General features: G+C 55.7%; 50 protein-coding genes (2 of these 50 only partly in view). 19 read left to right on the forward strand and 31 right to left on the reverse strand.

Annotation, left to right across the window (positions count from 1 at the left end; translation table 11 throughout):
* From galU to HC757_RS05090, 3 genes are all read left to right on the forward strand, one after another.
* A protein-coding gene (galU, locus tag HC757_RS05080; RefSeq protein WP_169563209.1) for a UTP--glucose-1-phosphate uridylyltransferase GalU crosses the window boundary here: on the forward strand, positions 1-124 show its final stretch. 785 nt of this gene lie to the left of the window's left edge; only the last 124 of its 909 coding nucleotides appear in the window; the start codon falls outside the window, past its left edge; it ends in the stop codon at positions 122-124.
* Positions 124-1137 (forward strand): UDP-glucose 4-epimerase GalE, encoded by a 1014-nt coding sequence (galE, locus tag HC757_RS05085; RefSeq protein WP_169563210.1) that lies wholly within the window; start codon positions 124-126, stop codon positions 1135-1137. The genes galU and galE overlap by 1 nt, the downstream gene beginning before the upstream one ends.
* Before the next feature lie 115 nt (positions 1138-1252).
* Entirely contained in the window at positions 1253-1672 is a 420-nt protein-coding gene (locus HC757_RS05090) for a bactofilin family protein (RefSeq protein WP_169563211.1), read from the forward strand.
* A 10-nt stretch (positions 1673-1682) separates the two neighbouring features.
* Here HC757_RS05090 and HC757_RS05095 read toward each other — a convergent pair whose 3' ends face one another.
* From HC757_RS05095 to cysQ, 4 genes are all read right to left on the reverse strand, one after another.
* Complete coding sequence (locus HC757_RS05095; RefSeq protein WP_169563212.1) at positions 1683-2375, reverse strand: DUF2982 domain-containing protein; 693 nt, start codon at positions 2373-2375, stop codon at positions 1683-1685.
* Entirely contained in the window at positions 2365-3117 is a 753-nt protein-coding gene (locus HC757_RS05100) for a YdcF family protein (protein ID WP_169563213.1), read from the reverse strand. The genes HC757_RS05095 and HC757_RS05100 overlap by 11 nt, the downstream gene beginning before the upstream one ends.
* A gap of 167 nt (positions 3118-3284) precedes the next feature.
* The gene (gene mak / locus HC757_RS05105; RefSeq protein WP_169563214.1) at positions 3285-4187 is read right to left on the reverse strand and encodes a fructokinase; all 903 of its coding nucleotides are present in this window, start codon (positions 4185-4187) and stop codon (positions 3285-3287) included.
* 64 nt (positions 4188-4251) lie between these two features.
* Complete coding sequence (gene cysQ, locus HC757_RS05110) at positions 4252-5052, reverse strand: 3'(2'),5'-bisphosphate nucleotidase CysQ (RefSeq protein ID WP_169563215.1); 801 nt, start codon at positions 5050-5052, stop codon at positions 4252-4254.
* A gap of 700 nt (positions 5053-5752) precedes the next feature.
* On the opposite strand from cysQ, the gene cspE reads away from it, so the two are divergent.
* Positions 5753-5962 carry a transcription antiterminator/RNA stability regulator CspE gene (cspE, locus tag HC757_RS05115; protein ID WP_169563216.1) on the forward strand — a complete coding sequence of 70 codons (210 nt, stop codon included), beginning with the start codon at positions 5753-5755 and terminating at the stop codon, positions 5960-5962.
* Between the two features lie 93 nt (positions 5963-6055).
* On the opposite strand, the gene HC757_RS05120 is transcribed toward cspE, so the two are convergent.
* Positions 6056-8002, reverse strand: a complete 1947-nt coding sequence (locus HC757_RS05120) for a monovalent cation:proton antiporter family protein (RefSeq protein WP_169563217.1) — start codon at positions 8000-8002, stop codon at positions 6056-6058.
* A gap of 162 nt (positions 8003-8164) precedes the next feature.
* On the opposite strand from HC757_RS05120, the gene dgcS reads away from it, so the two are divergent.
* Positions 8165-9073, forward strand: a complete 909-nt coding sequence (gene dgcS / locus HC757_RS05125) for a diguanylate cyclase DgcS (RefSeq protein ID WP_169563218.1) — start codon at positions 8165-8167, stop codon at positions 9071-9073.
* Positions 9074-9103: 30 nt separating this feature from the next.
* Here the strand turns inward: dgcS and tilS are convergent, their stop codons facing one another.
* The 17 genes from tilS to rpsB form a co-directional block, all read right to left on the reverse strand.
* Positions 9104-10489 (reverse strand): tRNA lysidine(34) synthetase TilS, encoded by a 1386-nt coding sequence (tilS, locus tag HC757_RS05130; RefSeq protein ID WP_169563219.1) that lies wholly within the window; start codon positions 10487-10489, stop codon positions 9104-9106.
* Between the two features lie 65 nt (positions 10490-10554).
* Positions 10555-14028 carry a DNA polymerase III subunit alpha gene (dnaE, locus tag HC757_RS05135; RefSeq protein WP_169563220.1) on the reverse strand — a complete coding sequence of 1158 codons (3474 nt, stop codon included), beginning with the start codon at positions 14026-14028 and terminating at the stop codon, positions 10555-10557.
* Between the two features lie 111 nt (positions 14029-14139).
* Positions 14140-14754, reverse strand: a complete 615-nt coding sequence (gene rnhB / locus HC757_RS05140; protein WP_169563221.1) for a ribonuclease HII — start codon at positions 14752-14754, stop codon at positions 14140-14142.
* Positions 14741-15904: a lipid-A-disaccharide synthase gene (gene lpxB, locus HC757_RS05145; protein WP_169563222.1), complete on the reverse strand. Its 1164-nt coding sequence runs from the start codon at positions 15902-15904 to the stop codon at positions 14741-14743. The genes rnhB and lpxB overlap by 14 nt, the downstream gene beginning before the upstream one ends.
* A gap of 127 nt (positions 15905-16031) precedes the next feature.
* On the reverse strand, positions 16032-16802 hold the full coding sequence (lpxA, locus tag HC757_RS05150; protein ID WP_169563223.1) for an acyl-ACP--UDP-N-acetylglucosamine O-acyltransferase: 771 nt from the start codon (positions 16800-16802) through the stop codon (positions 16032-16034).
* Positions 16799-17263 (reverse strand): 3-hydroxyacyl-ACP dehydratase FabZ, encoded by a 465-nt coding sequence (gene fabZ / locus HC757_RS05155; RefSeq protein WP_169563224.1) that lies wholly within the window; start codon positions 17261-17263, stop codon positions 16799-16801. The genes lpxA and fabZ overlap by 4 nt, the downstream gene beginning before the upstream one ends.
* A 31-nt stretch (positions 17264-17294) precedes the next feature.
* Complete coding sequence (lpxD, locus tag HC757_RS05160) at positions 17295-18320, reverse strand: UDP-3-O-(3-hydroxymyristoyl)glucosamine N-acyltransferase (protein ID WP_169563225.1); 1026 nt, start codon at positions 18318-18320, stop codon at positions 17295-17297.
* A 3-nt stretch (positions 18321-18323) separates the two neighbouring features.
* Positions 18324-18830, reverse strand: a complete 507-nt coding sequence (locus HC757_RS05165) for an OmpH/Skp family outer membrane protein (RefSeq protein ID WP_244623139.1) — start codon at positions 18828-18830, stop codon at positions 18324-18326.
* 47 nt (positions 18831-18877) lie between these two features.
* Positions 18878-21361 carry an outer membrane protein assembly factor BamA gene (gene bamA / locus HC757_RS05170; RefSeq protein ID WP_169563226.1) on the reverse strand — a complete coding sequence of 828 codons (2484 nt, stop codon included), beginning with the start codon at positions 21359-21361 and terminating at the stop codon, positions 18878-18880.
* Between the two features lie 31 nt (positions 21362-21392).
* Positions 21393-22763: a sigma E protease regulator RseP gene (rseP, locus tag HC757_RS05175; protein WP_169563227.1), complete on the reverse strand. Its 1371-nt coding sequence runs from the start codon at positions 22761-22763 to the stop codon at positions 21393-21395.
* A 54-nt stretch (positions 22764-22817) separates the two neighbouring features.
* Positions 22818-24011: a 1-deoxy-D-xylulose-5-phosphate reductoisomerase gene (gene ispC / locus HC757_RS05180; RefSeq protein WP_169563228.1), complete on the reverse strand. Its 1194-nt coding sequence runs from the start codon at positions 24009-24011 to the stop codon at positions 22818-22820.
* A gap of 4 nt (positions 24012-24015) precedes the next feature.
* Entirely contained in the window at positions 24016-24873 is an 858-nt protein-coding gene (locus HC757_RS05185; protein WP_169563229.1) for a phosphatidate cytidylyltransferase, read from the reverse strand.
* Positions 24874-24893: 20 nt separating this feature from the next.
* Positions 24894-25721 (reverse strand): undecaprenyl pyrophosphate synthase, encoded by an 828-nt coding sequence (locus HC757_RS05190; RefSeq protein WP_169563230.1) that lies wholly within the window; start codon positions 25719-25721, stop codon positions 24894-24896.
* Positions 25722-25803: 82 nt separating this feature from the next.
* Positions 25804-26361 (reverse strand): ribosome recycling factor, encoded by a 558-nt coding sequence (gene frr / locus HC757_RS05195; protein ID WP_169563231.1) that lies wholly within the window; start codon positions 26359-26361, stop codon positions 25804-25806.
* Positions 26362-26390: 29 nt separating this feature from the next.
* The gene (gene pyrH, locus HC757_RS05200; protein WP_169563232.1) at positions 26391-27119 is read right to left on the reverse strand and encodes a UMP kinase; all 729 of its coding nucleotides are present in this window, start codon (positions 27117-27119) and stop codon (positions 26391-26393) included.
* 68 nt (positions 27120-27187) lie between these two features.
* The gene (tsf, locus tag HC757_RS05205) at positions 27188-28039 is read right to left on the reverse strand and encodes a translation elongation factor Ts (RefSeq protein WP_169563233.1); all 852 of its coding nucleotides are present in this window, start codon (positions 28037-28039) and stop codon (positions 27188-27190) included.
* A 119-nt stretch (positions 28040-28158) separates the two neighbouring features.
* On the reverse strand, positions 28159-28887 hold the full coding sequence (rpsB, locus tag HC757_RS05210) for a 30S ribosomal protein S2 (protein ID WP_169563234.1): 729 nt from the start codon (positions 28885-28887) through the stop codon (positions 28159-28161).
* A gap of 311 nt (positions 28888-29198) precedes the next feature.
* Between rpsB and map the strand changes: the two genes are divergently transcribed.
* From map to HC757_RS05230, 4 genes are all read left to right on the forward strand, one after another.
* Positions 29199-29999: a type I methionyl aminopeptidase gene (gene map, locus HC757_RS05215; protein WP_169563235.1), complete on the forward strand. Its 801-nt coding sequence runs from the start codon at positions 29199-29201 to the stop codon at positions 29997-29999.
* Between the two features lie 34 nt (positions 30000-30033).
* Positions 30034-32610 carry a bifunctional uridylyltransferase/uridylyl-removing protein GlnD gene (glnD, locus tag HC757_RS05220; RefSeq protein WP_169563236.1) on the forward strand — a complete coding sequence of 859 codons (2577 nt, stop codon included), beginning with the start codon at positions 30034-30036 and terminating at the stop codon, positions 32608-32610.
* A gap of 17 nt (positions 32611-32627) precedes the next feature.
* A complete protein-coding gene (gene dapD / locus HC757_RS05225; RefSeq protein ID WP_169563237.1) occupies positions 32628-33452 on the forward strand; it encodes a 2,3,4,5-tetrahydropyridine-2,6-dicarboxylate N-succinyltransferase in 825 nt (274 codons plus the stop codon).
* A gap of 211 nt (positions 33453-33663) precedes the next feature.
* Positions 33664-34008: a DUF3718 domain-containing protein gene (locus HC757_RS05230; protein ID WP_169563238.1), complete on the forward strand. Its 345-nt coding sequence runs from the start codon at positions 33664-33666 to the stop codon at positions 34006-34008.
* A gap of 86 nt (positions 34009-34094) precedes the next feature.
* Here the strand turns inward: HC757_RS05230 and purU are convergent, their stop codons facing one another.
* From purU to HC757_RS05250, 4 genes are all read right to left on the reverse strand, one after another.
* Positions 34095-34961 carry a formyltetrahydrofolate deformylase gene (purU, locus tag HC757_RS05235; RefSeq protein WP_169563239.1) on the reverse strand — a complete coding sequence of 289 codons (867 nt, stop codon included), beginning with the start codon at positions 34959-34961 and terminating at the stop codon, positions 34095-34097.
* Between the two features lie 238 nt (positions 34962-35199).
* Entirely contained in the window at positions 35200-35664 is a 465-nt protein-coding gene (locus HC757_RS05240; protein ID WP_169563240.1) for a flavodoxin, read from the reverse strand.
* A 252-nt stretch (positions 35665-35916) separates the two neighbouring features.
* Entirely contained in the window at positions 35917-36729 is an 813-nt protein-coding gene (truC, locus tag HC757_RS05245; protein ID WP_169563241.1) for a tRNA pseudouridine(65) synthase TruC, read from the reverse strand.
* The gene (locus HC757_RS05250) at positions 36716-37036 is read right to left on the reverse strand and encodes a YqcC family protein (RefSeq protein ID WP_169563242.1); all 321 of its coding nucleotides are present in this window, start codon (positions 37034-37036) and stop codon (positions 36716-36718) included. The genes truC and HC757_RS05250 overlap by 14 nt, the downstream gene beginning before the upstream one ends.
* A 190-nt stretch (positions 37037-37226) precedes the next feature.
* Here HC757_RS05250 and HC757_RS05255 point away from each other — a divergent pair, with 190 nt between their 5' ends.
* Positions 37227-38240, forward strand: a complete 1014-nt coding sequence (locus HC757_RS05255) for a DUF3549 family protein (protein WP_169563243.1) — start codon at positions 37227-37229, stop codon at positions 38238-38240.
* Positions 38237-38626 carry a DUF3301 domain-containing protein gene (locus HC757_RS05260; protein ID WP_169563244.1) on the forward strand — a complete coding sequence of 130 codons (390 nt, stop codon included), beginning with the start codon at positions 38237-38239 and terminating at the stop codon, positions 38624-38626. Before HC757_RS05255 ends, HC757_RS05260 begins: the two co-directional genes overlap by 4 nt.
* Before the next feature lie 1328 nt (positions 38627-39954).
* Here HC757_RS05260 and HC757_RS05265 read toward each other — a convergent pair.
* Positions 39955-40260: an Mpo1-like protein gene (locus HC757_RS05265; protein WP_244623141.1), complete on the reverse strand. Its 306-nt coding sequence runs from the start codon at positions 40258-40260 to the stop codon at positions 39955-39957.
* Complete coding sequence (locus tag HC757_RS05270) at positions 40253-40891, reverse strand: GNAT family N-acetyltransferase (protein ID WP_169563246.1); 639 nt, start codon at positions 40889-40891, stop codon at positions 40253-40255. The genes HC757_RS05265 and HC757_RS05270 overlap by 8 nt, the downstream gene beginning before the upstream one ends.
* A 151-nt stretch (positions 40892-41042) precedes the next feature.
* Between HC757_RS05270 and HC757_RS05275 the strand changes: the two genes are divergently transcribed.
* Positions 41043-41273: a DUF2789 domain-containing protein gene (locus HC757_RS05275; RefSeq protein WP_169563247.1), complete on the forward strand. Its 231-nt coding sequence runs from the start codon at positions 41043-41045 to the stop codon at positions 41271-41273.
* Between the two features lie 20 nt (positions 41274-41293).
* Here HC757_RS05275 and HC757_RS05280 read toward each other — a convergent pair whose 3' ends face one another.
* Complete coding sequence (locus HC757_RS05280; RefSeq protein WP_169563248.1) at positions 41294-41665, reverse strand: DUF3192 domain-containing protein; 372 nt, start codon at positions 41663-41665, stop codon at positions 41294-41296.
* A gap of 163 nt (positions 41666-41828) precedes the next feature.
* On the opposite strand from HC757_RS05280, the gene HC757_RS05285 reads away from it, so the two are divergent.
* Together HC757_RS05285 and HC757_RS05290 are read left to right on the forward strand one after the other, a co-directional pair.
* Entirely contained in the window at positions 41829-42158 is a 330-nt protein-coding gene (locus tag HC757_RS05285; protein ID WP_169563249.1) for a hypothetical protein, read from the forward strand.
* Entirely contained in the window at positions 42158-42931 is a 774-nt protein-coding gene (locus HC757_RS05290) for a Zn-ribbon-containing protein (protein WP_169563250.1), read from the forward strand. The genes HC757_RS05285 and HC757_RS05290 overlap by 1 nt, the downstream gene beginning before the upstream one ends.
* A gap of 72 nt (positions 42932-43003) precedes the next feature.
* On the opposite strand, the gene syd is transcribed toward HC757_RS05290, so the two are convergent.
* The gene (gene syd, locus HC757_RS05295; protein WP_169563251.1) at positions 43004-43657 is read right to left on the reverse strand and encodes a SecY-interacting protein; all 654 of its coding nucleotides are present in this window, start codon (positions 43655-43657) and stop codon (positions 43004-43006) included.
* 59 nt (positions 43658-43716) lie between these two features.
* On the opposite strand from syd, the gene queF reads away from it, so the two are divergent.
* Entirely contained in the window at positions 43717-44574 is an 858-nt protein-coding gene (queF, locus tag HC757_RS05300; protein ID WP_169563252.1) for an NADPH-dependent 7-cyano-7-deazaguanine reductase QueF, read from the forward strand.
* Positions 44575-44642: 68 nt separating this feature from the next.
* Here the strand turns inward: queF and HC757_RS05305 are convergent, their stop codons facing one another.
* Positions 44643-45455 carry a 4'-phosphopantetheinyl transferase family protein gene (locus tag HC757_RS05305; protein ID WP_211164272.1) on the reverse strand — a complete coding sequence of 271 codons (813 nt, stop codon included), beginning with the start codon at positions 45453-45455 and terminating at the stop codon, positions 44643-44645.
* A 348-nt stretch (positions 45456-45803) separates the two neighbouring features.
* Between HC757_RS05305 and HC757_RS05310 the strand changes: the two genes are divergently transcribed.
* The 4 genes in view from HC757_RS05310 to HC757_RS05325 are tightly spaced (at most 32 nt apart) and all read left to right on the forward strand, a layout consistent with a single transcriptional unit that may run on beyond the window.
* A complete protein-coding gene (locus HC757_RS05310) occupies positions 45804-46661 on the forward strand; it encodes a helix-turn-helix domain-containing protein (protein WP_169563253.1) in 858 nt (285 codons plus the stop codon).
* Complete coding sequence (locus HC757_RS05315; protein WP_169563254.1) at positions 46658-54418, forward strand: type I polyketide synthase; 7761 nt, start codon at positions 46658-46660, stop codon at positions 54416-54418. The genes HC757_RS05310 and HC757_RS05315 overlap by 4 nt, the downstream gene beginning before the upstream one ends.
* A 32-nt stretch (positions 54419-54450) precedes the next feature.
* Positions 54451-56754 (forward strand): PfaB family protein, encoded by a 2304-nt coding sequence (locus HC757_RS05320; protein ID WP_169563345.1) that lies wholly within the window; start codon positions 54451-54453, stop codon positions 56752-56754.
* Positions 56751-57671 carry the 5' portion of a hotdog fold thioesterase gene (locus HC757_RS05325; protein WP_169563255.1) on the forward strand. The gene runs 4986 nt beyond the window's last position, so the window shows 921 of its 5907 coding nt (coding positions 1-921); the start codon lies at positions 56751-56753; its stop codon lies off the right edge, out of view. The genes HC757_RS05320 and HC757_RS05325 overlap by 4 nt, the downstream gene beginning before the upstream one ends.

The raw sequence follows: 57671 nt of genomic DNA on the forward strand, positions 1-57671 counted from the left end.
GAGTCATGACTGCGGCAATAAGCAGGGCTACATGAGAGCCAATATAGAACATGCGCTGCGTCATCAAGAGATAGGCGAAGAGCTTGGGATTTACCTTAAAGAACTAGTCAAAGGATTGAAATAATGGGTATTTTAGTTACAGGCGGCGCGGGTTATATCGGCAGTCATACTCTGGTCGAGCTGCTGAACGCGGGCCATGAGGTCATAGTGTTGGACAATCTGTCCAATTCCTGTGTCGAAGCCCTGGCGCGGGTGGAGCAGATAACCGGCAAGAGCCCGACTTTCTACCAGGGTGACATACTCAACAAGGCCCTGTTACAGAAAGTCTTTCGCGACAATCAGATAGAAGCCGTCATTCACTTTGCCGGCTTGAAAGCCGTCGGCGAGTCCGTCGCCAAGCCGCTCAAGTATTACGAGAACAATGTCACAGGCACCCTGGAGCTATGTCAGGTGATGGCCGAATTCGGGGTCAAGAAGCTGGTATTCAGTTCTTCGGCGACCGTTTATGGCGATCCCGCCAGCTTGCCCATCACAGAGGATTTCCCGACCGGCGCCACCAATCCCTATGGTCGCTCCAAGTTGATGGTCGAGCAGATACTGGCGGATCTGGCCGAGGCCGATGCCAGCTGGAATATTGCCTGCCTGCGTTATTTCAACCCGGTCGGGGCTCACGCCAGTGGCCTGATTGGCGAAGATCCCAACGATATCCCCAACAATCTGATGCCCTTCATCGCCCAGGTGGCGATAGGCAAGCGCGAGCTGCTCAGCGTGTTCGGCGGCGATTATCCGACCCCAGACGGTACAGGAGTCAGGGACTATATCCATGTGGTCGACTTGGCCCGGGGCCATCTGGAGGCCTTGGCTAAACTCGCCGGCAACCCAGGACTCGTGACTTACAATCTGGGAACCGGTCAGGGTTACAGCGTACTGGAGATGCTCCAGGCCTTCGAGAAGGTCTGTGGCAAGCCAATAAACTACAAGATAGTCGAGCGCCGTCCCGGTGATATCGCCGCCTGCTACGCGGATCCTACCCTCGCCAGAGAGGATTTGCAGTGGCAGGCGAGCCATAGCCTGGAAGACATGGTCAGCAGCAGTTGGCACTGGCAATCGTCAAACCCCAATGGTTACAAACACTAACCCATGCCGGCGCCGGCAGCCAAATATCTGGCGGCCAGGCGCCAAATATTTGTGGTTTTGTTAGCGAAAAAATCCGGTTAACATTCGTCTCATCTTTGCTTAACAAGACCAGACTATGTTCAAAAAAAAGAAGCCAACTGCGGCCCTCACCTTCATCGCCCAAGGCACTAAACTGACAGGCATGACAGAGTTCAGCGGCGATGCCTTGATCGGCGGCGAGCTCAATGGCAGTGTCTATTCAGAGGCAAATATCACCATAGAACTCAATGGCTGCATCCAGGGCGAAGTCAAGTGTCACGAGCTGAAGGTGTCGGGTTTTTTCAACGGCAAGTTGGCATGTGACAAGCTCATCATCACAGGCAGTGGCACCCTGGAAGGCGAGATTAGCTGCACCAGCATGGAAATTTACGACGGCGGGCAATTCATAGGCACCAGGGTAAAAGAGCAGCTGATGCTACTCGACTCGGCCCCCAAGGCGGCAGGCGTCACTGAGGGCGGGCAAGATTGCGACTTTGCCGAGGCCGCCGGCGCCTGACAGCGACGGCCTAAGGCTTGCCAGGCGCAGCCGGACTGAAGGCGGCGATCCTTTGGCGCAGCAAGCGCACGAACTCTGCGCTATCGCGGTCCAAGCTGTCTTTGGGAATATACAAGTGGTAGCCAAGATGCGCATTCAAGGTCTGGCATCTATGGCCAAACATCGCCAGCACCCCGCGGTATCTGTCACCCTCGACAAGCAGCGGGGTAAATTCGGCACCGAGATAATGCTCCAAGGACTGCAGATCTTCATCCTGGGTGGCCGCCGTCATCAACAGCGGCCGCTGCTCCGTCAGTAAACCTGTGGCCAATCTGGGGGAGATGTTATCCAACACGGGATTGAGTCGCTTCAGTTTTATGCCGACATAGGGCAGTTCTATCAACTCCATGCCCTGGGTTAACCTGGGAACATCGACCCTGTGGATGTTGTCCCAGGCCACGAACACGCTGCCGCGCCTGTGATAGTAATTCAGCCCTGAGGGCGTGAGCTCCATGCTGGTCTCGGGTTCGTAGAGCTTGGCCAGCCCCAACAACAAGCCGACGGCCCCCAGAGAAAACAGGAGTAACCCGGCGGCAAACAAGCCAGGGTAGACCAGCAGCAAGCTCAGCCCCAGCAACAGGCTGACGCCGCCCCCCACAGACAGGGTCAGGCCATTGCGTTTGGAAAAGGGCCGCACGGCAAAGATATCGCTTTCACACTTCACTCTGGTCTTGCTCCTGTTTGAGCCTGAACCACAACTGCCCCAGATACTCGTGAATGGCGCGCTGGCTGGCCAACAGCTGCCTGGCATCGAGTCGCCACCAATAATCCTCCCTGGCGAGAAAATCCGTCGGCGCCGCCTCAGGCTGCAACCCCTGGGCGGTAAAAATTTGCATGCTTCTCGGCATGTGAGTCGCAGACGTGACCAAACGGAAGGGGGCATCGGCTATCTGAAACTTGGCATATTCGGCTTCTTCTATCGTGTCTCTGGCGAGCGGCAACAGCAGTATCTTATCTTCGGCAACCCCGAGTTCCATGGCCGCATCGGCCATCACCCTGGCATGGGAGCGACTGTTCGTCTCACCATTCCAGCCACTGACCATGAGTTTGCAATCCTGCCCCAACGTCAACTGCCGCAGCCCCTCGGTGAGCCTTGCCAGGGCGACGGGAGACAATTGCTGTGTCGCACTGCCGGCCAGGCTGTCGTCATGGCCTGAGCCCAACACCATCACCAGGCAAGCCCCAGTTATGGCCTGGTTGTTGACGCCATAACTGGATTCCAGCGGTCTGAGCAGCAGATTGCTGCCCCAGACGCTGCTAAGCAGCACCAGGAGTGTCAGCGCCAGCAACGACAGAGGACGGGCGAGGCGGCGATGTCGCCAGAAGAGGAATACGAGCAGGAGCAGCAGACAAACGAAGGGAACCGGCATCGCCAGCTGTGACAGAAGTTTCTTAACCCAGAACATAGGCATCCTCGAGAGTACGGATAAAGACTGAGGCACGTCTCGGGCCAAAGCCGTGAGCCCGGGACGTGCGAGTGCGCCATGCTAGCATGGAAACGCCCCCGGCTTCATCCGGCTAACGGCGAATGAAGCCAGACTCTGTCCCTAGCTTACGGCGCCGGGGTCCGGCATCAGGCCTTCTGCCACAACCAGGCCGCCCCCCGTACCCCGGAGGAACAACCGTAGAGGTTCTGTACCACTGGGGTGCGACACTCGCCGCCCAAGACATACTTGGACAGGAGATCCGGTAGTCTGGGGTAGATGGCATCGATATTCGACATGCCGCCACCCAGCACTATGGCATCGGGATCCAGCATGTTGATCACATGTGCAAGGGAGCGGGCCAGCCTGTCCATATAGCGCTCAAACGCCTGGTTGGCAGCGGCATCGCCCGTGGCGGCCAGGGCCATGATATCGGCGCCCGAGGTCAAGGCCTGGCCCGTGGCGGCATTGTAATCTCGTACGAAGCCGGTGCCTGAGATGAAGGTCTCGATGCAATCCTTATTGCCACAGAAACAGCTGGTGCTGTTGAATTCCGCTGCCGTCATCCAAGGCAGGGGATTATGGCCCCATTCACCGCCTATGCCGTTGCCGCCGCCATGAACCTTGCCGTTGATGGCGATGCCGGCGCCGCAACCCGTGCCTATGATCACGCCAAACACCACGCCTTTACCCGCGGCGGCGCCATCGACGGCTTCCGATACCGCGAAGCAATTGGCATCGTTGGCAACCCGCACCTCACGGTTCAGTCTGGCACCGAGATCCAAGTCCAGCGGATGACCGTTTATCCAGGTGGAATTGGCATTTTTCACCAGACCGGAAAAGGGGGACACCACGCCAGGGATGCCGACCCCGACCGTACCTGTGATCCCGAGACTGGCCTCGGCATCCAACACCAGGGTGGTAACTGCATCCAAGGTCGCCTGGTATTCTCTGGGAGTGGGGACGCGCTTACGGTACAGCTCACGTCCCTCATCACACAAGGCCACCAGTTCTATTTTTGTTCCACCCAGATCGACGCCCATGCGCATCATCAGTCACTCTCCGCTTATCAGTGTAAACTCGGTCCCAGGCATATCGGCCTGCCGAGCGTGAATGTTATTTTGCCCAGCCCGGCGCTGTCGCAATAAAGTAGGGGTTTAAAATCTCTGCCTTCTGGTTATATTTCAATGGCTCGTCTGTGCCGTAGCGAGTCACCCTGCCCCCGGCGGCCTCCAGCACGGCTTGGGCAGCGGCCGTATCCCATTCGCTGGTGGGCCCCAGCCTGGGATAAATATCCGCCGCCCCTTCTGCCAGCAGACAAAACTTGAGCGAACTGCCGACACTGAGCAAGCTATGGGCGCCCAGCGCCTCGAGATAGGCCGCAAGTCCGGGGCTGGCGTGGGAGCGGCTGCCGACGACTATCGGCTCGGGCCGAACGGCATCTGTCTTGCCTGCGCCATCCAGGCGTATCGTCTCGCCTTGATGCACTAACCAGGCACCGCTTGCCAATGAACCCAGATAACACTTGTCGAGCACGGGCGCATACACCACCCCGGCAATGGCGCGGCCTTGATGGATCAAGGCGATGTTGACGGTAAACTCGCCATTACGCTTGAGAAACTCCTTGGTGCCATCCAGGGGATCTATCAGCCAATAAGTCGACCAATGGCGACGAACCTCCCATGGAATATCCGCCGCTTCTTCCGACATCACAGGATATTGCGGGAACTGGCGCGTCAGAGCCGCGACTATCGACTCATGACTGGCAATATCGGCCGCGGTCACAGGGCTAGCATCCGCCTTATGCGCCACTTGCACCTCTGTCTGCCCATAGACTCTGAGTATGGCCTCTCCGGCCTGCAACGCGATAGCGGCAACCTGGTCCAACTGTTCCCGCGAAAGTATCTCTGATGTCACAGCTTAATTCCTTGAAATATTGAGGCGTCATTGCATTATGCCATCTTGCCGGACGGGAATTAATAACATATTCGTCATATATTGATCAAAAGATACTAAGCCAAGGGCGCATGGCTGAAAAGCCTTGCCGGCCGGTTGCATTCGTATTCACCCATGCTCGCCTCCAGCCATGGCACCAAAGAAGCAGCCATGGCCTCAAAGAAATGGCCCCAAAGCAACAATAGTCAGAGTTCGAGCCCGGGACAGGATTAAAAGATCAAAACCGACAACCGGCAACACAACAGGAGCTGAGGCCATGGCATGCTTGAGACCCGTGATCCTGCATGCAGACGGTTGGCAGCGCCCTGCCTCGCAAGATGGGCCAAGATCATTTTTCCTGGGTCCAGGCAGGCATTCACGAGAAAAACCAGGGCCTTGGGGATAAATAGCCGACATTTCCAACAAAAAACGCCCCAGCCCCACAGCGAAAACAGAAAATAAAGCTATACAAAAAAGTGAACTGTGTTAATCTGGACCCCGGCCTGTGATTCAGACCTATTTATAAGCAATATTATGTTTTTGAAAACCTTCGCTGCACCGTGTATTTTGTTTGCCGTCATGAAGCTTTCCACTCATAACTTATCATCAACATAAATAATTCTATTTCTGGCTGTATCCCGCATAATTGCGAATTATTTGATTGAAAATTTTGGAGACATTCATGTCTAAAACTACTGGTGTAGTTAAATGGTTTAACGAAGATAAAGGTTTCGGTTTCATTTCTCCTGACAATGGCGGCGCCGACGCATTCGTTCATTTCCGCGCTATCGTTTCGGATGGTTTCAAAACCTTAGCCGAAGGTCAAAAGGTTTCTTTTGACGTAGAGCAAGGCCAAAAAGGCCCACAAGCTGCGAACGTTACTGTTCTGTAATTAGAATTACACTCGCAGAAAAATGCCAGCTTATGCTGGCATTTTTTATGGGCGTAATTTAGCTTTTAGTCATATGTTACCGCTCTAGAGTCCTCAGCCCTGCAGCAGATACTCTTCGGCTTTTTCTACCCTTCTGGGTTTCCCCACCAATAACAAGATATCACCGGCCTGGATCAACCAACTGGCATCCGGGTGATCCACTTCCGCGCCGCCGCGCCGCACCGCCCTGAGCTCCACCTTGAGTTTATCCCAGGGGATATCGGCCAGACACTTGCCGACAGCATTGGCTTCCCTGGGCAAGGCGACCGCATGCAGCAACTCCAGGGTGAAGTCGGTCTCAGTGCCGGAAAAGAAGCCATGCAAATATTGATAATGATTGCGCCGCTCAAACTCGAGCCGTTTCAGGATCCGCGCCAGCGGCACCCCGCATTGGTACAACACCTGGGACACCAACATCAGGCTGCCTTCGAGGGACTCGGGGATCACTTGGCTGGCACCGGCCTTCTCCAACTCCTCCAGGCCAACGCTGTCACGGGTACGCACCAAGATCTTGGCCTCAGGCGCCAGAGTCTTGCAGAGCGGCAAGACTTCTTCCAGGCTTCTGGAGTCGTAGAAAGTCACCACCACCATCTTCGCCTGCCGTACCCCGGATTGCTTTAGGATGCTGCGCTTACAGGCATCACCAAAATAGACCGGCTCGCCGCCACGCCGCGCCTCAGAGACCCGGGTGGGGTCGAGATCCAGCACCCTATAGGGCACGGCCTCCGTCTTGAGGAACCTGGCTATGGTCTGGCCGACCCGGCCATAACCCAGGATAAGCACCAGCTCTTTGACATCTTGCATGGCGTCATCCGGCTTTTCCATCACCACCTTGGGGCCGAGCCCCTGGGCCCAGCGGCCAATGCTCACGCTGTGGCGCACCAACCAGGGAGCGAGCGACATGGATAAGACGGCCACCATCACGAATATGGTGCTGACCTCCTTATCCAGGAGTTGGTAATTGACCGCCAGCGCCAGGGCCACGAAACTGAATTCCCCCACCTGGGCCAGCGTCATGCCCGTGCTCAGCGCTATCCGGACGGGTTCGCCGATCAAACGCAGCAAGCCATAGACGATCGCCGTCTTACCCAGGATAACCGCCGACAGGATCAGGAGTATCTGCCACCAGTAATGCAGCACCAAACCGAAATCCAACAGCATGCCGATGGAAATGAAAAATAGCCCCATCAGCAGATCCCGAAACGGCCGTATGTCCGCCTCCAGCTGACGACGATACTGGCTCTCCCCCAATAACATCCCCGCCATGAAGGCCCCCAACGCCATGGACAGTCCCAGCCACTGCGTCAGGACCCCGGTCAACAGGGCCACCACCAAGGTCGACAGCACGAACAGCTCATTGGAGCGGGAGCGGGCGACCTCATCGAATACCCTGGGCAAGGCCCATTTGCCGAACGCCATCAAGACGATGAAGGCCAGTATGCCTTTCACCAGTGCCAGCAGTATGGGGATAAAATCCAGAGATTCGCCATCGGCGGCCAACAGGGGCAGCAAGATCAGCAGGGGCACCACGGCCAGGTCCTGAAACAGCAACACACTGACGGAAAGTTCACCATGACGTCGCCTCAGCCAACTCTGTTCATTGAGCAGCTTAAGCACGATAGCCGTCGAAGATAAGGCGACGGCCGAGCCTATGATCAGCGCTTCGGCCAGGGTGCGGGAGCACAACCAGGCGACGGCCATGCTCAGTATGGTCGTGATGGCCACCTGGGCGAAACCCAGGCCGAAAACGGTGCGCCGCATGGCCCAGAGCCTGGGCACGGAGAATTCCAGCCCCAGGGTAAACATGAGTAACACCACCCCCAGCTCGGCCACCGACTGCATCTGCTGCTGGCTGAACCAATGAAAGCCGCTCGGGCCACTGACGACCCCGGTCAGGAGATAGGCCAGAATCGCCGGCAACCCCAGACGCCGCAACAGGGCGATGCTGACGATGGCGATGACCAGCATCAGTAAGATCTGAATGAGAAAACTGTGTTCCATGCGCCGTCTAAGCCCCCAGTCAATATACTGACATAGGTATAGCGTTAAGGGTAACTACAAGATTAACTGAATGACAAATAAAGACAAATTTAATTAAAAAGATATTCGGCATGTTCTTTGCTTATTTATTAACTATTATCAACCTCCCCGCTGGAGCAAGCTATGGATTTTGGCCTGACGACCGAGCTATTCCCGAATGAATACCGCTATCGGCCAACTTTGGCCGCCAATGACAAGCCCATGATAGATCTGGTGCAAGTCATACAAGGGCTGCATATGAGTTTAGATCCCAGGACAGTTTTTGCCTGTTACGGCAATGTGCTGGGACAACACTTGCCGGTCATGGGCGTGGACTTGTCGCTTGCCCAGCAGGAATTCAGCTGGGGCAGTCCCCATGGCATCAGCATGAGCCGCTACCTGGATTATGGCGATCGCGCCCTCAGCCTGAATTACAAGCTACAGAGCCTGCTGACCCAGCAACAGCTGGCCTTGCTGCAGGACATCGAGGCCCTGCTGCTGCAACCTCTGCTCAATGCGGTGCAATACCAGGCCATGTCCACCCAGGCCATGTTCGACTCGCTCACAGGGCTGGGAAACCGTCACTATTACCAAGAGAGTGTGAAGACGGCCGTCGCCCGCAGCCAACGCAACTTGGGGCAGGTTTCACTGGTGATCCTGGATCTGGATAACTTCAAGCAACTCAACGATTGTTTCGGTCATGCCTGTGGTGACAGCATACTCAAGGTCTTTGGCGAATTGCTCAATGAGTCCATCCGTAACACAGATCAGGCATTTCGTATCGGCGGGGATGAATTCGTGGTGCTGGTACAGGGCGATGCCCATGCCGCCGCCATCTTGTGTGAACGCATCATAAGTAAGATGCTCCAACAGCCGCTGTTGATGCGTTTCGAGGTGAGGGCCAGTCTGGGGGTCGCCCAATTGGCCGAGGAACAGGAGCATCATCAGCTCTATGAATTGGCCGACAGGGCGCTATACCAGGCCAAGGCCGCCGGCAGGAACTGTTACCGGATCAGCATGACCGACTATGATGAAGAGAGGATCAGTGCCTGAACGCCGCTCGCACTCCCCCGAATTGACGGCCTAGAGAGGGCCATCCTCCAGTACACAGGAGAGTCCGGACTCATCGGCAGCGCAGACGGCCGATTTTTCCAGCCAGAGGCCGACGGCCGCAACCGGCTTGTCGCCATAGAAGAGCAAAGGCCAGCCGGCGCGCTTCCAGGGGGGAATACCGAATTCCTGCCACAACTTCTTCAGCTCGCGCCCTTTGGCCCTCTGCTGCGGATGACAGCGTAAACTCCCCCCCTGATTGAACCTGACAGTCACAGGCTCCCCCGCCGCGGGCAATCTCAACCTGGGCCCTGTGTCTGTCAGGCATAGACGCAGCCCACAGGCGTTGGCCAGGGGCAGCTGCAGCGTCTTGCCGGCCAGCAGTTCTGCCATCTCGGCCGACGTTAACGCCCTTTGGCTGGCCGGCGCCTCCTCGGTGGCGGCACTGATGTAGGCCTGGGTTTGAAAGCGTCGTACCACCAGACCCGAGACCCGGATCTCGACCCTGGCATCTTCCCTGGCATGCAGCAGCTGACGGCGGATCTGCTCCAATTGCAACTGAGACGGCGGCTTGAGCCCGAGTCTGTCGATATAGCCCCGCAGCAGCAGCGCCTGCCAGGCGGGGGATAAAGACTCGAATCCCCTTAGCCTCAGTGCCGAACCCCCATGAGGCACGGCTTCATCTATCCACTCGGGTAAGCGCTTGCTCACCTCTTCGTCGATTACGGCCTGCTGCTCGGCGCAGAGGGCGGCACTGCGACTGGCCGTGCTGGCAATCGCCCCCCAGCGTGCCTTCAATCTGGGAATGATCTCCAGCCGCAAGAAGTTACGATCGAACTTATCGTCGGCATTGCTCTCATCCTCAATGTGCGCAAGATGATGCCTCTGGGCATAGGCTTCGATCTGCTCGCGGCTGACATCCAGCAGCGGCCGCAGCTGCCACTTGTCGCCATCCAATGGCTGCCGCGCGCCCATGGCCGCCAGGCCCTTGGGCCCCTGGCCGCGCTTGAGCGCCAACAGTATGGTTTCCAGCTGATCGTCTTCATGGTGGGCCGTCAGGAGCAGATCGCCCGTTTGCATCAGGGCAAGGATGGCCAGATAGCGGGCAGAGCGGGCCTCGGCCTCCAGGCTCAATCTCGGGCCCTGGCGCACCTTGACCCTCTGCACCTTGAGTGTCAGGCCATAGGCGTCGGCGCTGGCCTGACAATGCCGGGTCCAGGCCTCGGCGTTGGCACTCAAGCCATGATGCACATGCACCAATAACACCTGCCGCTGCGGATGGCGCTTGGCATACAGGCTCAGGCCATGGGCCAACACTTCAGAGTCGACGCCCCCGCTGTAAGCCAGCACTAACTTAGCCGTCGCCGGCAGACTCAGGGTCTGCAATTGCGCCTCGATACGCCCCGCCACGTCGATCATCTTTATGTATACCTCGGTTGTCGTCCCAGCCGGCACTCATGAGCCAAAGTGGCAGGGATAAGCGCCTAGAATAAGATCCTGACCTTGTCCGAACCCAGCAGGGACTCGAGCGCCAACATGAGCTCATCCGTGGGATTGACCCGCCAGTCATCCCCCAGCCTGAACTGCCCCTTGGCCGCCTGCTGAGCATAGTTGAGCAACACGGGCACGGCACCGTGACGCCAGGGGGTCAGGGTCTGCTCGAAACTGTCCAGCCACTGGGGCGAGATGGCGTCGGCATCGAGATCTATTTCCACCGCGCTGGCGAAATGACTGCGGGCCTCACCTATGTCTATGATGTTGCGCGCCGTCATGCGGTTGCCGCCGGAGAAATCATCGACACTCACCTCGCCTTCACAGATGAGGATCCTGTCCTTCTCCAGCAAGTGGCCGAACTTCTCGAATGCCTCGGTAAACAGCATTATCTCCAGCCGGGCGCTCTTGTCATCCAGGGTCACCAGGCCCATCTTGGAGCCACGCTTGGTCAACATCACCCGGGTCGCCACCACCAGGCCCGCCGCCTTGACCGTCTTGCCGCGCTCGGTCGGGTGTATGTCCTTCAGCCTGCCGGAGGTATAGTGCTTCAGCTCCTTCAGGTACTGATTGATGGGGTGGCCGGTCAGGTACAGGCCAAGCGTCTCGCGCTCGCCCTCGAGCCAGATCTTATCCGGCCAGGGGGTACATTCCACAAACTGCTGCTTGTTGTCTTCCGGCTCGCTGTTGAGCAGACCGAACATGTCGTGCTGGCCTATGGCCTCGGCCTTGGCATGCTGATCCGCGGCGCGGATCGCCTCCGGCAGGGTCGCCATCATGGATGCCCTGTGGGGCCCCAGGGCATCGAGCGCCCCGGCGCAGATGAGCTTCTCTATCACCCGCTTATTGAGTTTCTTCAGATCGATACGGGCGCAGAAATCGAATAAGTCGCTGAAGGGTCCATGCTGGCGCGCCTCGAGGATGGACTCCACCGGCCCCTCACCCACCCCCTTGATGGCACCTATGCCGTAGACTATGTTGAGGTCGTCATCCACGGTAAATTTAAACAACCCCTTGTTGACGTCCGGTGGAATGAGCGGCAGCCCCATGCGCTCGCACTCGTCCACCAGGGTGACTATCTTGTCTGTGTTGTCCATATCCGCCGACATCACAGCCGCCATAAACTGCGACGGGTAATGGGTCTTGAGCCACAGCGTCTGGTAGGACACCAAGGCATAGGCGGCCGAATGCGACTTGTTGAAGCCGTAACCGGCGAATTTTTCCACCAAGTCGAAGATCTTCATCGACAGCTCGCCGTCGACGCCGTTCTTGATCGCCCCCTCCTTGAAGGTGCCGCGCTGCTTGGCCATCTCCTCGGGCTTCTTCTTACCCATGGCACGGCGCAACATGTCGGCGCCGCCCAGGGTATAGCCGGCCAGCACCTGGGCGATTTGCATCACCTGCTCCTGGTACAGAATGATGCCGTAGGTGGGCTCCAGCAGCGTCTTGAGCGACTCGTGCTGGTACTCGGCATCCGGGTAAGACACTTCCTCACGGCCATGCTTACGCTCAATGAAGTTGTCCACCATGCCGGACTGCAGCGGCCCCGGGCGGAATAGCGCCACCAGGGCGATCATGTCTTCGAAGCAGTCGGGCTGCAGCCGTTTGATCAGATCTTTCATGCCGCGTGATTCCAGCTGGAATACCGCTGTGGTCTCGTAGCGTTGCAGCAGGCGGAACGAGGCGGGATCATCCAGCGGGATCGCCTCGATGCGCACCGGCGGCCGACCGTGCTTCTCTTCGACGCTGTTGACCATCTCCAGCGCCCAGTCGACGATCGTCAGGGTTCGCAGCCCGAGGAAGTCGAACTTCACCAGCCCGGCGGTTTCCACGTCGTTCTTGTCGAACTGGGTCACAGGGTTGTTGCCTTCGGCATCGCAGTACAGCGGCGAGAAGTCGGTGATCTTGGTCGGGGCTATCACCACCCCACCCGCGTGCTTGCCGGCGTTACGGGTCACGCCTTCGAGTTTGCGGCACATGTCGATGAGATCTTTGACGTCTTCATCGGCATCGTAGGACTCCTGCAGCGCCGGCTCGACCTCGAAGGCCTTGGCCAGGGTCATGCCGGGCTCGGGCGGGATCAGCTTGGAGATACGGTCGACGAAACCATAGGGGTGTCCCAGCACCCGGCCGACGTCGCGGATAACGGCCTTGGCCGCCATGGTACCGAAGGTGATGATCTGGGATACCGCCTCGCGGCCATAGAGCTCTGCGACGTGATCTATCACTTCATCACGCCTGTCCATGCAGAAGTCGACGTCGAAGTCGGGCATGGATACCCGCTCCGGGTTGAGGAAACGTTCGAACAGCAAGTCGAACTCCAGCGGATCCAGATCCGTGATCTTGAGGGCATAAGCCACCAAGGAACCGGCACCCGAGCCCCGGCCTGGGCCGACGGGAATACCATTGTCCTTACCCCACTGGATGAACTCCATCACGATCAGGAAGTAACCCGGGAAGCCCATCTGGTTGATCACCCTGAGTTCGATATCCAGGCGTTCGTCGTACTCGCCGCGTTTCTCGGCGCGCACTTGCGGGTCGGGGAACAGGAATTCCAGCCGCTCTTCCAGGCCCTTCCTGGAGCAAGCCACCAGGAAGTCCTCGATGGACATGTCGCCCGTGGGAAAGTTGGGCAGGAAATACTCATGCAAGCGAATGGTGACGTTGCAGCGCTTGGCGATTTCGACACTGTTGGCGGTGGCCGCGGGTATGTCGCTGAACAACTCCAGCATCTCCTCTTCGCTGCGCAGATACTGCTGCTCGCTGTACTTCTTGGGGCGGCGGGGATCGGCCAGGGTGAAACCGTCGTGAATGGCGACGCGGATCTCATGGGCCTCGAAGTCTTCCGGCTGCAGGAACACCACCTGATTGGTGGCGACCACAGGCAGGCCCTTCTCTTCGGCGAGCGCCACCGCCATGTGCAGATAACGCTCTTCATCGGCGCGGCCGGTACGGATCAACTCGAGAAAGTAGCGCTCGGGGAAGTGTGTCTGGTAGAAGTCGCACAGGGACTCGACCTGTCCGCCATTGCCCTTGAGCAGCGCCTTGCCCAGATCCCCTTCCTTGGCCCCGGACAAGAGCAGGATCCCCTCGTTATAGGTCTGCAACCACTGCTGATCTATCACCACCCTGCCGGCAACCTGACCACGCAGATAGGCCTGACTGATCAACTGGGTCAGGTTCTGATAGCCTATGTTATCCATGGCCAGCACTGTCAGGGCACACAGCTCGGACTCGAAGCCCGGCACCTGCATCCAGAAATCGGCTCCTATGATGGGCTTGATGCCGGCGCCATGGCAGCCGCTGTAAAATTTCACCAGGCCACAGAAGTTATTCTGATCCGTCAGCCCCAGCGCCGCCATGCCCAGGGCTTCGGCCCTGGCAAGAATAGGCTTGACCTTGGCGACGCCATCGGACATGGAAAAATCACTGTGGACACGCAGATGCACAAAACGAGGATCGGACATAATTTTGGGTTATCTATGAATAGCCAGTTAAACAAAATAAAAATAAGAGTCAGCCTAACAGACTCGCGCCGTCAGAGCCACAAGGCATAAGACGCAGTCAGAGCCGGGAAACTAGCGCGCCAGCAAGTCTCTCACGGGAGCGAAACTCTTTCTATGCTCGGCCAACACACCGTACTTGGCCAGTGCCTCGAAGTGGACCTGGGTGGGATAGCCCTTGTGCTTGGCGAAACCGTATTGTGGATAGGCTTGATCCAAGACAGCCATCTCCCGGTCACGGGTGACCTTGGCTATGATGGAAGCGGCGCTGATGGCGGCAACCAGACCATCCCCCTTGACTATGGCATGGGATGGCAGGCCGAAATCCGGGCTGCGATTGCCGTCGACCAACACAGATGCCGGCGTCAGACTCAAGGCCGCAACGGCACGCTGCATGGCGAGCATGGTCGCATGCAAGATGTTGAGCGAATCGATTTCGGCCGGGCTGGCGCGGCCCACGGCGAAGCATAGCGCCTTGTCACAAATCTCGGCGAACAGGAGTTCGCGGCGTTTCTCCGACAGCTTCTTGGAATCGTTCAAACCCGCTATAGGCCTGTCCGGATCCAGAATCACCGCCGCCGTCACGACATCGCCAACCAGGGGGCCACGGCCGACTTCATCGACCCCGGCAACCAAGCCCTGGGACAGGCTGAGCACTTGTGCCTCGGTAATATTCTTAATGACCGCCATTGGGCTGCACTCCGACCAATTTCAATACCGCCTCGGCGGCCCTGGCGCTGGCATTGCACCTGAGCCTGTCGTGCAGACGTTCAAACTCGGCTTCTTGTGGCGCAAAGTCTCTGTCCAGCTCGGCCGCGACCGCATCTGCGATACGCTCGGGGGTGCACTCGTTCTGGATCAATTCGGGTACCAATTCGGTGGCGGCCAACAAGTTAGGCAGAGAATACTTATCTATCTGCATCAGTCGCTTGGCGATACTATAGGTCACAGGGCTGACGCGATATGCCACCACCATGGGACGCTTCACCAGCATGGCCTCCAGGGTGGCGGTTCCCGACGCCAGCAGTATGGCGTCGGCCGCCGCCATCACCTCCCTGGAATGACCTTCGATGAGCGTGATTTCCAGATCGGGGGCAAACTCCTGCAACGCCGCCTCGAACTGGGCACGACGCGCCTGATTGACCAAGGGGGTCACGAAACGCAGATCCGGATAACGCTGTTTGAGCAGACTGGCGGCGCGGACGAAGGGTTCGGCCAGCATCTTAAGCTCGCCACCGCGGGAACCGGGCAACACAGCCAGGTATTCGGCGTGCGCCTCCAGTCCCAGCGCTTGCCGCGCGGCCGCTTTATCCGAATGCATGGGGATGTCATCGGCCAGGGTATGGCCGACGAAGGTACAAGGCACCTTGTACTTATCGTAGAAGGCCTTCTCAAACGGCAACAGAGACAACACCATGTGGGTCGCCTTGGCTATCTTGAAGATGCGCTTCGGACGCCAGGCCCATACGGAGGGGCTGACATAATGCACTGTCTTGATCCCACGGGCCTTGAGTTTCAGCTCGAGCCCTATGTTGAAATCCGGGGCATCTATGCCGATGAAACAATCCGGCTGCAGTTCGCTGATCTGCTTGACGAGACTGGCGCGTACCTTGAGCAGTCTGGGCAGGCGTGACAGCACTTCGACTATGCCCATCACCGCCAGTTCTTCCATGGCGAACAGGGATTCGAAGCCAAGGGCCTGCATGCGTGGGCCACCTATGCCGACAAAACGTGCCTGGGGATAGGTGTGCTGCAGCGCGGCCATGAGACCGGCCCCTAAAATATCGCCGGAGATTTCTCCGGCGACCATGGCAAACACTAACTGGGATTTTTTGCTCATATGCCAATCATGCTCAAGAAAATCGAATGTAACCGGCTCATGTTCAACGGCCCTTGTCTAATCCAGCTGCCTGGAGTCAGCTGGAATATTAACCCATCGAGTTAACCTGTTAAATTAACAGGCTAAATTAACGTACTATACCGCGGCTCGACGCCTTGACGAACTCAAGCATCAGTTTCACCTGGGCATCATTTTCGGCATCGTCCGCCAGGGCCGCGGTCGCTTCTTCGACCGTCAGGCTGCTGCGATACAGTGTCTTATAGGCGCGGCGCACCGCCAACTGGCTTTCCTTGGAGAAACCGCGACGCTTCATGCCCTCGCTATTCAAACCCCGAGGGATCGCCGGTTGGCCGGCTGCCATCACGAAGGGCGGCACATCCTGGAGGATCAGCGAATAACCCGCGGTAAAGGCATGGGCGCCTATATGCACGAACTGATGCACCCCTGTCATGCCACCGAGAATGGCCCAGTCACCCACGTGTACATGGCCGGCGATCGAGGCGTTGTTTGCCAAAATCACATTGTCCCCCACCACACAATCGTGGGCGATATGCACATAGTTCATGAACAGGTTATTGGAACCGATACGGGTCTCACCCTGATCCTGAACCGTGCCGCGATGTATGGTGACATTCTCGCGTATGACGTTATTGTCGCCTATGAGCAACCGGGTTGGTTCACCGGCATATTTCTTATCCTGGCACTCTTCACCGACGGACGCGAACTGAAAGATGCGATTGCCTTTACCTATGACTGTCGGGCCCTTGACCACCACGTGGGAGCCGAGCCAAGTATCGTCACCTATCTCGACGCCGGGACCCACATAAGTCCAGGGGCCTATGGTGACATTCTTACCAATCTTGGCATCGGGATGAACGAACGCTAATGTATCTATCACTTACTGATCTCTCTGCGGGCACACATGATTTCGGCTGAACAAACCAGCTCGCCATCCACTTTGGCCTCGCCGACAAACACGCCAATTCCACGGCGTTCCTTGATTAACTTCACCTCGAAATGCACCTGATCGCCAGGCTCGACCACCCGCTTGAAACGGGCCTTGTCGATTCCGGCAAAATAATAGAGCACGTTATCGGGTGGCACATCATCACTCATGGTCTTGAAGGCTAAAAGCCCTGTGGCCTGAGCCATGGCTTCCAGGATAAGTACACCTGGCATCACTGGCTGAACCGGGAAATGTCCCTGAAAAAAGGGTTCATTGATAGTGACATTTTTAATCGCGTGCAGGCTCTCACCCGGGGTGTAATCCAGCACACGATCGATGAGCAAAAACGGGTACCTATGGGGTAAATACTTGAGTATTTCTTTGATATCCATAGTGTTTAATTGATTAGACACGAACACATTTCCTCAAATTGCCCTAGGACAATTAATCTTCTGTTTTTAATGTTTTTTCCAACTGTTTGACCCGTTGGAACAGCTCGTCCAGCTGCCGGAAACGAACCGTATTCCTGCGCCATAACTTGTTTTCCATCGCCACTGTCGCCGACGAATACACACCAGGTACTCTGACCTCGCTGGTCACATTGGTGCCGCCACTTATGTGTGCCCCATCGACTATGTTGAGATGACCTGCGATGGCGCTGTTGCCACCGACGATACAATATTTGCCCAAGCGTACGCTGCCGGCGATGGTGCTGTTACCGGCAATGGCGCTGTTTTCACCTATGATGTCGTTGTGTGCTATCTGCACCTGATTATCTATGATGACACCATGGTGAATTTCCGTGTGGCCGAGCGCCCCTCTGTCTATCGTGGTGCTGGCGCCTATTTCGACTCTGTCGCCTATGCGCACTCCGCCGGTCTGGGGGATCTTAACCCATTGACCGCGCTCATTGGCATAACCGAAACCATCTGAGCCTATGACGGCACCCGAGTGCACGATACAATCCCGCCCCAGTTGCACATCATGGTAGAGGGTCACATTGGCCCACAGGCGCGTGTTGGAACCGACTATCGAGTCCTGTCCTATCACAGTCCCTGGGCCGACTTGCACGCCGTCACCCAAGATCACCCTGGCGCCTATGACGGCATTGGCACCGACGGCGACTCCTTCCCCCAGCATGGCGCTCGGGTGTATCTGTGCCGAAGCGTGTATCCCCTCGGCGGCATTGGGTGTGGTGTCCAGCAGTTGCGCAACCCGGGCGAAACCTACGTAAGGGTCCGCCAGCACCAGGGCATTACCCGCATAATCGGCAGCATCTTTGGCCGTGAGCAAAACCGCGGCGGCTCGGGTATGTTCGAGTTGCGAGCGGTATTTGCTGTTGGCTAAAAAAGAGATTTGCCCATCGACTGCAGCTTCCAGTGTCGCAACACCTGTTATGACCAGAGACGCATCTCCTTGGACATCGGCGCCCAGCAACAGGCCAAGCTCTTTTAAGGTCACACTCTTCATCTATTACTTGCCTTTGCTCAAGGCTTCGATCACCTTGTTGCTGATATCGGCATCGGGCTTAACAAAAACTACGGCACCGCTTTGCAACACCATGTCATATTGCTCTTTTTGGGCTATGGTGTTCACGGCATTCTGCACTTGGGTCAACAGCTTATTCTTTTCTTCGCCGTTACGACGACGAAAATCTTCATCCAATGCCTTACCCTTCAACTGGTATTCGGCCTTCGCCGATTCCATCTTACGCACCAGTTCAGTCTTCTGAGCGTCGGACATCAGGGCGCCGTCGCGTTGCTGTTTCTCCAGCATGGAACGCAATTCTTCTTCCATCTTTTTCACTTCAGCCACACGATCGGCGAACTCGGCCTGGATGGATTTGCCAATCTGCTCGCGCTGTGGCAGTTGTTGTACCACGGCATTGATATCTACTACCGCGATTTTTTCAGCCTGGGCAACCACGGGGGCGGCCAATAATACCAGTGTCATGAATGCGCGATTTACTAACTTGTTCAAAATAGACTCCTTGTTAAATTCAGCAAAACTTGCCGAGTGTATGGGTTTTAGAAGGTTTTTCCAATATTGAACGAAAAGATCTCTGTCTCATCGTCTTCATATTCTTTAATTGGCCAGGCCAGGCTGAATATCATGGGTCCCATGGGCGACAACCATTGCACGCTCATGCCCCAGGAGGCACGGATGCGGGCCGGATCGCTATAGTCAGACAGCTTAGCAAACTCATCCGCCGGCAGATAGCGATAGGAATTATAATCAAATTCCGTATCCCAGACATTACCCGCATCGACGAATAAACTGGTACGTACCGAATTGGTATAGGCCTCATCCAAAAATGGCACAGGCACTATCAGCTCCATGCTGGCCGTCGCGACCGCATTGGCACCGACAGAGCGGCCAGAGCTGACCTGGATACTGTTTGGCTCCCCTGGCAGGCTGCAGCTTTCGCCGGCCACGTCGGGTCCACAAGGCTCGCTGCCACGATACAGATAGAAGGAGCGAGGACCAACCGAGTTCGACTTGAAGCCGCGCAGCGAGCTGCTGCCACCGGAATAATAATTCTCCCAGAATGGCAAGATCTGATCGTTGTCGTTGAACTTACCATAACCGTTACCATAGCCAAGATGCGCCCGGGTCAGGAACACGAAGCTATGGTTACGGGTCAGCGGGAAATAGAAGTTAGTATCGAAATCCGTCTTGAAATACTGCAGATCCGAGCCTGGGACAGTCATCTTGCCACTTAGACGCTGTGATGAGCCGTCGGTCGGGAAAGTGCCGCGGTTCAGCGTGCTGCGATACCAACCCAGATTCAGTTCGAAGTTATTGAAATCAAGCGACGCATTGGGATCGTCAGATTCACGGTAGATGTTATAGAACCGCAACGCCTGCTCGTAGGCGGACGTTTCCGAGATGCCATCATGACGATAGCCTATGCCGCCGTTGATACGATTGTATTCGTTGAGGTTGAAACCCGAGGTTAACGACACCCCATAGGAGTTTCTCTTGTAACGTTCCAGGTTGGCCTGGTTGGCATCGAACTCACTCCAGAAGACGCTGCCGCCGAGGCTGACGTGGTCCTTGGTCCAGTAGGGATCCGTGTAGCTCAAGTTAGCGCTTTTGGAATATTTATTGGTGTTCAGGTTGATGCCGGCCTGATTGCCGGTACCCAGGAAGTTGCTCTGTTGCACCCCCAGCTGCAGGCTAACGCCAGATTCGGTACCATAGCCCACCCCGGCGTTGAAGGAGCCAGACGGCTGCTCCTTCACCTTGAAGGCCACATCCACCAGATCATCTGTGCCAGGCACCTGTATGGTCTCAGTGTCTACCGTCTCGAAGTAGCCCAAACGGTTGAGGTTGCTCTTTGAAAGCTCAACCTGCGCCGAGTTTAACCAGGCGCCTTCCATCTGGCGCAACTCCCGGCGCAACACTTCATCTTTCGTCACCTGGTTACCGGTGAAGTTAATCGAGCGCACATAGACCCGCTTACCCGGCTTGATGTTGATATTGAGGGTTACTTCCTTAGTCTCATCATCGATTTCAGGGTAGGTCTTCACTTCCGGATAGGCGTAACCGAAACGCCCCAGATACTTGCTGTACATTTCTTCGGTGAAGGTGACATCGCTGCCATTGTACATGTCGCCATCCTTGATGGGGAGAATGGCTCTCATCAGAGGCTCGCGGCCCATGAGATCCCCGGTCAAGTTGACTTCCTTGACCTTGTATTTCTCACCTTCGTCGACATTGATAGTGATGTACAGTCCCTTGCGATCCGGGGTCATGGCAACCTGGGTCGAAGTCACATCGAAGCGAATATAACCTTGGTTATGATAATAGGTCTTGATGGTTTCCAGATCCGCCTGCAGCTTCTGCTTCTGGTAACGGCGCTCGCCAAACAGATCCCACCAGGCGACATAGTCTTTCAGCTCCAGCATACCGATGAGCTCGGCATCGCTGAATTGAGTATTGCCTATGATGTTGATCTGACGAATTTCCGCCGCCAAGCCTTCGGTAAACTTAAATTTCAACTCGACCCTATTCCTGGGCAAGTTAATGATCTGGGCCTCGACCTTGGCGCCGTATTTGCCCACACCATAATAGAAGTCCTGCAGCCCCTTCTCTATCCCGGTCAACATGGTCCTGTCCAACGACTCTCCCACCTTGACGCCCGAGCCGTCGAGACTCTCCTGCAGCTGCTCATCCTTGATGTCTTTGTTACCTTCGAAGGTAACGGCACTGATGGTTGGCCGTTCCTTCACTGTCACCACCAGCACGTCGCCGTCACGACTGACTTCGACATTTTCGAAATTGCTCGAGGCATACAGACTCTTAATCGCCTGTTGCAGCTTAAGCTGATCGACAGTATCTCCCACTTTAACCGGCAGGCTCAGCAAGGCAGCACCCAGTGCTACTCGCTGTAAACCTTCAACTTGAATGTCGGCCACTTTGAAAGGTTGGAAAGTTTCGGCCAACGCATTCCCAGAAAATGACGCACCGACGAATAACATCGAGGCAAAAAGTTTATTCAATCTCATAGAGCACTTCTAATTATTAGTCTGTCCCTGCTCAGAGTCGGGAGAAATCATTGAAGAGTGCGACACTCATCAACAGCAGCAATAAGGCTGCCCCAAACCTGAATCCTATTTCCTGCACCCTTTCGGATACAGGTTTACCCGTTATCACTTCAATGAAGTAATAGAGTAGATGTCCCCCATCGAGCACAGGCAAAGGCAGTAAGTTAATTATGCCTAAGTTGACACTGATGAGCGCGAGAAACCCGAGAAAATAGACCAGACCATAGTTTGCACTATTGCCCGCACCCTGTGCGATTGAGATGGGTCCACTCAGGTTTTTCACCGACACGTCGCCGGTAAATAACTTTCCAATCATCTTGAAGCTCACGGCAGTCAGTTGCCATGTCTTGTCTGCCGCCACGAAAAAGGCATCCACTATGCCATATTCGAGCTGCAAGCGCATATTCTCCGGCCAAGGTGCCTGGGTAGGGCTGACACCTATCACACCTATGATCTCGCCGTTCGCCGCTTTGCTCGGTTTGGGCACCAAGTCAACCTCGAACTGTTCAGCATCACGGCGTATAGTCAACGCGACCTGCATATTGGCAGAATGCTGAATAATTTCAACAAAATCATCCCAGCCTGAATAGTCCTGACCATTGACTGCGACCAGCACATCCCCCGCCTTGAGACCGGCAGCCTCGGCGGCACTGTCCGGGCTGATCAGCGCCAGGGTGGGCAAAATTTCCGGGCTGTAGACTCCCAGCCCCAGCGCCTTGATAGGTGACTGTTCCTCAGGATTGAAACGCCACTCGCGGGTATCCAACTGATAAGTTTCCTCGCGGCTATCCAAGCCTTCCAGCCTATCCAGTGGCGCCAGCGAGAGGCTGATACTGTCTTCACCTATGTGACCCACAAGGGCGAGATTGACTTCTTCCCAGTTGCGCACCTTCTGCCCAGATACCGCCATGATCTGCATGGGCTCATGGATCTGGATCTTCTCGGCCGCGGTGCCTGCCAGAGTCGAGTCTATGACGGGCTTGAGCGAAGGCACACCGATGAAAAACATCAGATAGAGCGCGAGTATGGCAAAGATAAAGTTGGCTATCGGCCCCGCAGCTACGATAGCGATGCGCTGCCATACCGACTTACGATTAAATGCCTGTGGTTTGAATTCGTCGGCGACCTCATCGACCCGCTCGTCGAGCATCTTGACGTAACCGCCCAGGGGGATCAGGGCCACAACATATTCGGTGCCGTCTTTGCCGATACGACGCCAGATAGCCCTGCCAAAACCTATGGAAAAACGTTCGACTCTGACACCACAGCGCCTGGCGACCCAGAAATGGCCATACTCATGGGCGGTGACCAAGATCCCAAGGGCTATGATAAAGGAACCTAAGTTCCATAAGAAATCTAACATCTCACTCCTTCATTACTGGACTAACATTACCGGACTCACATTACCGGACTCACATTACTGGGCTAAGGCGGCGATGGCCTCTACGGCATAACGCCTGGCCTCGGCATCTAACATCAGGATATCGTCAATCGAGCTCAATGTCGCGGCCGGCACTCGACCGAGACACAATTCATTCACTCTGGCGATATCGGTAAACTTCAACTGCCGGCCAAGGAAAGCCTCGACGGCGATCTCATTGGCGGCATTCAACACTGTCGTTGCCTCCTGTCCCTGGGCACTGGCGGCCATCGCCAGCGCTAAACAGGGGAAACGTTCGAAATCAGGTTCATGGAAGCTTAATTGTCCGACTTTGAAAAAATCCAAAGGTTCAACCCCGGAGGCAATTCTCTGCGGATAGGCTAAACAATGTGCAATAGGCGTACGCATATCCGGGTTACCCATCTGCGCCACCACAGAGCCATCCACATACTGCACCATGGAGTGGATCACGCTCTGGGGATGGATCACCACCTTCAACTGCTCTGGCCCGGCATTGAACAACCAGCGCGCCTCTATGTACTCCAGCCCCTTGTTCATCATGGTGGCCGAGTCGACGGAGATCTTGGGCCCCATGGACCAGTTGGGATGTTTACAGGCCTGGGCCGGCGTCATGGTCGCGAAAGTCGTCAAGTCTGACGTCAGGAAAGGTCCACCTGATCCTGTGAGCAAGATATGCGAGACACCGGCAGTGTCGAGATCGCAATGCCCCAGATGGGATTGCACCAACTCAGGCAGGCATTGGAAAATAGCGTTATGCTCACTGTCGACCGGCAACACCAGAGCGCCTGAGGCCTTGGCGGCATCGATGAACAGTCTGCCGGACATGACCAAGGCTTCCTTATTGGCCAGCAAGACGCGTTTACCCGCCTTGACGGCCTCGAAGGTCGGCAACAGCCCGGCGGCCCCCACTATCGCCGCCATCACGGTATCGACGTCCGGGCTGCGCATCAGACAGAGCAAGTCGGGCGTTCCCGTGGTCACCTGAACATTCATGGCCGCGGGTAGCCGAGACCTGAGCGAGGCGGCGGCGTTCTCATCCACCATATGCGCGATAACCGGCCTATGCTCGAGGCATAGGGCCAACATCTTATCGACACTGGCATTCGCCACCAAGGCATAGGCGCGATAGGCCTGCGGATTTCGTGAGATAACACTCAAGGTGCTGGCACCTATTGAGCCGGTTGCTCCCAAAATCACCAAATTTTGCATAGCGTTACATCCAGAATGCAAGATAAATCAAGGTAAATACCGGCAAGGCCGCAGTCAGGCTGTCGATACGATCCAGTACACCACCATGGCCGGGTAAAATAGTTCCCGAGTCTTTGATGCAGGCGACGCGCTTAAACATGCTTTCGGACAAATCCCCCAGCGCCGAAGCCAAGGCGGTAAACAGGGTGACCCCGATGACCAGTCCGAGTTCCTGTTCGGGGGAGACATACATGACACCTGCCACCACCAACATGGTGGTCAACAGGCCGCCTGCGAGTCCCTCCAGCGTCTTGGCCGGGCTCACCTTGGGCATGAGCTTGATTCTGCCGAACGTCTTGCCGGCGAAATAAGCGCCCGAATCCGTCGCCCAGACCACCAGCATCACCAGGAAGACCAGAGTGCCACCATAATATGGTTGGGACAGGGTATCCAGGGATTTAAGCGCTATCAGCGAGGCGAAACAAGGTAACAGGGTCAGCTGGCCAAACATGGACTTGAGCATGGGGCTGGTTTGCCACAAACGCCCACTGTGGGGGAACGAGACCACCAGCAGCAAGGCGACGGCCCACCAGATGGCTCCGAGAGAAATCACCGCTAAAAATACCGGATGCAGCTGCCCCTTGAACCACAAGCTGTCGATGGGTACCAAAAGGTTCAGCGCGACGAGCAGTATCCCCATGGTGGCGGTGAAACTCCATTGGGTGACCTTAGATTCACAATCGATGATCCTGCCCCATTCCTTGGCGGCAATCAAAAATACCGCCACCAGGGCCCAGGAGAAATAATTTGCGGGGAGCAAAAATATCGCCCCCAAAACCAATGGGACTAACCAAATTGCTGTTATTATTCGTTGTTTTAGCAAAAAAATTTCCTCATGAAATTTTATAGGGTGCGCATTTCATCGATCTGATTGCCGGTCAAACCGAAACGTCGCTGACGACTGGAAAAAATACTGATCGCTTGCTGAAATGCTTGCTCATCGAAATCCGGCCACAGGGTGTCGGTAAATACCAACTCTGCGTATGCCGCCTGCCAGAGCACAAAATTGCTGATGCGATAGTCTCCGCCGGTGCGGATCATTAAATCAACTTCACTCTGATTTTGCATGCATAAATGTTCACTCAAAGCGGCTTCGGTGAACTGACTGCTGGTCATTTCGCCATTTTCAACTTTGACAGCCAATTTCTGCGCTGCCTGTAAAATATCCCAACGGCCACCATAGTTGGCGGCAACATTGAGCACCAGCCCAGTATTGGGTGCCGTTTTCTCCACGGCGCCGGCAATCTGCTTCTGCAAGCGCGCCGAAAAACGACTGATATCACCTATGATGTTCAATCTGACCTGATTCTTATGCAACAGCTTAAGTTCACGTTGCAGCACGGTGAAGAACAGCTCCATCAACAGGCTGACTTCCTTATCCGGCCTGCGCCAGTTTTCACTGGAAAAGGCAAATAATGTCAGCGATTTAACCCCGAGTTGACTGGCAGTACTCACGGCCCGGCGTACCGCCTTGACTCCGGCCTTATGCCCCATGACTCTGGGCTTACCCTGCATCTGGGCCCAACGACCATTACCGTCCATTATGATGGCAACGTGCCGAGGGATGGACCTATTAACCAGCTCTGGCAGTTGATCCGACAACTCAGATGAAGTCTGGCGCTGCTCACTGGCTGGCCCAGAATCTTGTCCAAAGTCCACTGTGGATGACATCTATTACGACCCTTTAAAATAGACAAACGCCGTGTAGTATACCCCTACACGGCGCATCAACTCTAGCTTATCGAACCGGAGGTTAGACTTCCATCAGCTCAATTTCTTTCGCCGCCAGGATCTCATCGATCTTCTTGATGTGCGCGTCGGTAAACTTCTGCACTTCATCTTCACTGCGGCGCACATCATCTTCGGTGCATTCTTTGGCTTTCTCAAGTTTTTTCACTTCAGAAATCGCATCGCGACGCACGTTACGTATGGCAACCCGGCCATTTTCGGCCTCGGCACGCACGACCTTGATAAAGTCTTTACGACGCTCTTCGGTCAATGCGGGCAGAGGAATTCGCATGGTCGCGCCGGCCGTCATGGGGTTCAATCCCAGATCGGACGTCATGATGGCTTTTTCTACGGCTTGGATCATGCTGCGGTCGAAGACACTGACAGACAGGGTACGGGAATCTTCGATACCTACGTTGGCCACTTGATTCAAAGGTGTCATGGCACCGTAGTAAGAGACCTGGATCGAATCCAGCAGGCTTGGATGAGCACGGCCGGTACGGACTTTTGCCATTTGGTTCTTGGTGGCTTCGACGCATTTACCCATGCGTTCCTGAGCATCTTGCTTAATATCTTCAATCACGTTAAATGTCCTTCTAGGTCACTAAAAACTTATTTCGCTTTGATCATTGTGCCTTCTTCTTCACCCATGATGACACGACGCAACGCGCCGGGTTTATTCATGTTGAAGACCAAGATAGGCATGTCATGGTCCCGCGCCATGGTAAAGGCGGCCAAGTCCATCACTTTCAATTCTTTATCCAGTACTTCAGTGTAACTGAGTTCGTCGTACTTGACTGCATCTGTGTTCTTCATAGGATCGTCTGAATAGACGCCGTCGACCTTGGTGCCCTTGAGCACGACCTCGGCTTCGATTTCGATACCGCGCAGACAGGCGGCAGAATCTGTGGTGCAGAAAGGATTGCCGGTACCCGCAGCAAAAATCACCACACGGCCAGACTTGAGCAGGCTGATGGCCTCGGCCCAGTTATAGTCGTCGCATACGCCCTTCAGGGGAATGGCCGACATCAGGCGCGCATTGACATAGGCACGGTGCAAGGCGTCACGCATGGCCAGGCCGTTCATGACAGTTGCCAGCATACCCATGTGATCGCCCACCACGCGGTTCATACCGGCTTTTGCCAGGCCTTCACCACGAAACAGGTTACCACCACCAATCACCACCCCCACTTGAATACCCAGCTCAACCAGCTCTTTAACTTCCTGGGCCATACGGTCCAGTACTTTGGGATCGATACCGAAGCCTTCTTCACCCATCAGTGCTTCGCCACTTAATTTCAGAAGAATACGTCTAAAGGCAGGTTTTGGATTGGTGCTCATAATTTTATCCTGGTCATAACAAGACCGCAGCAATTGCCGCGGTCTTGGGGGTATGTAGAGAGTGGCGATTAAGCCTTTTTAGAAGCCGCGATTTGGGCAGCAACTTCGGCTGCGAAATCTTCTTCTTTTTTCTCAATACCTTCACCCACTTCCAAACGAATGAAGTTAGTTACCTTAGCGCCTTTCTCTTTAAGAATTTCGCCAACGGTTTTCTTAGGTTCCATGATGTAAGCTTGACCAGTCAGAGAAATCTCACCGGTGAACTTCTTCATACGACCGACAACCATCTTCTCAGCGATCTCGGCAGGCTTGCCTTCGTTCATGGCGATTTCGATTTGCAGTGCTTGCTCTCTTGCAACAAGTTCAGCAGGTACATCTTCAGGGTTAACGAATTCTGGCTTAGAAGCAGCAACGTGCATTGCGATATGCTTTAAAGTCTCTTCGTCAGCTTCACCGGCGACAACAACACCGATACGCTCACCGTGACGGTAAGAAGCCAGGTTTGCTCCCTCTATGTACTCGACGCGACGTACATTGATGTTTTCACCGATTTTAGCAACCAGCGCAACACGGGTTTCTTCAAACTGTGCTTTCAAGTCTTCGATAGAGACTTTAGATGCAGCGGCAACGTCCAGTACGGCGTTGGCGAATGCAAGGAAGTTTGAATCTTTTGCAACGAAGTCGGTTTGGCAGTTAACTTCTAACAGTGCAGCGAAACCTTCGCCATTCTTGATTAGGATAGTACCGTCGGCAGCGATGTTACCTGCTTTCTTAGCGGCCTTGGCAGCACCACTCTTACGCATGTTATCAATCGCCAGTTCGATATCACCGTTAGTTTCAGTCAGGGCGTTTTTACAATCCATCATGCCAGCGCCAGTGCGCTCGCGCAGTTCTTTAACTTGGGCAGCAGTAATTGCCATTGTTAAATCCTCTATAAAAAATCGACAAATTTGCAGATATAAAACAGGGGCCGTTAGGCCCCTGTTAACCAATCATAAATCTTGGTTAATAAGGGCGATGTAATCACCACACCTTATTATTATTCGGCTTCTACGAAACCGTCTTGCTCAGCTTGCACAGCCAGATCCTGACCACGGCCAGCATTCGCGGCAGCAGCAACAGAAGCAGTGTACAGGCGAATAGCACGCATCGCGTCGTCGTTACCAGGAACGATGTAGTTAACACCGTCTGGCGCAGAGTTAGTATCAACAACTGCAACAACAGGGATCCCTAAGTTGTTAGCTTCTTTAATAGCGATATGCTCATGGTCAGCGCCTATGACGAACAATACGTCTGGCAGGCCGCCCATGTTCTTGATACCACCCAAAGATTTTTCCAGCTTTTCCAGCTCACGAGTACGCATCAGCGCTTCTTTCTTGGTCAGCTTGTCGAAAGTACCGTCTACTGATTGGCTTTCCAGTTCTTTCAGACGTTTGATTGACTGACGAACGGTTTTCCAGTTAGTCAGCATACCGCCTAACCAGCGGTGATCGACATAGTACTGATCACATGACAGAGCCGCTTCTTTGATCGCTTCGCCAGCGGCACGCTTAGTACCGACAAACAAAACCTTGCCTTTCTTTGAAGCAACATTGCTGATGAAAGCCAGTGCTTCATTGAACATAGGCACTGTATGCTCGAGGTTGATGATGTGAACACCGTTGCGAGCACCGAAGATGAATGGCTTCATCTTTGGGTTCCAGTAACGGGTTTGGTGACCGAAGTGAACACCGGCCTGGAGCATATCGCGCATTGAAACTGTAGTCATTTCTCTTACCTTAGTATATTAGGGGGTTGGACCTCCACGCATCCCATGCCTTCGACCCCAGGCTTTCCAGCCGGGAGCACCCCGAAGAATGTGTCGATACGTGTGTGATTTAGTATTTACATAAATAGCCATGTATAATGGCAGCCATATCAGCCAGATTGCGACCCCAGGACCAAGTAATACTCCGCCAGGGAAACCCAATAAGACTTAAACATAACGGCGCGCTTTATACCATAAATAGCCCTGAAGCACAAATTTTTGCGTCAGATTGCGCCGAAAACTGACCCATTCAAGACACGAAGAGAGACTCCATGAGTATAGTCATAAAGACAGCTGTTGAAATCGAAAAAATGCGCGCCGCCGGTAAGCTGGCCGCCCAGGTGCTGGAAATGATCGCCCCCCATGTCAAGGCCGGCATCACCACCAACGAACTCAACGATATTTGTGCTAAATACACCGAAGATCAAGGGGCTATTTCGGCACCGCTCAACTACCATGGTTTTCCCAAGTCGATCTGTACCTCGGTAAATAACGTCATTTGCCACGGCATCCCAGCAGACAACCCTCCGCTGAAGGAGGGTGACATACTCAATATCGATATCACTGTCATCAAGGATGGTTATCATGGCGACACCTCCAAGATGTTCCTCATAGGCGATGTCAGTGCCAAGGACAAGCGTCTGTGCCGCATCGCCCAGGAGAGCCTGTATCTGGCCATCCGCAAGGTGCGTCCAGGTCTGAAGCTGGGTGAAATAGGCACCACTATCGAGAAATTCATCAAGGCCAGCAAGACAGGGCTGGAGAAATTCTCCATAGTGCAAGATTATTGCGGCCACGGCATAGGTGCCGGCTTCCACGAAGAACCGCAGGTGGTGCATTATAAGAACAATGACAATACGGTGCTGCGTCCGGGCATGTGTTTCACCATAGAACCCATGATCAACGCGGGTCGTCACACCACGGTGCTGGACAAGTCGGATAACTGGACTGTGACCACCTCGGATGGCAAAAATTCTGCCCAGTGGGAACACACTCTGTTAGTGACAGAAAAAGGCGTCGAAGTCCTGACGCTGCGCGAGGAAGAAGATTTCCCACGTTTTATCAATCACTAAATTACATCCACTCAAGTTAATTGCAAGGGACTCGATGATTACAGCTCTGTCTGCCAAGGCCGCATTAGTCGAACAGAACTTACTGTTGCTCAATCGCTTTAAAGCCAAAGAACAAGTCGGTGAGCTGGTCAGGCAGCGATGCCAATTTGTCGATGACCTGCTCAAGCAGGCTTGGCAGGATTTCGGCCTGGACGCTCAGGCGATTGCGCTCATCGCCGTTGGCGGTTATGGCCGCGGTGAGCTGCACCCTCATTCGGATATCGATCTCTTGTTCCTGGTCGAAAACGAGGACTTAGGCAAGCAGGCCGAGGCGGCGCTGGGGCAGTTCATCACCTTCCTCTGGGATGCCAGCCTGGAAATCGGCCACAGTGTGCGCACCATTGCCGAGACCCTGATACAGGGCCGCGGCGATGTCACCATTGCCACCAATTTGCTGGAAGCCAGGCTGTTGGCTGGCAGTGAACCTCTGTTTGATGTCTTATACGACAGCATACGTCAGGGGGATTTCTGGCCATCGAGTGACTTCTTTATTGCCAAACGCGACGAGCAGCAGGCCCGTCATGCCAAGGCCAGCGCCTTCGATTTGGAACCCAATCTCAAGACCTGCCCGGGTGGGTTGAGGGATATCCAAACCATAGCCTGGGTGGCGATGCGTCACTTCGATGCCGCCAGGCTCGAGGAGTTGGTGCAATATGAATTTCTCGAGCCCCAGGAGTTGGAAGAACTGCTCGAGTGTCAGTCTTTCCTGTGGGAGCTGAGATTTGCTCTGCATAGTATCTCAGGACGTGACGAGAACCGTTTACTGTTCGATCTGCAACGCCAGGTCGCCGAGCTGATGGGGTATGAAGACGCCACTCAACTGGCGGTCGAGCAGCTGATGAAACGCTACTATCGTACGGTTCGGCGGGTAATGGAGCTGAACGAGATGCTGCTGCAGCTGTTCAAGCGAGCCACCCTGGGTCATACCAAGGCGCTGGTGATCCAACCCATCGATGCCCATTACCAGAGGCGTGGTATCTTCATCGAAGCACTGAACAACGAGCTGTTCAACAATGCCGAGGAAATCGTCAGATTATTCTTGCTGGTGGCAAAGAACTCCAACATCAAGGGCATCTATGCCCCTACCCTGAGATCCCTGCGCCTGGCGCGCAGGGCCCAGACCCAGCCACTGATGGAGCATGCCGGCTGCCGGCAAGTGTTCATGGAGATTTTGCGCCATCCCAGGGGCATAGCCGCGCTGTCGCTGATGCATAAACATGGCGTGTTATCTGCTTATTTGCCCGCCTGGCGCAATATAGAAGGCCAGATGCAGTTCGATCTGTTCCATGCTTATACCGTCGATGAGCATACCCACAGGTTGCTGCTCAACATAGAGAGATTCTCACAGCCGGAGCAGAAGGAAGAATTTCCTTTGGGCTCTGTGCTGATCAACCAGCTGCCCAAGAAAGGCCTGTTGGTACTGGCCGCTATCTTTCACGACATTGCCAAGGGGCGAGGCGGCGATCACAGCAAACTGGGCGCGGCCGATGCGCTGGCATTTTGCAAGTTGCATGGACTCAACGATCATGACGGCCGCCTGGTCGCCTGGCTGGTGGAACATCATCTGGTGATGTCGGTCACAGCCCAGCGGCGGGATATCTCAGATCCCGACGTGGTGGCCGATTTTGCCGGCAAGGTGCGCGATGCGGTGCACCTGAGTTATCTCTACTGCCTGACGGTGGCCGATATCTGTGCCACCAATGAAAAAACCTGGAATAGCTGGAAGGGCTCTCTGCTCAGAGATCTGTACTTCTCCACCCAGAGGGTATTGGCCAGGGGTAAGGAGAAACCTGTGGATATCCGGGCCCGGGTACGCGAGTATCAGGCCAAGGCCAAGAAAGAATTGCTGCGGCGCGGCATCAAGGAAAAAGATCTCGATGCCCTTTGGCAGAGATTCAAGGCGGACTATTTCCTGCGCCACCAACCGAATCAGGTTGCCTGGCACGCCGAAGCGATACTCAAACACAAACACGATGCCCCCTTGGTGTTGATCTCCAAGCACACCACTCGCGGCGGCACAGAACTGTTCGTCTATTGCCCCGACAGACCTAAGCTTTTCGCCACTGTCATGGCGGTGTTGGACAATAAAAACATCAATGTGCATGATGCCAACATTATGACCTCCAAGGATAATTATGCCTTGGATACCTTCATCATACTGGAGCAGGATGGGGCGCCCATAAACCAGTTGTCGCGCATTCAGAGCATCCGCAAGGGACTGGAAAAGGCGCTGGGAGCAGATTCGCCCAAATTACCGCGTTTTAGAAAACTTTCGCGTAAGATGAAACCTTTTAATGTTCCGACTCAGGTGAGTTTCCTGCCGAGCAGCCGTCATGGTACAAGTATGATGGAACTGATCGCCCTCGACAGTCCTGGCTTGCTGGCAAAGGTGGGCGATATTTTCTATCGCTGTGGCGTCACCTTGCTTGGCGCCAAGATCACTACCATAGGAGAGCGCGCCGAAGATTTCTTTATGTTGCAGACCAACGAGGGATTGCAACTGGATGTCACCCAGGAGATGAGGCTGAGGGAGGCGCTCACTCATGCCTTGTCACAACCCGTAACGAATTAACTGAACAGGAGAAACTCATGGAGGCTTTACGCCAGCGTATTGAAGCGGCTTTCGAAGCACGTGCAGACATTACACCGGCCACGGTATCGGACGGCGTGCGCGCCGATGTGGAGACTGTCATCGGCATGTTGGACAAGGGCGAGGCCCGGGTGGCCGAAAAGATTGACGGCCAATGGCATGTGCATCAATGGCTGAAGAAAGCCGTGCTCTTGTCGTTTCGCATCTTCGACAACGGCATCATAGAAGGTGGCGATACCCGGTATTTCGACAAGGTGCCGCAGAAATTTGCCGATTACGACGAGGCGCGCTTCAAGGCCGAAGCCATACGTGTGGTGCCTCCGGCCACGGTACGTAAAGGCTCGTTCATAGGCAAGAATACCGTCTTGATGCCCTCATATGTAAACCTGGGTGCCTATGTCGATGAAGGTACCATGGTCGATACCTGGGCCACAGTCGGCTCTTGTGCCCAGATAGGCAAGAATGTGCATCTATCGGGTGGGGTCGGCATAGGTGGCGTGCTTGAGCCACTGCAGGCGGGTCCCACTATCATCGAAGATAATTGCTTCATAGGGGCACGCTCGGAGATAGTCGAAGGCGTTGTGGTCGAAGAGGGCAGCGTGATCTCCATGGGGGTCTACATAGGTCAGAGCACCCGAATTTATGACAGGGAAACGGGCGAAATCCATTATGGTCGGGTACCTGCAGGTTCGGTTGTGGTATCGGGGAACCTGCCATCGAGCTGCGGGAAATACAGCCTCTACGCGGCTATCATAGTCAAGAAGGTCGATGCCAAGACCCGAGGTAAGGTCGGCATCAACGAACTGCTGCGCATAGTGGATTAAGCTTCACTGCGTCACGCGATAAAATCCTGCCTTGAGCGGGATTTTTTATGCCCGAAGCGGCGTGCAACAATATTTTGTTACAGACAGATACACTCTGCAGTTTTTATCACACTCAGATACACTTGAACACAAATAGCTTACAGCATTCAGCCCAGATAGCGCCTTTACTTTCCTATGACACAGCTAAAAGTTAAGTTGCCAGGAGCTAAATATGAAAACGCTAACCACAGTTGCAGCCATCACGCTTACCACCCTCTCCTTCGCAGCTTCTGCTGCCATGGATCCGCAAATAGAGAAAACCCTAATCGCCGTATGCAAGGCGGGGGCCAGCAACAATATTTTCACCTATGCCAATACCATGCGGGATTACCGTATCAATGAACAACGCGTGTTCCCAAGACTGGTTTGTAATGACCAAAGTTTCCATCAATTTGCCCTCAGCCATGGCGCCAACAGAACCGCGGCCAAGATTGAGCGTTATATCAAGGGTCGAGTCACAATTCAGGATATCGCCATGAATATCCCTGAGGAAGAAATGTTCAGAGTCTATTTTTAAGCCAACAGCTATTCCTACAGAAAAGTTATTTTTAAGTTCAAGGACCTGCCAGTCAGGCCCTTGTCATATATGCAGCGACTCGGCCCTTAAAAGACTATCGTCCTGTTGCCATAGACTATCACCTGGTCGTTCAGCACCAGTTGCAATGCCTTGCTCAAGACGCTCTTCTCTACATCCCGACCGGCGCGCGCCATTTCCTGCGCGCTGTAGTTATGATCTACTGGGATCACATCTTGCTTGATGATAGGTCCCTCATCCAGACAGTTATTCACGAAATGCGCCGTCGCCCCGATGATTTTAACTCCACGTTCCCAGGCTTGCCGGTAAGGGCCGGCGCCGATGAAGGCAGGCAGGAAAGAATGGTGAATATTGATGATACGATTCGGGTATTGAGCCACGAAGTCGGGGGTCAGTACCCGCATGTATTTCGCCAGCACCAGATAATCGGCCTCGTAGGGTTTGATGACTTCGAGCAACGCCTGTTCGTGGGACAATCTGTCCAAACCTTCATGGCTGACAAAATGAAACGGGATGGCAAACTTAGCGGCAAGTTCAGCCAGATTGGGATAATTGCCTACCACAGCGGCGATGTCGACATCCAGGCCACCATAATAAGACTTCATCAAGAGATCGCCCAGACAGTGCGCCTCTTTGGTCACCAGCACTACGACCCTCTTACGCTCGGCGCCAACCAATTGCATGTGGTTCTGTTCCGGCAGCACAGAGCTTAGATCGTTCAGCAGTGATGCGTCATCGAAGCTTCCCTCCAATTCGGTGCGCATGAAGAAGCGCCCCTGGGCGTTATCGACGAATTCACTGTTTTTAACTATGTTAAGCTCATGTGCAAAGCAGACACCGGTAATCTTGGCTATCAACCCGTGGGCATCGGCACAATCTGTGATTAATATTTTACGCTCGACAGAGCTGTTGGCATTGGGCTGAGTCACTGACACTGGCTTTCCTCGAAAAATGGGCTTGCTTCGAGTGTGCCATAACAAGGGCAAATGAACACTAGCCGGAGCGCAATTGAGTAATAAATTTTCAAAACAGAGAAAAACATTCGAAAAACCGAGGGGAAAATTCGAAAATTTGAGTGAAATCGCAATTTAAGTGTGATTTTTGATGAAAATAACACTTAATCACGCAAAGCTTGTTCCCTCAGAAGCTGTTCCCCTTCGGGTTTAAACCCTGCTAAGCCGCGAGTTCGGCCTCGACCGACCTATGCCAATGCAACAGCCAGGCTTTAGCCGCCAATTCAGGCTCCATGGTTTCACAGGCATCGATTTCTAGCCGCTCCGACAAACGCGTCGCTCCGAGCTCGGCGAAGAGTGAATCCAACTGTTTACCCGCCCCACAAAAAGTTTCATAACTCGAATCCCCAAGGGCGATCACACTGTACTTGAGTTCGGGCAAATAAGGTGCTGCCGAGCTAAGCCCATGAAACCAAGGCAGGATGTCGTCCGGCAGATCGCCCTGTCCCGTGGTCGAACACACGAGGATCAGATACTCATCCTGAGGTGGCACAAACCCGTCCAGCTCGTCGGGTTGCCACAGCCGTGCCTGATAGCCCAATGACCCGAGTTCCTGCTCCAAGGTTTCGGCCACAAACTGAGCGCTGCCATAGACAGTACCAAACACCAGATTTACACGTTTCATGTTATACTCTCTCCCGAGTTTCTATTACTTCCAACTTAACCATACGCCAGTGGTTGGCAGTGCCACAAGTCAAGGACTCAGAGCTGTGTGCCAGGCCAACAGACGAAGACATCTGAAACAACAACACAAAGCGGTTCATATCCGGCGCAACGGCTATTTCCACGCGTTTCAGCAAGGCAATAATCCCCTGCCTCAAGAGGTCCAGGGCTTTATTCGCTTACAGGCACTGGTACAAGAATCCTGCCGCAAAGATTAAGCCCCCTTGAGCAGGTGCGGGCCTTGGCTCATCGCCTCCGGAGCCTGCTCCCACCCCAATCCGGCAAACACGGTCAACCACTCGGGTTCCAACTCAGTCTCTATGCACAAGGGTATTTGTGTCACAGGGTGAAGAAAGCTTAATTTCTTGGCGATAAGCCACAGGCGATTAACGGCAAAGTGTTCGCGGAAAAATCGATTCTGCTTTCCATCACCATGGGTAGTATCGCCCAATATGGGATGACGCAGATGCGCCATGTGGCGGCGTAACTGATGTTTACGCCCCGTATGTGGGCTCAGTTGCACTAACCCGAAACGACTGGTCGGGTAACGCCCGGAACTGAACGGAATCTCACTGTTCAATAAAGGCTCATAGCTGGTCACGGCCATTTGTGCCTCTTTGTTAGGATCGACATCCTTATCACCCAGTTCATCCAGCTCTTCTCTGAGGGCATAATCCAAGGTGCCGGCTGCATGCATGTTGCCGCGTACCAACGCCAAATATTGCTTCTCAACCGCGTGAGCCGCGAATTGTTCGCACAACAGCCTGGCCACCTCACTGCTCTTGGCAAACAACAAGACACCGGAAGTCGGCCGGTCCAAACGATGCACGGGAAACACATGGCATCCCACCTTATCCCGGGTGAGCTGCATGGCGAAGAACCGCTCTTTGCGTGCCAGATAACTGCGATGTACCAAGAGGCCTGCCGGTTTATGGATGGCGACCAGGTATTCATCTTCGAATAATATTTCAATTTCCGGTGCAACTTCCGGCGGCTCGCACGCCAATATGGGGTCAACTGGGTTCATTTAACAGCACATCCAAATCGTTGAGAATGCCAATCAGGGCCTTATGGCTGGCCAATCCGGCCCAGACATGTTTGCCCATGGGCGCGATCGCTATTTTAGTGGGCAGTGGCTGCTCCATCTCAATCAGCCGATGCATCCGCGGCAAAAAAATAAATTGCAACCAATGCTCCATTGGCATGAGATCGCAACAGAAAGGTGCAGTGCTGGCCATTGCGGCCGCGGATGGCCTAACCTCGGACCAGAATTCAAGAGCCTTGAGCTCAGCTTCAATATCCCCAAGCAGAGCCAGGGTTTGAGCATAATGCATTAACTATCCAACCTATCTCATCCACACGCCCAATGACTGACAGTATGCCGCCATGGGACACTCGGCCCGACACTGTACGGGCCCACCTAGTTATTGACCGGCAATAATACCATCTGTGTTCAGTTATCCCTATAATGCCGGTATTCCACGGACAAGTTTCCAGCTCAATTCTCAGCAAGACGGCCAGTAAATGACAGAAGTAATCACCCTCAGCCAATTTTTAACCACGGCAAACACTCAATTTCAGGTCTATGATATGGGCCGCAGAGTCCAACCCATCGATTTAGTTGCCTTTCATCAGATAGAGTCACTCGCGACCCCCTATCCTTATCCTATCCAGGGCCATGCGCAACTGGCATTGGTTTTCTGGCGGCAGACTCAGACCCCTTATATCTGGTTCCTGAAGTTACCTTTGGATGAGCAGGGACTGTTGGCCCCGGCACCACGCAGCCAATTCATACGTATGGTTCTGGAAGCATTGGGGCAAGATCTCACCCAACAGCTCAGCCAGGAGCAACAAGAACGTCTGGCGGCCAACCCCTTCAACTTCACCCCAAGCCAGGAGAAACTGGCACTGTTTAATGCCTTGGTACGCAAACAGCTGGGCCAGCAAGCCTCGCCACAATATGAATTTGCCGTTCAGTATTTATCCGGACAGGTACCGGCCAGTGACTGGCAACACCTGGGGCTACAGGGGCTCGCCGATGTCTGCGTTCGACGAGATGAACCCGACCACTCGGGTCACATAATGACCGGCTTGAAGCTGGCCGCGCCGGAAGTGCAGATTGCCCTATGTCAGTGCCTGGAACATCTCGAGTTGGATGCGTCACTGGCACAAAAGATAGCAGCAGGCTTCGAACTGGCTCCGCCCCAAAATAAACTCTATTACCTCAGGGCACTGGCATCCAGGCCAGAGCTGGCCAGAGTCGCCATCACGAGTCTGGTAGAGCAAGCCAGGCTCGATGCCGATGCCCTGATCGCCATCGCCGCCCGCAATTGGACAGCGCTGGAGGATAATGCTTGCCGCTTAAATTACCTGGAAGCGCTGGCATTGCAGCCTCAAGGCTTTTTTAATCAGATATTTGCTGATATTGTGGCCATTCCGGGATTACGTACGCAGCTGTTGACCGATATTCGCAACCCAGAGCGTAGTAGCCAACTTTCAAACGCCATAGGTGGCTTATTTAAGGCAACGACTGCATGATGACAGACCTGTTATTGATCTTGGCCCTGGTGGTGCTGGCGGCGTTTTTCTGGCAACTTCGTCAGATGGCGGAGCTCAGCCGTCTGTTTGTTGAGAAAGAGTGCGTCAAACAAAACGTCCAGTTGCTGGCCATCGCCATGGAATCGGCCCGGCCGAGTGTCGGTGGCAGTACAGGGTTATGCTGGAAAGCCAAGTACCTTTTTGAATTCAGCACGGATGGAATGAATCAATTTCAAGCCCATCTGTGGATGCAAGGGAGAAAAATCCAAAGAATTGAGTGGCCCATTTTCCCCGAGCCCGAGTGGCTGGATGCGCCCCAGGCCAGAGGCTCTATCGGCGGCAGCTGTGGCTCTCGTCGTAACTGCAACTCGGGAAAGTGTCATTAAGCTTCATCTCGACTCCAGCTAAAAAGAAAGGGCGCGACAGTTAACTGCCGCGCCCTTCTGGTTCTCTGTTAAGCTTTCCCGCTATTACAATGCTCCCTGCACCATCCCTGCGTCTCGATTGCGTCCTGCATCATCCTTGTCGTTCCCTGATAGCTCCCTGTACTTAAAGTACACTTCCTTGTTGCCCGACAATCCTTTGTACGAGCCTGCTTATCCATAAGCATGTCCTGAGTCCATCCATGAAAATCCCTTTAACTACATCCTGTATCCCGCCATCCAAGGCAGTAGCAGTTCATCCTGAAAGCTGACCGTCCTGGTCGATAGACAATGCCCATCCTGTGGCTTTGTCGCTCTCGAGAGACCTTCCGGTCTGCATTTCATCATCCTGATGACAATACAAACGGGTTTCAATCTCCCTAAGAACTGTCTATATCTTAGTTAGAAATCTGCCAACCTGGTGGTGCAAAGATAACCACCCGAACTCCAACCTAAATCCCAAGCATCGGCAAGCATTCTCAATACAATGAAAAATAACAGATTATTCATCTATGACGGAGAGTTCGCCCGCAATTGAGACAGATTGTCTTACGCTCTTGTAAGCCATCTCGCACATACACTCAGGCTGTTCACCATTTCACGTCGGCCGCAAGCACCCCATCCACACCAACATGAGACAAAATAAAAGGGCGCAACCTTGTAGGTGCGCCCAATTTATCTCCAGTAAGCCATCCTGCTATCACAGTGCTCCCTGCACCATCCCTGCGTCAGACTGCTTGCCTCTATCCCTGATATCCCTATTAGTTCCCTGTACTCAGTACTCAATCCTTTGACCGGCATCTCCATTTCGCCGAGCCGACCTATCCATAGGCCTCATCCTGTGCATCCTGCGAACCTTAATCCTCAAGGTTCATGTATAAGCTGTTCACCATTAAGCCTATACCGCTCCGGCCTTTCCTATTGCCGGGCGAGAGCCAACTCCGTGGCATATTCTGATATCGTTTCGAAACACATCCAGGTGTTTCGTGAGTCTACCCTGACTCGATGACAGAATTCCTGCAGTCACCCACACGACCCATTCCTCAGGTCGATTGTTTTCGTCATACGGCAAAAACAGGCGACATGAGAAGTTTAGCTTAGGCAGCAACATTCACAGGTCAAAATTAGAACACTCACTCCGGTGCCCATAGGCCAAGATCGAGACGTTGGGCGTAAACGTTTGTTTATAAATGACTATAATATTAACTACAGGGGAAACACCCAAGAGAAGGACATTATGTCTCACAGCTTTGTGAGACATGTCGCACACGGCAAGCAGACAGCAGCGAATGCTAGTTCTTCGCCCCCAATGGCTTACCCGTCAGCATCTGCCATAACATGAGCCAGTCGGCCACGAAACTGTAGAAGGGGTGTTTGAAAGTCGCCGGTCGATTTTTTTCAAATAGCAGATGCCCTATCCAGGCAAAGCCATAACCTGCCAGAGGCAGATAGACTAGTTGCCACCAAGCCTGAAACCATAAGCTGTACAACAAGATCAACACCACCAAGACACTGCCAAGATAATGCAGGCCTCGGCAGAGAGGATGTTGGTGCTGTGATAAATACCAGGCATAGAAGGCCCGAAAATCGCTAGCCATCTTCATGTCCACGATAGAAAAGCAGCTCGCCCTCTACCTTGCCAATCGTCAGGGAGGTTAAGCGTGTGAAACCATTCTTGCTGAACAACGCTAACTGCTTCGCATTGTTGACGAATACCCCTACCCCATCCAACGCGAGTTGTTCATCACACCAACTCAGGACGGCCTGAACCAGGTGACTGCCATGGCCTTTCCCCTGTTCATTGGGTGCCAAGGCGATAAATTGCAAGATACCGCAATCCTTGCTGGGCAAGTGCTCGAGAATACTGGACTCTTTCTTCATCAAAGCCTGGGTCGATTGCCACCCAGTCCCCATTAACATTTTTAACCGCCAATGCCAGTATCTAGCATCCCCCAAGGGCACTTGCTGAGTGATGATGCATGCCACACCGATCAAACGCTCACCATCGAACCAACCTATAAGCGCTTGTTCCTGCTTCCAAAGTTCATTCAGTTCTTCCCTGATGGCTGCACGCAGTTTCTGCTCATAGGCAACCCTGTCACCTTTGAATAAGGCATCCATGAATAACGGATCATCATGATAGGCAGTGTAAATAATGGATGCGGCTATGCGTAAGTCTTCCGCCGTCAGGTAAACGGCACGGCAACTTTCCAAGGTTTGTTGTTCCATAGGCATTATTCCTTGATCCGGATCACAGATTAGCGAAGCAATTACCAATGTATCAAGCTTAAGTGAAAGTGCAAAGATTAATCAGATATTGCATTTTGGCCTGAGTGTCTTACTCTGGATCTATCGCTCTGAGCAACGAAGGAACTCTGTTATGGATACCACACCAGTAGATATATCGCATTTATTTGAACAACTTGGACTAGACAGCAAGCGTGAAGCCATAGAGCAGTTTATTGCCGGGCACTCACTCTCGGATAACGAACTTCTGGCTCAAGCGAGTTTTTGGACCCCATCCCAAAGAGCATTCCTGAATGAGGCGTTAGAGGAAGATGCCGAGTGGTCTGACGCGATCGACCACTTGGACACCTTATTAAGGAAATAGACGCTGTGCCGAGGCCGCATCTAGAGCTTAGCGTAAGCGGCCTCTCCCCAGCCAACCAAGCTATGGTTGCTCAGGATGATGGGGGTACATTCATCCTTGGTGGTCCTGCCATCGCCGTGGTTTCTCTGGGTTCGGTAAAAGAGTACCTGCATCTCTTTGCCATCTTGCAGATAGGCCTCGCTGAAATCTGCCGTACCCATCAGCGCCAACACCTGCTCTCTATCCATACCTAAGTTCAACCGGGTGAGCTTTTCCCTGTTATCGTCCTGCACTTTTGCCCAATGGCTGCCGTCGAGTCTGTCACTGGCTTCATCACCGACATTGACCACACAACCGCTAAGACCTAAGCTTGCTGCCCCAACAAACGCAATGGCAATCCATTTTGATTTCATGTTAATTTCTCCTAAGACACTCTATGTGTTTGACTTCATTTGCAGCCAACAGAAGCAAAATACCGGCCAACAAGACTAACTGATTGTTATTTAAAGAAATAGATTGATTTCACTGGCTTCAATATTCGTCCCTAGCCACCCAACTTAAGGAATTTAACCAAACATGAGCCAGATAGACCAAGTATTGGCAGCGGCAAAGGCACTGGCCGACAGAGGTAAGCTTCCCTCGGTCGCGCTATTGAAGTCGCAACTGAGCAATAACATTCCCCTGCCAATATTAATCAAAGGCTTGCAGCAATTTAAGGCCATGCCCAAGGCTGAGCAAGCTAGGCTGGTAGGACAGGTTGAGGTTGAGGCTGAAGTTGTGATTGCCGACCCATCGCCGGAGCAAGCAGTCGCGCGGCTCACTCAGGAGCTTAAACAGCTGAAAGCCGCATATCAGCAGCTGGATGAACGCCTGACACGACTCGAATCCCAGGAGAAAACAGCCTGATGTTTGTGACCGAATTGAGATTTGAGTGTTTTGCCGATACCACCATCAGCGCCGCCGAGAAGGCCATCAACAACCTGCTGGAAGCATTGCGCGCTAACGGTCAGGTGCTGGGACGTGAATTTGCAGTGGCATTCAACGATGGCGAGTTCCGGGTGCGCCTGCTCACACCGGAGAAGACCAGCCTCGCCAATCGCCATAACAGCCCATGGGTGAAACGTGCCCTAGGCGCCTTGACAGAGGCCAAACTGTTGGCTCCAAGGGAGAAGTTCATAGGCCAGGATATTAATTCCGAAGCCAGCAACCTGGACACTCCGAGCTGGCAGCTGCTGTATACCAGCTATGTACACATGTGCTCACCGCTGCGCAGTGGCGATAACTTGTTACCTATTCCCTTATATAGGATCCCCGCGACCTTCAACGGCGATCACAAGCGGGTGATCCGCTGGCAGAGTGAATGGCAGGCCTGTGATGAGTTGCAGATGGCGGCGGCGACCAAAGCCGAATTTGCCGCACTGGATGAACTATGCAGCAGCGACAGCGACTTGTTTCGCCGCGGCTGGGATATACGGGGGCGTATCGAATACCTGACCCAGATCCCGACTTATTATTATCTGTATCGGGTGGGAGGAGAAAGCCTGGCCGCGGAACTCCATCGTCCCTGCCCACGTTGTGGCAGCCCAGACTGGAAACTGGACGAGCCCTTGTTGGACATGTTCCATTTCCGCTGTGAGCCATGTCGTATTGTTTCCAACCTTTCCTGGGATCATCAATAGTCATAGCTGACGAGAAAACATAGAGATGAATAGCGACAGCTCTGACTAAGAATCAGGCTATGCAGCAACCCCTTAGCCACGCTTGCCGAACAGATGCTGCCACATGGCTTGCAACCGCTGGCCTATACCAGGATGCGCCAAGGCCGGCATCTCCGGCTCCTGATGCAGGCTCGGCGGCGCCACCCTGGCAGACAATTGCCCGATAAAGGCCTCCAAGCTTGGCGCCAAGCGCTCGGAGGGCGCCTCACCCGGGATCTCCAGCCATACGCTGCCATCGGCATTGTCCACCGTCAGCATCTTATCTCCCTCATTCAGCACGCCGACGAACCAGGTCGGCGCCTGCTTGAGTTTCTGCTTCATCATGAGGTGGCCTATGATATTTTGCTGCAAGTAGTCAAAGTCCTTGTCATTCCACGGCTGCAACAACTCGCCTTCGCCCCAGGGAGAGTCGAACAACAGTGACGCAGCGAAGAAATGACCATAAAAATCATTGATATCCGGCCACAATGTCAGCCCAAGAGCGCCGGCTACATTATCAAAGCGCCCCGGCACTTCACGCCTGACGGGAGTCCAGAATACGGCGACATTGGCTTCGGGCTCGAAATCCCCCCGAATACAGACAGACGCCTCCCCCAGAGGATAGTAACGTGGGTATTCGTCCAGTCGCTCACGATACGCCTGAAGGTAGTTTTGCAAAAAATCATCTAACGCTGGCAGACAAGACACTGAAGCGACATCCAAATTGAAGTATAATGAGGGTCTATTTTGACATGGAAACCGTATTGATGACAAAGAATCACGATCCCTATAGTGATGCGTCAGAGCTGGCTGGACTGACCCTAGGTAAGACTAGCGAGTATAAGGCCGAGTATGATGCTGCGCTGTTGCAAGGGGTTCCCCGCAAACTCAACCGTGATGCGATAGCACTCACAGCCGAGCTGCCCTTTCATGGCGTCGACTTCTGGACGGGTTATGAATTATCCTGGCTCAATGCCAAGGGGAAACCTATGGTCGCCATAGCCGAGATACAACTCAGTTATGCCAGTCAGAATCTCATCGAATCCAAGTCTTTCAAGCTCTATCTCAACAGCTTTAACCAGACACGCTTCGACAGTGTGGAGCGGGTGCAGCAGACGCTGATCCGCGATCTGAGCCAGTGTGCCCAAGGGGAGGTTGGGGTCAAAATCATCGAACCCAGACATTTCAACAACCAGCGGATCGCTGAGCTGCCAGGCACCTGCATCGACGAGCTGGACATAGAAATCGATGACTATAGCTTTAATCCTGACTACCTGGCGGACAGTACGGATGAGAAGCAAATCGTCGCCGAAACTCTGAATTCCAACCTGTTGAAATCCAATTGCCTCATCACCTCACAGCCCGACTGGGGCAGTGTGATGATACGTTATCAGGGGCCCAAGATAGACAGGGAAAAACTGCTGCGCTACCTCATTTCTTTCCGTCAGCATAATGAGTTTCACGAGCAGTGTGTCGAGCGTATCTTCGTCGACTTGAAGCGATACTGCCATTGCAGCAAGTTGACCGTCTATGCCCGCTATACCCGTCGTGGTGGCCTGGACATCAACCCCTATCGCACCGACTTCGAGCACCCGCCCGAGAGTCATAGGCTGGCACGCCAATAGTTGGCAGGAATACACATGAAAGAGTCCGCGGCAACGCGGACTCTATTTATGCTATCCGTGATAAGAGCCTAACCAGGCTGCTGCGCGAGAGTGGCAAACAACTCGGCTCCCCACTGCCTGGCGCTAAGTTTGACCTCGGACGCCATCCCCCCCAAGCTCACTGCGAAGCGATAATCGGCATTCAGGCGCCCAAGGCTGCACTGCCATAGGCCTGAGTCGAATTCCGCCTCCTGCGCCTCCAGCCCTATGCGACTCAAGAGCGGCAAGCCGGTATCGGACTGCCCAGGAATGTCCGTATTTAAGGTCAATTTCCCCAGCCCAGGGCGCGACAAATCCATGCTGAAGCTGTCCAAGGCCAAGGCCAGCCCCATTCCCTTGGCCTTGATATAGGACTCCTTCAAGGCCCAGAGATCGAAGAAACGCCCCCTTTGTTCATCGGCCGGCAAGGCCAGCAGCGCCGTCGATTCCACAGCCGAAAAATAGTGCCTCAGTATAGGGTGAATATCGGTGCGGACTCGTTCATGTTCGATATCGACCCCCAACTGCACTCGCATGCCATGTGTCTGCAGCACACCGACCATGAGCCATTCGCCACTATGACTCAGGTTAAACTCGAGCCCGGTTGCTTGCCGCTGGACCGAACTGAGCCCAGGCTTACCATACTTACCGTAGTCGAAATGCCATTGATGGGGCGCCAACGCCCCATATTGCGACAACAGCAAACGCAAACATGCCCGGCTCAACAAGGCCTTGTCCTGCAGTGCCTGGGAGGCAAAACGGCCCACCTTGCCGAGCTCATCGTCGGACAGGAGCGCCATCAGCCCGGCGCGCTCCGCCCCGGCTAACGGCCTCAAGGGAATGAAATCTAAGTGAATTAACATTGGATCATGCACAGGCAGAACCTATAGGTAAAAGGTAACTCGCTGAAATGATCTCATAACACAGGCTCTTTCAATAGATAAAAAATTCTATCGCCCTCTTGCAGCAAAACCCTCAGTCCTAGTCGCAGTCGAGCAGATAAATCCGGCGCCAAAGTCCCAGGTGATTGTATCGTCCCACAAGGTCGGGTAAGCTGCCTGTCCATAACTAATAATATCGGCCATTCGCCAGTAAATAGGCTTGAATGCGTCGAGGCTGCAGACCAATCACTCAGTCCCAACAGATTGAGCCCCAACAGATTGAGTCCCAGTAGATTGTTGCCGTGCCGACAAGGAACCTCAACCATAGCTATGCCCACTTATCCCCAGGCCGGTGGCTCCCCGGCGCCGACCCATAAGAACGCCACCACCACGCCCGAGATGCGCAGCTTCATTCAAACATCCGACTTGAGTGTCAGCCAGCTGGCCAAGGTGCTCAACATCAGCGAGGCGACGGTACGCAAGTGGCGCAAGCGCGACTCTGTGGTGAACTGCCCCAATACCCCGCACCATCTCAATACCACCCTGACGCAGCTGGAAGAGTATGTGGTGGTGGGCCTGAGGCAGCAGTTGCAGATGACACTGGATCAGCTGCTGCAGGTCACCCAGACCTTCATCAATCCCCATGTGTCCCGTTCCGGCCTCGCCCGTTGCCTGAAACGCCATGGCATGTCGAAACTCAATGAGCTGGCCGAAGCCGAGCCGCCGGAGAAACATTTCAACCTGCTGCCCGTGGTCCAGGACAGTGAGATGGCCACCTATACCCTCAACAGCGAGACCCTGGCCAAGACGCTGGCGCTGCCGACCCAGGACGCCAGTACTGTGGTGCAGGTCGAATCCCTGGCCATACCGCCGCAAGTGGATGCCACGGACGCAAGTTCTGTGCTGATAGGTTTCGACCCCATCAGCCAGTGGGTCTATGTGGACATCTACCAGGATGACAACACCCAGGCCTCCAACAGATACATGGCCTATGTGCTCAAGCATGGCCCCTTTCATCTGCGCAAGTTACTGGTGCGCAATTATCACACTTTTCTGGCGCGTTTTCCCGGTGCCCGTCCCCAGGACTCTCGCACACAAGAGAAGCCTTCCCGGGACAGCAGGACTGCAGACGCCCCCAACAGCCAAGAGGTCGGCCCATCGCGCCAGGCCCACGGAGACTCACTATGAGCCAAGCCCCGACAGATAAAGCAGCCAAAACTGACAAGCGCCTCAACAAGCGCCTCAAGGATATGCCCATTGCCATCGTCGGCATGGCCAGCATCTTCGCCAACGCCCGTTACCTGGAGCAGTTCTGGGATCTCATCTGCGACAAGATAGATGCCATCACAGAAGTGCCCGACAGCCACTGGCAGGTGAGCGATTACTTCGATGCCGACAAGCGCACCCCGGACAAGAGCTACTGCAAGCGCGGCGGCTTCATGCCCGAGGTCGACTTCAACCCCATGGAGTTTGGCCTGCCGCCCAACATACTCGAACTGACAGACACCTCGCAGCTGCTGTCCCTGGTGGTCGCCAAGGAAGTGCTGGCCGATGCCAATCTGCCGGAGGATTACGACAGGGACCGCATAGGCATCACCCTCGGTGTCGGCGGCGGCCAGAAGATAGGCCACAGCCTCAATGCCCGGCTGCAATATCCTGTGCTGAAGAAGGTCTTCAAGAGCAGTGGCATCTCGGATGCAGACAGCGAGATGCTGTGCCAGAAATTCCAGGATCAATACATACATTGGGAGGAGAATTCCTTCCCGGGATCCCTCGGCAACGTCATCGCCGGACGCATAGCCAACCGCTTCGATCTCGGCGGCATGAACTGCGTGGTCGACGCCGCCTGCGCGGGATCGCTCGCCGCCATGCGCATGGCGCTGACCGAACTCACAGAGGGGCGCAGCGACATGATGATCACCGGCGGGGTCTGCACGGACAACTCGCCCTACATGTACATGAGCTTCTCCAAGACCCCGGCCTTCACCACCAATGAGACCATTCAACCCTTCGATATCGGCTCCAAGGGCATGATGATAGGCGAAGGCATAGGCATGGTAGCGCTCAAGCGCTTGGAGGATGCCGAGCGCGATGGGGATCGCATCTATGCGGTCATCAAAGGTGTCGGCGCCTCGTCGGACGGCAAGTTCAAGAGCATCTACGCGCCGCGGCCCGAAGGCCAGGCCAAGGCGCTGGAGCGCGCCTACGACGACGCCGGCTTTGCGCCCCACACATTGGGATTGATTGAGGCCCATGGCACGGGCACGGCAGCTGGCGATGTGGCCGAATTCAACGGCCTGAAATCCGTCTTCGCCAAAGACAACGCCGGCAAACAACATATCGCCCTGGGCTCGGTCAAATCCCAGGTGGGCCACACCAAGTCCACCGCCGGTACCGCCGGGGTGATCAAGGCGGCGCTGGCACTGCATCACAAGGTGCTGCCGCCCACCATCAACGTGACCAGGCCCAATCCCAAGCTGGAGATAGAAGACTCGCCCTTCTTCCTCAACACCCAGACCCGCCCCTGGCTGCCACGTGTCGATGGCACGCCGCGCCGCGCCGGGATCAGCTCCTTCGGTTTCGGCGGCACCAACTTCCACCTGGTGCTGGAAGAATATGCCCCAGAGCATCAAGCGGGCGACAGATACCGCCGGCGCCGGGTGCCCCAGAGCCTGCTGTTTGCCGCCGCAGACCAGACGGCGCTGCTCGGTGAGCTGAAGGCGGCTCTGGCACTGACACAAGCACCAACACAGTCACAGTCACAGTCACAAACACAAGCACAGGCCGCAGAGCAGCTGAGCCGCTTAGCCGGCCAATACCCGCTGCGACCGTTGCCGCCGGAGCATGCCCGTCTTGGCCTGGTGGCGGTCGATATGGCGCAGCTGCAGGCACAATTGGAGCAAGCCATACGGCAGCTTGGCGATAATAACGACGCCAGCTGGCAGCTGCCGTCCGGCATGAGTTTCCGCGCCTCGGCATTGCTGGGCGGGCAAGCACCCCACAAGGTCGCGGCGCTATTCGCAGGCCAGGGCGCCCAATACCTCAACATGGGGATTGAACTCGCCTGCCACTTCCCCGAGATGCGCCGCCAAATCATCGCCAGCGACGCCGTCTTTGCCGCTAGGGGCGAGGCGCAGCTGTCGAGCGTGCTCTATCCCATACCCGTCTTCGATACCGATGCCATCAAGGCCCAGGAAGCCGGGCTGACCCACACCCAAAATGCCCAGAGCGCCATAGGCGCCCTCTCCATGGGCCAATATGCCCTGCTGACGGCGGCGGGATTTGCCCCGGACATGGTGGCGGGTCACAGCTTCGGTGAATTGTCGGCCCTGTGCGCCGCCGGCGTGATCTCCCATGAAGATTATTACCGCCTCGCCTTCGCCCGGGGCCATGCCATGGCGCCGGATGCTGAAGCTGGAGGCTCGAGCGATCCCGGCACTATGTATGCGGTGATCACCAAACAAGCCGGTGACCTTGCCGCAGTGAATGCCTGCCTCAAAGGCTTAGCTGGCGTCAAGATAGCCAACTATAACGCCCCCACTCAGTTGGTGATCGCCGGCCCCACGGAGCAGACCCAGGCCGCCGCCAAGGCCCTGGGCGAGCTGGGTTTCAAGGCCATTGCCCTGCCCGTCTCCGGCGCCTTCCATACGCCGTTGGTGGCCCATGCCCAGCAGCCTTTTGCCAAGGCCATAGACGAGGTCGAGTTCAAGGCGCCGACTGTCGCCCTCTATGCCAACGCCACCGGGGCCCTGTACCCGAGCGAGCCAGAGACCATCAAGGCAGAATTCAAGCAGCACATGCTGCAATCGGTGCGTTTCAGCGAGCAGCTGCGCGCCATGTATGACGCCGGCGCCCGGGTGTTTGTGGAGTTCGGCCCGAAAAATATTCTGCAGAAACTGGTAGAGAACACCCTTGGCGAGCACTTGTCCGAGCTGTGCATCGTCAGCATGAACCCCAACCCCAGGGGCGACAGCGATCAACAGCTGCGTCAGGCCGCGGTGCAACTGGCGGTAGCAGGTGTCGGCCTGAGCGAGTTGGACCCTTATCAGGCGGAAGCACGCAGACCCGATGCGCCGTCGGCCATGAACATCAGGCTCAGCGCCAGCAACCACATCAGCGCCGCCACCCGGGCCAAGATGGCCGAGTCGCTGGCGACGGGGGAAATCACGGCGCGAGTAGAGCAGGTTGACAGGATAGTGGAAAAAGTCGTGGAAAAAATCGTCGAGAAAGAAGTGCTCGTGGACAGAATGACAGATAAGGCAGTGGAAATGGAAAAATCAGCGAGCAAGATGACAGATGCCATGGAGAGCAACACAGGGGCTCAAATGGCCGCAACGACGACAGCCAAGCCACAAGAGATCGGCGCAGAGGCGCTCAATGCCTTCTTCGCGGCCCAGGCCCAGGCGGCCGAGCTGCATCAGCAGTTCCTCGCCATACCGCAGCAGTACGGTGAGACCTTCAGCGCCCTGATGACAGAGCAGGCCAAGATGGCCAGCCAGGGAATCGCCATTCCCGAGAGCCTGCAACGCTCCATGGAGCTGTTCCACCAGCATCAGGCTCAGACGCTGCAAAGCCATGCCCAGTTTATGCAACTGCAGGCCGGCAGCAGTCAGGCGGCCCTCGCCATGCTGGGCGCCGCGCCTGTGCCGGCAGCGACCGTAGCAACAGCGGCTGTACAGACAGAAAGCATGCCGTCTGCTGCCATGCCAGCGGCGCCCGCTCGAGTTGCCTCCATGCAAGCCGTGCCGGCAACGCCTGTGCAAGCCGAACCTATACAAAGGGCCCCTGTGCCTGTCCCCACAACAGCAGCGGCCTCTGCCTCTGCCTCTGCCTCAGCCTCAGCCTCAGCGAAAGTATCGGCACAGGCAGTCTCTCAACAGCAGGTGCAGGAAGCCATGCTAAGCGTTGTCGCAGACAAGACGGGCTACCCTGTGGAGATGCTGGAGCTCTCCATGGACATGGAGGCGGATCTCGGCATAGATTCCATCAAACGGGTGGAGATCCTCGGCACAGTGCAGGACGCCCTGCCCGGCTTGCCCGAGCTGAGCCCGGAAGATCTGGCCGAATGCCGCACCCTGGGGGAAATCGTCGAACTCTTCTCCCTATCCCTGGACCAGAGTAGCCAGAGTAGCCAGAGTAGCCACCAGAGTCAGCTTGTCTCACAGCCTAGCGTTACCACGGCGCAAACAGTAAACACGCCAAACCAGAACGTTCTTGGCCAAGAGCAGGTACAACATACCATGATGTCTGTGGTCGCCGACAAGACGGGTTACCCGGTGGATATGCTGGAACTGACCATGGACATGGAGGCGGATCTGGGCATCGACTCCATCAAGCGGGTGGAAATATTGGGTGCAGTTCAGGATGCGCTGCCACAGCTGCCCGAGCTGAGCCCTGAGGACTTGGCCGAATGTCGCACCCTGGGCGAAATCGTCGCCCTCTTTTCCAAGCAACTGCCGACAGACTCTCTTTCTACTGACGCTCTCATTTCTGACTCGGCGACAGCCACTGCGACAGAGTCGGCAGCACCGGCTGTCTCACCAGAAACGCTATCCGGCAGCCAGGTACAGGACGCCATGCTGAGCGTGGTCGCCGCCAAGACAGGTTATCCTGTGGAGATGCTGGAGCTCTCCATGGACATGGAGGCAGATCTGGGCATCGATTCCATCAAGCGGGTGGAGATATTGGGCGCAGTTCAGGATGAACTGCCAAGCCTGCCCGAGCAGAGCCCTGAGGATCTTTCCGAGTGCCGCACCCTGGGCGAAATCGTCGCCCTCTTCTCCAAGCAACTGCCGCCAGCCGCTCTCACTATAGACTCTCTCACAACAGACACTCTTACTACAGCCAGTGCGACAGTGTTGGCACCAGAGTCTGCTGCACCGGCTGTCTCAACTGAGACTCTATCCAGCAGCCAGGTACAGGACGCCATGCTGAGCGTGGTCGCCGCCAAGACAGGTTATCCTGTGGAAATGCTGGAGCTTTCCATGGACATGGAAGCGGATCTCGGCATCGACTCCATCAAGCGGGTGGAAATATTGGGTGCAGTTCAGGATGCGCTGCCAAGCCTGCCCGAGCAGAGCCCTGAGGATCTTTCCGAGTGCCGCACCCTGGGCGAAATTACCGCCCTCTTCTCCCGTGCCGGGGGACAGAGTCAAGCTGCGGCGTTATCCGGCCAGAAGAGTGCCGCATCCGAGCCTGTCGCCAGCGAACCGGCAGGCGAACCTGAGGTCGAACTGCCGCCCCACAGCGAGGTGACGCTAAAAAAGCTGTCGGCGGCGGCCATCCTAACGCAACAGGGAACACAAGAGACAGCGCAAGAGATAGGGCAAGCGCCTGAGTCCTGGGCTGAGTTTGCCGAAAACGCCTGCATCCTCATCAACGACGATGGCCACAACGCCGGCGTGCTCGCGGAAAAACTCTATGCCAGGGGGCTGAAGGTCGCCGTGGTGCGCGCACCCGGGACGCTGCAAGGGCAGCAGTCGCCGCTCAGCAGCAATATCGCCAGCTTCACCCTGGAAGCTGGCGATGACGCCAGTGTGCTTGCCGTGCTCGCCGAAGCCGGCTCTTTGGGCCCCATAGCCGGCTTCATTCATCTGCAGCCGCAGCATAAGGCCCAAGAACAAAAGCAGCAACAGGGGCTCCAACTCTCGGGCGCGGCCCTGGCCTCGGTCGAGCAAGCCTTCCTGTTTGCCAAGCACCTGCGCTCGCCATTAACACAGATGGCGGACACTGGGGCACGGGCAAGCTTTGTCACCGCCTCCCGTATCGACGGTGGCTTCGGCTACCTGGACAGCGAGGGCGTGCAAAGCAGCGAACTCAATCAGGCGGCATTGTCCGGGCTCACCAAGACGCTGAGCCAGGAATGGCCGGACGTGCATTGCCGCGCCCTCGACCTGGCGCCATCGCTGGATGCCAAACACCTGGCCGATGCCCTGGTGGCCGAACTTTTTGCCACAGAACCTGCCACTGAACCTGGTACAGAGCCTGCCACAGCGTCGGGCCTGGTCGAGGTGGGCGTGAGCCTGGATGCGAGCGGCATGTTCAGCCGGGTGACCCTGGTTGCAGGGACTGCCCAGGAATCACATGCGCCAGCCAGCCTCGATAGTACAGACAAGATTTTGGTGACCGGCGGCGCCAAGGGCGTGACCCTGGAGTGCGCCCTGGCGCTCGCCAAACATTGCCAGGCCCACTTCATCCTGGCGGGCCGCAGCAAACACCAGGCGATACCCGCCTGGGCCGAGGGCAAAATCGCCAACGAGCTCAAGGCCGCCGCCATAGTCCATATCAAGGCCATGGGCGACAAACCCACCCCCAAACAAGTGGATGCCCTGGTGTGGGAGGTGCAGAGCAGCCTGGAGATCTCTGCCGCCCTCGCCGCCTTCGAGACGCTCGGCGCCAGCGCCGAGTACCTGAGCCTGGATGTCAATGACAGGGATGTCATAGACAGCAGCCTGGGCCCAATCACCGCCTTGTCGCCCATCACAGGCATGATACACGGTGCCGGGGTGTTGGCAGATAAACACATACAGAACAAGACATTGGAGGAGTTGGCTCGCGTCTATGGCACCAAGGTCACAGGTTTGCAGCAGTTGCTCGCCGCCCTGGATCTGAGCCGGCTCAAGCTGCTGGCCCTGTTCTCCTCCGCCGCCGGCTTCTACGGCAACAGGGGCCAGAGCGACTATGCCATGGCCAACGAGATACTCAACAAGGCCGCACTGCAGCTCACCCGGCAATTGCCAGGCGCCAAGGTGATGAGTTTCAACTGGGGTCCCTGGGATGGCGGCATGGTGAGCCCGGCGCTGAAACAGATGTTTGTGGATCGCGGCGTGTATGTGATCCCCTTGAAGGCCGGTGCCAGGCTGTTTGCCGATAAGCTGCTCGGCCAGGGCGGCACTCAGCTGCTGATAGGCTCGGACATGCAGGGCACTGCCGCTAAGGTAAGCGGAGCAGAGACAGACAAGACAGAGGAAAGCGAGGCAAAAAAGTCTCGGGCGGATCTGAGCGCTAGCGCGGCGGATCCGCACACTCAATTGTCAGCTGCCGGAGTTAAGCTGACGCGCACTCTGGATCCCAATGCCATGGCCTTCATCGAAGATCATTGCATCAATGGAAATCCAGTGCTGCCGACCGTCTGCGCCATCCAGTGGATGCGTGAGGCGGCGGCCAAGCTTCTTGGCGCGCCGGTGAGGGTACTGGACTATAAGCTGCTCAAGGGCGTGATCTTCGAAGTTCAGGCAGGGCGGACAGAGAAAGAACCGGCGCCGCAGACGCTGGAACTGACGCTGACGCCCACCGGCGACGGCCAAATAAGTGCGCTGATAAGCTGCCAGGACAGGCCGCAATACCAGGCCCGACTGCAGCCACAGACTGTGGCTGAAATACACGCAGATACGCGCACCATGTCGGCAATGCAGGCCGACGGCCTGGTTGTCAGCGGTGACAGCCTGTACCAGGACGGCAGCCTGTTCCATGGTCCCAGGCTGCAGGGCATTGAGTCCATTGTCCAATTTGACGACGCTGGTTTAGTCGCCAAAATCTGCCTGCCAAAGGTTGCCCTGGCCGACTGCGGCGACTTCGCCCCAAGCCTGGTGCCGGGCGGCGCTCAGCCCTTCGCCGAAGACTTGCTGCTGCAGGCCATGTTGGTGTGGGCGCGGCTCAAGTATGGCGCCGCCAGCCTGCCATCGACCATAGGGGAGTTCATATCCCATGCGCCACTGTCATTTGGCGACAGCGGCAGCCTGGTATTGGAGGTAGTGAAACACTCGGGGCGCATGCTGGAGGCCAATATCGCCCTGTATCATGACGACGGCCGCCTGAGCTGTGAGATGCGCGGCGCCAGGGTCACCATCAGCAAGGGTCTCAATGCCGCCTTCCTGAATACGGCTAAGGCAACGCCGGCGCATGAGACAAGCCTGGCGAGCGCGGCGGGAGTCGTGACCCTGTGACGCAAGCAGTAACGCAAACAGTGAGCCAAGCCATGGTTAATGGGGCAGAACCTTCAGGTCCAGACTCAGGCTCAGGTCCAAGTTCAGATATTGGGGCGCTGCGCATAGCTGTGCTGCTCGGCGACGAGGCGGATCTCCTGAGCGCATCCTCCCCCCTGGCCGGTTTGGAATGGGTGCACCTATCCCTGGAGCACCAGTCACATGAGCCGCTGACGCAACTGCTGGACAGGGCCGCCGAGCTCCTTTCCCAAGGCAAGCCGGTGGTATTATCCGCCAAGGGCGGCGACGAAAATCTGCGCCTGTACCTGCTGGATGGCTTGACCGCAGCCAAACGCCGGCTGCATGTACACTGCTACCTGGCGGGCTGGGCCTCGGGCATGGACTGTGAGTTCGAGGCCGAGGGAGAAGTTGAGGCCAGGGAAAAGATACAGGCCAGCGCCCTGGCCCGGGCCAAGCGCAGTGCCGCCCAGGCACAGCTGCACAATAGCGTCGCCAATACCCTATGGGATGAGTTCGCTGCCCTCTATCGCGCCGTCCAGGCCCTGGCCCGCCGCAGCTTGGCGCCGCTGGCGGCATTAGATGCGACTGCAACCAAGCCCTGCTACTGGTTCAGCCGCCAGCATCAGGCCAGGGTGCTCTGTCTCAACCTCAAGCGTCCCAACCTTAAACGCCTGAACCTGACAGCCAACACGGGTAACGCAGTGCAATCTGTTGTGCTGACCCAGGGCAGCAGACTGGCAGCGCCAAGGCCGCTGCTGGATGAGAGCCGTCTGTTTATCCCCCTGGGCGGCAGCAACATAGCCGAACTGCAGACTCACTTGGCCGACCTCAGTGCCTGGCTGGATGCGCTTAATTCGAAGGCAGAGGCAGAGGCCGAACCAGATACCGCAGCGAATGCCCTACAGCTTAAGTCCCAGCTACTCAAGTCATTAGTGGCCAAGAGCCTGCGGGACTATGATCCCTGGGCGCCATTGGCGCTGGTGTTGATGGCGCAGTCCGGCACGGCACTGGCACAGGAAGTCCTTGCCATGCAGGCGGCACTGGCGGCAGACGCAGTCCAATTCAAGACCCCGGCCGGCAGCTGCTTTTGCGCCCGCCCCTTGGGGGATGCCGGCCTGACCTTGGTCTATCCAGGAGTCGGCACCGTCTATGCCAACATGTTCAGCGACTTATCCGAATATTTCCCCGACTTGTACGCAATGCTCGAGCGTGAAGGCGATCTCGGCGCCATGCTGCAAGCGGCCAGTCTCTATCATGGGGATCCCGAGACGGCCGCCGCCAATACGGCGCGGATGAGCCTGAGCCAACAGGCGATCGCCGGGGTCGGCGCCAGCTATCTGTTCACTCAGCTGCTTACCCGGGAGTTCAAGCTGCGCCCCAGATTTGCCCTGGGTTACTCCATGGGCGAGGCCGCCATGTGGGCCAGCCTGGGCGTGTGGCAAGCGCCCCACCAGCTAATAGAGGCAACCGAAAACAGCAGCATCTTCAATCGCGCCATCTCGGGCGAGCTGACGGCGGTGCGCCGCGCCTGGCAATTAAGGGATGATGAGCCAATCATTTGGAACAGCTTCCTGGTGCGCGCCGATGCCGCAGGCTTGGATCAGCTGCGCGCCGCCCTGCCCGCCTTCCCCCGGGCATATCTGGCGATCACCCAGGGAGACAGCTGCGTGCTTGCAGGTTGCGAGACCAGCTGCCGGGCGCTGCTGGCGCACTTGGGCAAACGCGGCATAGCCGCCAATCGCGTCACCGCCATGCACACCCCCCCGGCCATGGCGGTTCACGGCGAGCTGCTGGACTTTTATACCCTGGCACTCAATCAAACGGCTCTTGAGCCAGAAGCACTGGAGCCAGAAGCGGCGGGCATCGACTTCATCAGCGCGGCCGAGGCCGGGCCTGTGAGCATAGACAGCCAGAGCATAGCCCGTTCGATAGCAGATACCTTCTGTGGGCCGCTGGACTTCGGCGCCCTCATCCACAGGGCCCACGACCTGGGCGCCAGGCTATTTTTGGAGGTGGGCGCCGACCGCCAGACCAGTACCCTGATTGACAAGATATTGAAACAAGACGGCTCGCGCCCGGCACTGGCGCTCGCCGGCAACGCCAAGGGCGCAGACACAGCCACCAGCCTGCTCAAGTGTCTGGCCCAGCTCATCAGCCACAGGGTGTCGCTGTCGCTCGCGCCCCTGCTGGCCGGGTTAGCCCAAGGCACCAGCCAGAGCACCAGCTCAGGCACAAGATCAGGCACCAGAGCAGACACGAGCAACTATCGGACGGCATTTTCCACCCAGAACCCGGCCGCCGCGCCCACCCCATCAGCAGAAGGAGAACCCCTTTGAGTTCTCAAGATACACCACAAGCCCAAACGGCTTCTAAAACAGCCACTAACATTGCCCCGGTACCGGCTCAAAAAATTGCGATCGTCGGCCTGGCGGCCCAGTATCCGGATGCAGATACCCCGCAGGCCTTCTGGCAGAACCTGCTGGACAAGAAAGACTCCCGCAGCCGGATAGATGCAGCCAAGCTCAAGGCAGAACCTGAGGATTACCAAGGCGTGCAGGGCCAGTCGGACAGATTCTATTGCGACAGGGGCGGCTATATCCGAGGCTTCAACTTCGATGCATCGGGTTATCGCCTGCCAGCCCCGGCCTTCGACGGCCTCGACGAGAGCTTCCTCTGGGCACTGGATTGCAGCCGCAAGGCGCTCAATGATGCCGGCGTCAGCCTGGATGATGCCGTGCTGGCGCGCACCGGCGTAGTGATGGGCACCCTGTCTTTCCCGACGGCCAGCTCCAACGAGCTGTTTCTGCCCCTGTACCACAGGACTGTGGAGAAGGCGCTGCAGACCAAGCTGGGCCGAAACGACTTTCGTCTGTGTGCATTCGATGAACCTATGCCATTTCAGCCTGGTCCCGAAGCACACAAGAGCCACAGCGCCAATGGCGCCATGGCCCATACCGCCTCCGCTCTGGTGGCCGATGCCCTGGGTTTGGGCGCGGCCCAACTGAGCCTGGATGCGGCCTGCGCCAGCTCTGTCTATGCGTTGAAGCTCGCCTGCGACTACCTGAGCACGGGCAAGGCGGATGTGATGCTGGCCGGCGCCGTCTCGGGCGCCGATCCTTTCTTCATCAACATGGGCTTCTCGATTTTTCACGCCTATCCGGATCACGGCATCTCGGCGCCCTTCGACAGCCACAGCAAGGGGCTGTTCGCCGGTGAAGGCGCCGGGGTGCTGGTACTCAAACGCCTCGAGGAT

Origin of the sequence: Shewanella salipaludis, from assembly GCF_012911865.1 — a bacterium.
GTDB classification, from domain to species: Bacteria; Pseudomonadota; Gammaproteobacteria; order Enterobacterales; family Shewanellaceae; genus Shewanella; species Shewanella salipaludis.

Bases quoted from the DNA above. Each gene is read 5' to 3' on its own strand.
- lpxB (WP_169563222.1), bottom strand. From the start codon at position 15,904: ATGAGCAAAAAATCCCAGTTAGTGTTTGCCATGGTCGCCGGAGAAATC.
- HC757_RS05090 (WP_169563211.1), top strand. From the start codon at position 1,253: ATGTTCAAAAAAAAGAAGCCAACTGCGGCCCTCACCTTCATCGCCCAA.
- queF (WP_169563252.1), top strand. From the start codon at position 43,717: ATGACAAAGAATCACGATCCCTATAGTGATGCGTCAGAGCTGGCTGGA.
- HC757_RS05120 (WP_169563217.1), bottom strand. From the start codon at position 8,002: ATGGAACACAGTTTTCTCATTCAGATCTTACTGATGCTGGTCATCGCC.
- HC757_RS05230 (WP_169563238.1), top strand. From the start codon at position 33,664: ATGAAAACGCTAACCACAGTTGCAGCCATCACGCTTACCACCCTCTCC.
- ispC (WP_169563228.1), bottom strand. From the start codon at position 24,011: ATGCAAAATTTGGTGATTTTGGGAGCAACCGGCTCAATAGGTGCCAGC.
- cspE (WP_169563216.1), top strand. From the start codon at position 5,753: ATGTCTAAAACTACTGGTGTAGTTAAATGGTTTAACGAAGATAAAGGT.
- HC757_RS05305 (WP_211164272.1), bottom strand. From the start codon at position 45,455: ATGTTAATTCACTTAGATTTCATTCCCTTGAGGCCGTTAGCCGGGGCG.
- HC757_RS05100 (WP_169563213.1), bottom strand. From the start codon at position 3,117: ATGTTCTGGGTTAAGAAACTTCTGTCACAGCTGGCGATGCCGGTTCCC.
- HC757_RS05250 (WP_169563242.1), bottom strand. From the start codon at position 37,036: ATGCATTATGCTCAAACCCTGGCTCTGCTTGGGGATATTGAAGCTGAG.
- HC757_RS05315 (WP_169563254.1), top strand. From the start codon at position 46,658: ATGAGCCAAGCCCCGACAGATAAAGCAGCCAAAACTGACAAGCGCCTC.
- HC757_RS05255 (WP_169563243.1), top strand. From the start codon at position 37,227: ATGACAGAAGTAATCACCCTCAGCCAATTTTTAACCACGGCAAACACT.
- map (WP_169563235.1), top strand. From the start codon at position 29,199: ATGAGTATAGTCATAAAGACAGCTGTTGAAATCGAAAAAATGCGCGCC.
- HC757_RS05275 (WP_169563247.1), top strand. From the start codon at position 41,043: ATGGATACCACACCAGTAGATATATCGCATTTATTTGAACAACTTGGA.
- HC757_RS05285 (WP_169563249.1), top strand. From the start codon at position 41,829: ATGAGCCAGATAGACCAAGTATTGGCAGCGGCAAAGGCACTGGCCGAC.
- HC757_RS05320 (WP_169563345.1), top strand. From the start codon at position 54,451: ATGGTTAATGGGGCAGAACCTTCAGGTCCAGACTCAGGCTCAGGTCCA.
- HC757_RS05265 (WP_244623141.1), bottom strand. From the start codon at position 40,260: ATGGCTAGCGATTTTCGGGCCTTCTATGCCTGGTATTTATCACAGCAC.
- dnaE (WP_169563220.1), bottom strand. From the start codon at position 14,028: ATGTCCGATCCTCGTTTTGTGCATCTGCGTGTCCACAGTGATTTTTCC.
- HC757_RS05280 (WP_169563248.1), bottom strand. From the start codon at position 41,665: ATGAAATCAAAATGGATTGCCATTGCGTTTGTTGGGGCAGCAAGCTTA.
- HC757_RS05290 (WP_169563250.1), top strand. From the start codon at position 42,158: ATGTTTGTGACCGAATTGAGATTTGAGTGTTTTGCCGATACCACCATC.
- tsf (WP_169563233.1), bottom strand. From the start codon at position 28,039: ATGGCAATTACTGCTGCCCAAGTTAAAGAACTGCGCGAGCGCACTGGC.
- tilS (WP_169563219.1), bottom strand. From the start codon at position 10,489: ATGATCGACGTGGCGGGGCGTATCGAGGCGCAATTGCAGACCCTGAGT.
- dapD (WP_169563237.1), top strand. From the start codon at position 32,628: ATGGAGGCTTTACGCCAGCGTATTGAAGCGGCTTTCGAAGCACGTGCA.
- lpxD (WP_169563225.1), bottom strand. From the start codon at position 18,320: ATGAAGAGTGTGACCTTAAAAGAGCTTGGCCTGTTGCTGGGCGCCGAT.
- rseP (WP_169563227.1), bottom strand. From the start codon at position 22,763: ATGTTAGATTTCTTATGGAACTTAGGTTCCTTTATCATAGCCCTTGGG.
- galE (WP_169563210.1), top strand. From the start codon at position 124: ATGGGTATTTTAGTTACAGGCGGCGCGGGTTATATCGGCAGTCATACT.
- HC757_RS05240 (WP_169563240.1), bottom strand. From the start codon at position 35,664: ATGAAACGTGTAAATCTGGTGTTTGGTACTGTCTATGGCAGCGCTCAG.
- bamA (WP_169563226.1), bottom strand. From the start codon at position 21,361: ATGAGATTGAATAAACTTTTTGCCTCGATGTTATTCGTCGGTGCGTCA.
- HC757_RS05310 (WP_169563253.1), top strand. From the start codon at position 45,804: ATGCCCACTTATCCCCAGGCCGGTGGCTCCCCGGCGCCGACCCATAAG.
- rpsB (WP_169563234.1), bottom strand. From the start codon at position 28,887: ATGACTACAGTTTCAATGCGCGATATGCTCCAGGCCGGTGTTCACTTC.
- dgcS (WP_169563218.1), top strand. From the start codon at position 8,165: ATGGATTTTGGCCTGACGACCGAGCTATTCCCGAATGAATACCGCTAT.
- glnD (WP_169563236.1), top strand. From the start codon at position 30,034: ATGATTACAGCTCTGTCTGCCAAGGCCGCATTAGTCGAACAGAACTTA.
- HC757_RS05260 (WP_169563244.1), top strand. From the start codon at position 38,237: ATGATGACAGACCTGTTATTGATCTTGGCCCTGGTGGTGCTGGCGGCG.
- pyrH (WP_169563232.1), bottom strand. From the start codon at position 27,119: ATGAGCACCAATCCAAAACCTGCCTTTAGACGTATTCTTCTGAAATTA.
- rnhB (WP_169563221.1), bottom strand. From the start codon at position 14,754: ATGGCGGTCATTAAGAATATTACCGAGGCACAAGTGCTCAGCCTGTCC.
- HC757_RS05190 (WP_169563230.1), bottom strand. From the start codon at position 25,721: ATGTCATCCACAGTGGACTTTGGACAAGATTCTGGGCCAGCCAGTGAG.
- HC757_RS05270 (WP_169563246.1), bottom strand. From the start codon at position 40,891: ATGGAACAACAAACCTTGGAAAGTTGCCGTGCCGTTTACCTGACGGCG.
- mak (WP_169563214.1), bottom strand. From the start codon at position 4,187: ATGATGCGCATGGGCGTCGATCTGGGTGGAACAAAAATAGAACTGGTG.
- truC (WP_169563241.1), bottom strand. From the start codon at position 36,729: ATGAACCCAGTTGACCCCATATTGGCGTGCGAGCCGCCGGAAGTTGCA.